The organism is uncultured Holdemanella sp. (assembly GCF_934754935.1).
GTDB lineage: Bacteria > Bacillota_I > Bacilli_A > Erysipelotrichales > Erysipelotrichaceae > Holdemanella.
The window spans coordinates 1-43,882 of record NZ_CAKVJB010000019.1; the positions used below are offsets into that span (position 1 = coordinate 1).

At 31.5% G+C, this 43,882-nt stretch carries 43 protein-coding genes and 1 riboswitch; of the genes, 5 read left to right on the forward strand and 38 right to left on the reverse strand.

The features are described 5' to 3' along the window. The first annotated feature begins 218 nt into the window (after positions 1-218). From Q0E86_RS06285 to Q0E86_RS06295, 3 genes are all read left to right on the forward strand, one after another. On the forward strand, positions 219-854 hold the full coding sequence (locus Q0E86_RS06285) for an ECF transporter S component (protein ID WP_288520497.1): 636 nt from the start codon (positions 219-221) through the stop codon (positions 852-854). Positions 855-922: 68 nt separating this feature from the next. Continuing rightward, positions 923-1,468 carry an NUDIX hydrolase gene (locus tag Q0E86_RS06290; protein WP_288520501.1) on the forward strand — a complete coding sequence of 182 codons (546 nt, stop codon included), beginning with the start codon at positions 923-925 and terminating at the stop codon, positions 1,466-1,468. Positions 1,469-1,491: 23 nt separating this feature from the next. Continuing rightward, positions 1,492-1,776, forward strand: a complete 285-nt coding sequence (locus Q0E86_RS06295; RefSeq protein WP_117571913.1) for an HU family DNA-binding protein — start codon at positions 1,492-1,494, stop codon at positions 1,774-1,776. A gap of 39 nt (positions 1,777-1,815) precedes the next feature. Here Q0E86_RS06295 and Q0E86_RS06300 read toward each other — a convergent pair whose 3' ends face one another. The 6 genes from Q0E86_RS06300 to Q0E86_RS06325 all read right to left on the reverse strand — a co-directional run bounded on the left by Q0E86_RS06300 (position 1,816) and on the right by Q0E86_RS06325 (position 5,881). Continuing rightward, on the reverse strand, positions 1,816-3,117 hold the full coding sequence (locus Q0E86_RS06300) for a type IV secretory system conjugative DNA transfer family protein (RefSeq protein WP_295755426.1): 1,302 nt from the start codon (positions 3,115-3,117) through the stop codon (positions 1,816-1,818). Continuing rightward, positions 3,110-3,250, reverse strand: a complete 141-nt coding sequence (locus tag Q0E86_RS06305; RefSeq protein ID WP_288520507.1) for an ATP-dependent Clp protease proteolytic subunit — start codon at positions 3,248-3,250, stop codon at positions 3,110-3,112. Before Q0E86_RS06305 ends, Q0E86_RS06300 begins: the two co-directional genes overlap by 8 nt. Positions 3,251-3,361: 111 nt before the next feature. Beyond that, complete coding sequence (locus Q0E86_RS06310) at positions 3,362-3,949, reverse strand: metallophosphoesterase (protein WP_295755429.1); 588 nt, start codon at positions 3,947-3,949, stop codon at positions 3,362-3,364. A gap of 174 nt (positions 3,950-4,123) precedes the next feature. Next, on the reverse strand, positions 4,124-4,408 hold the full coding sequence (locus Q0E86_RS06315; protein WP_295755431.1) for a hypothetical protein: 285 nt from the start codon (positions 4,406-4,408) through the stop codon (positions 4,124-4,126). Next, positions 4,395-5,003, reverse strand: coding sequence for a ClpP family protease (locus Q0E86_RS06320; RefSeq protein WP_295755434.1), 609 nt, complete (start codon positions 5,001-5,003; stop codon positions 4,395-4,397). Before Q0E86_RS06320 ends, Q0E86_RS06315 begins: the two co-directional genes overlap by 14 nt. Positions 5,004-5,113: 110 nt before the next feature. Next, complete coding sequence (locus Q0E86_RS06325; RefSeq protein ID WP_295755437.1) at positions 5,114-5,881, reverse strand: hypothetical protein; 768 nt, start codon at positions 5,879-5,881, stop codon at positions 5,114-5,116. A gap of 232 nt (positions 5,882-6,113) precedes the next feature. Between Q0E86_RS06325 and Q0E86_RS06330 the strand changes: the two genes are divergently transcribed. After that, positions 6,114-8,639 carry a hypothetical protein gene (locus Q0E86_RS06330; RefSeq protein ID WP_295755440.1) on the forward strand — a complete coding sequence of 842 codons (2,526 nt, stop codon included), beginning with the start codon at positions 6,114-6,116 and terminating at the stop codon, positions 8,637-8,639. Positions 8,640-8,677: 38 nt separating this feature from the next. On the opposite strand, the gene Q0E86_RS06335 is transcribed toward Q0E86_RS06330, so the two are convergent. From Q0E86_RS06335 to Q0E86_RS06450, 24 genes are all read right to left on the reverse strand, one after another. Beyond that, complete coding sequence (locus Q0E86_RS06335) at positions 8,678-8,962, reverse strand: hypothetical protein (protein ID WP_295755443.1); 285 nt, start codon at positions 8,960-8,962, stop codon at positions 8,678-8,680. A gap of 12 nt (positions 8,963-8,974) precedes the next feature. After that, positions 8,975-12,157 (reverse strand): CAP domain-containing protein, encoded by a 3,183-nt coding sequence (locus Q0E86_RS06340; RefSeq protein WP_295755445.1) that lies wholly within the window; start codon positions 12,155-12,157, stop codon positions 8,975-8,977. Between the two features lie 100 nt (positions 12,158-12,257). Continuing rightward, positions 12,258-12,563, reverse strand: a complete 306-nt coding sequence (locus Q0E86_RS06345) for a hypothetical protein (protein ID WP_295755447.1) — start codon at positions 12,561-12,563, stop codon at positions 12,258-12,260. 219 nt (positions 12,564-12,782) lie between these two features. Then, positions 12,783-13,091 (reverse strand): hypothetical protein, encoded by a 309-nt coding sequence (locus Q0E86_RS06350; protein WP_295755449.1) that lies wholly within the window; start codon positions 13,089-13,091, stop codon positions 12,783-12,785. Between the two features lie 88 nt (positions 13,092-13,179). After that, complete coding sequence (locus tag Q0E86_RS06355; RefSeq protein WP_295755452.1) at positions 13,180-13,311, reverse strand: hypothetical protein; 132 nt, start codon at positions 13,309-13,311, stop codon at positions 13,180-13,182. Positions 13,312-13,340: 29 nt separating this feature from the next. Beyond that, positions 13,341-13,463, reverse strand: a complete 123-nt coding sequence (locus tag Q0E86_RS06360) for a hypothetical protein (protein WP_295755453.1) — start codon at positions 13,461-13,463, stop codon at positions 13,341-13,343. Between the two features lie 40 nt (positions 13,464-13,503). Continuing rightward, entirely contained in the window at positions 13,504-13,821 is a 318-nt protein-coding gene (locus Q0E86_RS06365) for a hypothetical protein (RefSeq protein ID WP_295755455.1), read from the reverse strand. Between the two features lie 15 nt (positions 13,822-13,836). After that, positions 13,837-14,076 (reverse strand): hypothetical protein, encoded by a 240-nt coding sequence (locus tag Q0E86_RS06370; protein ID WP_295569369.1) that lies wholly within the window; start codon positions 14,074-14,076, stop codon positions 13,837-13,839. A gap of 83 nt (positions 14,077-14,159) precedes the next feature. Continuing rightward, positions 14,160-15,173, reverse strand: coding sequence for a CtkA family protein (locus Q0E86_RS06375; RefSeq protein WP_295755457.1), 1,014 nt, complete (start codon positions 15,171-15,173; stop codon positions 14,160-14,162). Positions 15,174-15,294: 121 nt separating this feature from the next. Beyond that, positions 15,295-15,471: an antitoxin VbhA family protein gene (locus Q0E86_RS06380; protein WP_295755460.1), complete on the reverse strand. Its 177-nt coding sequence runs from the start codon at positions 15,469-15,471 to the stop codon at positions 15,295-15,297. Next, complete coding sequence (locus Q0E86_RS06385) at positions 15,468-16,070, reverse strand: DUF3990 domain-containing protein (protein WP_295755462.1); 603 nt, start codon at positions 16,068-16,070, stop codon at positions 15,468-15,470. Before Q0E86_RS06385 ends, Q0E86_RS06380 begins: the two co-directional genes overlap by 4 nt. A 79-nt stretch (positions 16,071-16,149) precedes the next feature. Continuing rightward, entirely contained in the window at positions 16,150-16,404 is a 255-nt protein-coding gene (locus tag Q0E86_RS06390; RefSeq protein ID WP_295755464.1) for a hypothetical protein, read from the reverse strand. Between the two features lie 97 nt (positions 16,405-16,501). After that, entirely contained in the window at positions 16,502-16,678 is a 177-nt protein-coding gene (locus Q0E86_RS06395; protein ID WP_295755466.1) for an antitoxin VbhA family protein, read from the reverse strand. A 46-nt stretch (positions 16,679-16,724) separates the two neighbouring features. Beyond that, positions 16,725-17,042 carry a hypothetical protein gene (locus tag Q0E86_RS06400; protein ID WP_295755468.1) on the reverse strand — a complete coding sequence of 106 codons (318 nt, stop codon included), beginning with the start codon at positions 17,040-17,042 and terminating at the stop codon, positions 16,725-16,727. Between the two features lie 413 nt (positions 17,043-17,455). Further along, positions 17,456-17,635, reverse strand: coding sequence for a hypothetical protein (locus Q0E86_RS06405; protein WP_295755470.1), 180 nt, complete (start codon positions 17,633-17,635; stop codon positions 17,456-17,458). Positions 17,636-17,816: 181 nt separating this feature from the next. Beyond that, positions 17,817-19,028 (reverse strand): HipA domain-containing protein, encoded by a 1,212-nt coding sequence (locus Q0E86_RS06410; protein ID WP_295755473.1) that lies wholly within the window; start codon positions 19,026-19,028, stop codon positions 17,817-17,819. Between the two features lie 31 nt (positions 19,029-19,059). Continuing rightward, positions 19,060-19,233 carry an antitoxin VbhA family protein gene (locus Q0E86_RS06415; protein WP_295755476.1) on the reverse strand — a complete coding sequence of 58 codons (174 nt, stop codon included), beginning with the start codon at positions 19,231-19,233 and terminating at the stop codon, positions 19,060-19,062. Positions 19,234-19,293: 60 nt separating this feature from the next. Continuing rightward, positions 19,294-19,602 (reverse strand): hypothetical protein, encoded by a 309-nt coding sequence (locus Q0E86_RS06420; protein ID WP_295755479.1) that lies wholly within the window; start codon positions 19,600-19,602, stop codon positions 19,294-19,296. A gap of 646 nt (positions 19,603-20,248) precedes the next feature. Beyond that, positions 20,249-23,329 (reverse strand): CAP domain-containing protein, encoded by a 3,081-nt coding sequence (locus Q0E86_RS06425; protein ID WP_295755480.1) that lies wholly within the window; start codon positions 23,327-23,329, stop codon positions 20,249-20,251. Position 23,330: 1 nt separating this feature from the next. After that, a complete protein-coding gene (locus tag Q0E86_RS06430) occupies positions 23,331-24,140 on the reverse strand; it encodes a hypothetical protein (protein WP_295755483.1) in 810 nt (269 codons plus the stop codon). A 396-nt stretch (positions 24,141-24,536) separates the two neighbouring features. After that, the gene (locus Q0E86_RS06435; protein WP_295755486.1) at positions 24,537-26,594 is read right to left on the reverse strand and encodes a hypothetical protein; all 2,058 of its coding nucleotides are present in this window, start codon (positions 26,592-26,594) and stop codon (positions 24,537-24,539) included. After that, positions 26,587-30,078 carry a hypothetical protein gene (locus Q0E86_RS06440; RefSeq protein ID WP_295755489.1) on the reverse strand — a complete coding sequence of 1,164 codons (3,492 nt, stop codon included), beginning with the start codon at positions 30,076-30,078 and terminating at the stop codon, positions 26,587-26,589. Before Q0E86_RS06440 ends, Q0E86_RS06435 begins: the two co-directional genes overlap by 8 nt. 137 nt (positions 30,079-30,215) lie before the next feature. After that, positions 30,216-30,545, reverse strand: a complete 330-nt coding sequence (locus tag Q0E86_RS06445) for a gamma-glutamylcyclotransferase (protein WP_295755492.1) — start codon at positions 30,543-30,545, stop codon at positions 30,216-30,218. A gap of 96 nt (positions 30,546-30,641) precedes the next feature. After that, positions 30,642-32,312 carry a hypothetical protein gene (locus tag Q0E86_RS06450; RefSeq protein WP_295755495.1) on the reverse strand — a complete coding sequence of 557 codons (1,671 nt, stop codon included), beginning with the start codon at positions 32,310-32,312 and terminating at the stop codon, positions 30,642-30,644. A 210-nt stretch (positions 32,313-32,522) separates the two neighbouring features. Here Q0E86_RS06450 and Q0E86_RS06455 point away from each other — a divergent pair, with 210 nt between their 5' ends. Continuing rightward, on the forward strand, positions 32,523-33,209 hold the full coding sequence (locus tag Q0E86_RS06455) for a hypothetical protein (protein WP_295755498.1): 687 nt from the start codon (positions 32,523-32,525) through the stop codon (positions 33,207-33,209). 347 nt (positions 33,210-33,556) lie between these two features. Here Q0E86_RS06455 and Q0E86_RS06460 read toward each other — a convergent pair whose 3' ends face one another. The 8 genes from Q0E86_RS06460 to Q0E86_RS06495 all read right to left on the reverse strand — a co-directional run bounded on the left by Q0E86_RS06460 (position 33,557) and on the right by Q0E86_RS06495 (position 43,675). After that, the gene (locus Q0E86_RS06460; protein WP_295755501.1) at positions 33,557-34,306 is read right to left on the reverse strand and encodes a PIN domain-containing protein; all 750 of its coding nucleotides are present in this window, start codon (positions 34,304-34,306) and stop codon (positions 33,557-33,559) included. Between the two features lie 111 nt (positions 34,307-34,417). Next, a complete protein-coding gene (locus Q0E86_RS06465; protein WP_295755504.1) occupies positions 34,418-35,794 on the reverse strand; it encodes a diguanylate cyclase in 1,377 nt (458 codons plus the stop codon). A gap of 46 nt (positions 35,795-35,840) precedes the next feature. Further along, positions 35,841-36,470 (reverse strand): thiamine phosphate synthase, encoded by a 630-nt coding sequence (gene thiE / locus Q0E86_RS06470; RefSeq protein WP_295755506.1) that lies wholly within the window; start codon positions 36,468-36,470, stop codon positions 35,841-35,843. Next, the gene (gene thiM, locus Q0E86_RS06475) at positions 36,467-37,237 is read right to left on the reverse strand and encodes a hydroxyethylthiazole kinase (RefSeq protein ID WP_295755508.1); all 771 of its coding nucleotides are present in this window, start codon (positions 37,235-37,237) and stop codon (positions 36,467-36,469) included. Before thiM ends, thiE begins: the two co-directional genes overlap by 4 nt. After that, the gene (gene thiW, locus Q0E86_RS06480; protein ID WP_295755511.1) at positions 37,218-37,751 is read right to left on the reverse strand and encodes an energy coupling factor transporter S component ThiW; all 534 of its coding nucleotides are present in this window, start codon (positions 37,749-37,751) and stop codon (positions 37,218-37,220) included. The genes thiM and thiW overlap by 20 nt, the downstream gene beginning before the upstream one ends. Before the next feature lie 186 nt (positions 37,752-37,937). Next, positions 37,938-38,034, reverse strand: a riboswitch (TPP riboswitch). Positions 38,035-38,152: 118 nt separating this feature from the next. Continuing rightward, positions 38,153-38,905: an N-acetyltransferase gene (locus tag Q0E86_RS06485; RefSeq protein ID WP_295755514.1), complete on the reverse strand. Its 753-nt coding sequence runs from the start codon at positions 38,903-38,905 to the stop codon at positions 38,153-38,155. Between the two features lie 225 nt (positions 38,906-39,130). After that, the gene (gene ppdK / locus Q0E86_RS06490) at positions 39,131-41,761 is read right to left on the reverse strand and encodes a pyruvate, phosphate dikinase (protein WP_295755517.1); all 2,631 of its coding nucleotides are present in this window, start codon (positions 41,759-41,761) and stop codon (positions 39,131-39,133) included. A gap of 123 nt (positions 41,762-41,884) precedes the next feature. Further along, complete coding sequence (locus tag Q0E86_RS06495) at positions 41,885-43,675, reverse strand: AAA family ATPase (protein ID WP_295755520.1); 1,791 nt, start codon at positions 43,673-43,675, stop codon at positions 41,885-41,887. Positions 43,676-43,882: the final 207 nt, after the last annotated feature.

Here is a 43,882-nt window from a genome sequence, read left to right on the forward strand (position 1 = left end):
GTCGTGCTTTCAAATAAAAATACCATCCAGACAATAGTATCTGGATGGTTCGTCATTTCTTAACTTAATGACATTGACTTGATTCCTGTTTTTTTTTATTGTATAATGTTTAAGATGTTTTTTTGTGGATATGGATCGAATGACCATAATCTATGTATGAAGGCATCAATTTGATTAGTTACATCGTATTCTGTAAAGAAACGAAAGTAGGAGGAAATATGAGCAAATCAAAACTATCAGTACGCCAGATGTGCGTGTTGGCTTTATTTTTAGCCATCGAAATCATCATGTATCTAACACCAATTGGATACTTACGTATTAACGCATTAAGTGTTACATTGATGCACGTGCCTGTAATTATCTTGGCTAGCACAATGGGACCTGCTGCAGGAGCTTTCTTAGGATTCGTATTTGGATGTACTTCAGTAATTGGAGCTACAATGACACCTGGAATCACAAGCTTTGTCTTCTCTCCATTCGTAACAGTTGGTGGAATTTCTGGTAACTTCTTTAGTTTAATTATAGCTTTGGTACCACGTATTTTATTAGGTGTAATTGCTGGTTATGTATTTAAATTCGCTAGAAAATATGCGAAAAATACTCCAGTAGCTGCAGGTATCGCAGCAGCCGTAGCAACAGTATGCCACACAATCATGGTATTAGGATTGATTGTTATCTTATTCGGTCCTCAATATTCTGAAGCTTTAGGTATTAGCCAAGCCGCACTAAATGGTGTTATGGCTGGTGTCATTGGAACAAACATGCTTCCTGAAGTCATCGTGGCTGTTGTTTCAAATATGGCTTTAGCGACTGCATTAAGTTCAAGATACGTTGGAATTACTCAACAAGCATAGTCAATGAATAGTGTAACTTTGGTTGCACTATTTTTTTTATTTGGATTATAATAATTTGGGTGATAAAAATGAATTTAAATTGGAAATTAAATAAAACAGAACATATTGTACAAGATGAATGGATCGACTTTCGTAAAGAGTCTTTTATTCTTCCGAATGGAAAGGAATTCTCCCCTTTCTATAATTATTCAAGAAGAAACTTCGTTGTGATTATCGCAAGAACCAAGGATGATAAATATATAACAGTTCGTCAATATAGACACGGGTTGAAAAAAGTAACCACCGAATTTTGTGCCGGTGGCATTGAAGGTGATGAAAAAGATAGTGCATTACTAGCTGCCAAGCGTGAACTTGAAGAAGAAACAGGCTATGTATCTAATGATTGGAAACATATTTATACCATTCCTAGCAATCCGACTATAGCGGATAATTATGCATTTTTATATTATGCCGACAATTGTGAAAAGGCATGTGATCAACATCTAGATTCCACTGAATTTATAGAAGTCAAAGAATATACAGAAGATGAAATCAATGATTTAATTAAAAACAATGAATTTGTCCAACCAATTCACCTAATGGGTTGGCTTATGGTTAAAAAAGGCGTATTATAGGGATGTAAAGGAGACTTATAAACATGGAAAAATTAACTAAAAAGGACATCATTTCTAACATTGCCGAAGATTCTCATTTAACTAAAAAAGACATCACTGAAGTTGTTGATTCAGCTTTAACACAAATCTTTGAAGGTTTAAGTGAAGGAAAAACAGTAGATCTTGCAGGATTTGGAAAATTTGAAATCACAGAAAGAAAAGCTAGAGAAGGATTCAATCCTCTAACAAAAGAAAAGATTCAAATTGAAGCTAGTAAATCTGTTAAGTTCAAAGTTGCCAAAGCATTAAAAGAAGCCGTAAATAAATAATATCTAAACAAAAAGCATCCCCCAAGGATGCTTTTTTTATTATAGTTGCATATGTCTTAAGTCACCATGAATTCTAGATCTATTTTTAGGCAACAGAAATCGATTATGATTATATATAAAATATTTTCCTGTCTTACTATAATCCAATAATTCTACATGTTCTGCACAGCTGCCTCTTCGTAGTAAAATAACATCTCCAACTGGAAGTTCATTCACATAATCTAGTGTAAAGCCAGATCTGTGCGCAATATCTAAAGCTGAATCATAGGAATTGGTTCCCATATAAATCGTTGTGTCAAAACAGTCTTGAATATTGATCGCATTGTCTTTATAGACAGAAACCAATTGATTTTTGGATTGAATACATCCAGTAATACCAATACCACGACTTCTTGCGGTTGCGATAATACTCGCAAAATCATTAATCGCATAGTTTGCCATATCATCTAAATGAAACTGAACGGGTATTGGTAGTCTTAAATCTTTTTGTTTATTTGCTTCAGAAAATAAGAATTGAAATAATTGTGATAAAAACACACTCGCAATTCGATGTAATGAAGTATCCGCATCATTGAGTTGAATAAAGATGACTGATTTTTCATAAGTAAACCGATTGAAATCAATCGTTAGTGCATCAGGACCATCGCAAATCGTACATAGTACATCTGCATTTTGTAAAGCTGATGTATTTGATCGCAATGTTTTTAAAATGCATGCCAAAGTCTTTGAAGGACAGATTGCTTCTCTTCTAAAGAGTTCACTAGAATAAACATTTAAGCCTTCGTAAATTAATTCATCTAATTTATTTTTAAGATCCTCATAATCAATTTCCCCATCACAATCATATCGCAATGTATATATAATATCGAAAGCTTCTTTTAAAGAACCATTTCCTTCTTCACTATTCTTTTCATACGTATATGTTAATGCTGCATGCAAAAGGGATATTGCCGATTCATCCCAAAAAGGATCTACACTAACGTAATTTTGACCATATATAGTTCTTGCCAAACTCATTAGATCTGTTTGTGAATATCTCTTTCGAATATATGCTAATGGATTATAATACATCGAACGATGAAGATCCATTAGATTTAAATAATAAATTTTATAGCCACTTTCTTCTAATAAAGGAATCAAGCTTGCCATAGAACCCTTCACATCAACAATCACATGATTTCGATCCAATTGATGAAGGATATTATAGAATTCAGATCGAGTCTTTCCTGTACCAGGCGCTCCAATATATAAATAATTGTTATTTAATCCTGTTTTTTTATCTTCTAAAGAGAATTTGCAATCCTCACTGAAAATATATTCTCCATTCACTTTTTTACTCATAATTTGACATCTCACTTTCTTTATCCATGATTCCATCAATTAAGCCATAATTTAAGGCTTCTTGAGCACTCATCCAACAATCTGATAAACAGTTCATATTCTCCAGAATATCCGAAACAACATAAGTAGCCATGTCAATCCTCCGCTTCGTTTCTAAAATTCTTTCCTAACACGTGCATTTTTTAAAACTGGATTGTGTTTCCCATCCTCGTGTTATAATTTGATATTTTTGTACATTATTGTCTTATTCTTTCACTTCTACTCCTACAAGAATTTCTTCTAAAGTACGCGGTGTATAGTTCATATAAGAAAACATACATCCAACATTACATGCCCGTATTTTTCCGTCACATGCATGCCTACAATCATTTTCTTGCATCTGTCTCAAACAACTTTGATAAAACTTGTCTTCTTCGCTTTCATGTGTATGCCCATAGAGCAGAATTTTTCCACGTCCCATATTGTTCCATGAAAAAATCGGATAATGAGATAATATCAATCCATACTTTTCTTTCCCAACTGAATCTTGAATTTCTTTATAATCGCAGATTTCAGTAAATAACTGCTGATATCTATAATCAGATAGATCATCATGATTACCTTTAACTAAGACCTTTCTTCCTTTTAAGCATGCCACAAAGGCAATCAAATCTTCATTTTTCCCACGCAAACTAATATCACCTAAAATATATACAATATCGCCATTCGTCACACGATCATTCCAGTTTTTCATGATTACCTCATGCATTTCCTGTATAGAATCAAAGGGACGATGATCATATTTGATTGCATTTTCATGAAACAAATGCAGGTCACTAATATAATATTTCATCTAATTTAATCCTCTTTCATTTATTTTTTTCCTGTATTAAAAATTAAGTTTTAAAACAATTTCTCTAGCTAAAATTGTTTCAGCAACTCTATATCCATTATTAAATAGTATGCTGTATTCTTTTCAAATACCATAATAAAACTATCATAAAAGATATTAGATGTTATTTTGAATTCACCATGATTTTATATCTATCTCAGCTTTCTCAATAGGCAAAAATGCCAACACATTATCTAATCCTATAAAGCCACCTCGGCTTTGTCTGAAGCAGCCAGGTATTTTTCCATCATCAGTACTCCTTAATCCTGTATCCCAACAACCAGCACTTAGATGGCCATTCTTTTCAATAATCAAGCAGACCTCAAAATCATCTGGAAGCGTATCTTTTATATAACTAAAGCCTTTCAATGTTAATTCTCCCGTTTCATGTGATTCAGCGAACACTCTATTTATACGCATAATTATTTCCCCTTTCTTCGTCCATAATTCCATCAATTAACCCATAATTTAAAGCTTCTTGAGCACTCATCCAACAATCTCGATCAAACATTTGGCAAGCCTGTTCATATGTGAAATTATTTGCCTTTTCAACAATCATTTTATTTATCTTTTCTTTCATAATCACCATTCTTTTTGCGACAATATCAATATCCGATGTTTGTCCACCAATATGATTAATCAATGGTTGATGATAGAGTAATACGCAATTTTTTGTGACATATCTTTTGTTGCTTAATGTTGAAAGCAAGAAAGCAGCCATACTTGCACATAAACCAATTCCAATCGTACAAATTGGATTTGAAATAAGCCTTGTATAATCATAGATAGCCATGCCATCTGTAACACTACCGCCTGGTGAATTGATATAGATCGTAATCTCTCTTTTACTATCCACTGCATTTAAATATCTTAAATTTAAAATCACTTCACTAGCTAGATCTGCATCAATTGTACGATCAATCAAAATGGAAAAGTCATCCATCACAAAGGATGAATAAACTGTTTTAGTATTTGTGCCTCTTGGCGTTGTTTCTGTAATCGTTAAGTTTCTCATATTTTATGTTCCTTTCTTTACACTTATATTTAACTAAATTTTCAACTAAGAATACATATACGATTCGCCATCAATAAAGCTTCCTTTTTTTAAGGAAGCTTAACTCATATTTAACGCTCTTCTCTATCGACTTTTCGTCTTGAACGAACTTCATTTTCTAAAGCAAGAAGAACATCTTTTACCTCTTTATATTTATCATATGGATCATTTGGCCATGTATTTTCATAATGACGTACTAAATAAGTTTTACTATATTTTCTATTATATATAATATTGTTTTTAGTATTGTCTTCATCATCAGATTCATAAATTACAATTTGATCTGGTTCAGGCATGATATTTTCTAAAGCCAAGTTCATTTCATTTTCTTTAACAATTTGATCATATTGATAAAATAAAACATCCCAAATTCTAATTGTTTCTTTAATTAATTTAAGCACATCTTTAGAAGATGCTTTTGAATAAGACAATTTTGCGTTTGCCATTTCTAATTTTCCATCTTTGATCAATTTATATACATTTAAACCCTCATGTTTGTGATCTTTTGTATCATATTTGGCACATTTTTTTAAAGAAGTATGTGCACGAAAATCAAATACTGAATCATTCATAGCCAAAATAATAGGCGTATTTTTTTCACCAGGCTTAGTCATCAAGCGAACTTGATTGTATCTATTTAAATATTTATTATATTCCAAATGTCTATATACATAATTCAATGAAATCGATGCAAGTTTCAATGCATCAACTTCATCATATAAGCTATCAACCATTTGGTTAACATAATCCGATTCTAAAAAAGCCTTTGTGAAGGCTGTAGACACCTTATTGTGTACCATTCTTAATGTAATATCTTTATTTGCTACTGTTGCTGACATGTTTAGTTCCTAACCTCTCCATTAAACTTATTTAAATCAAACAAAGTAGCGCGCATACTTTATCAAGAAACGTATCGTTTCAAGACATCTATATAATAAAAAAATCGCTCATATATAGCGATAGAATAAGCATTATCTTGTTAATTTTATTATAATTACTTCATTTTTAACATTTTATTGTGTTTTTTATGCATTCAATGTATAGTATTTATAGAAAGAAAAAGGTGAAGTTATGTATTATGTAGTTGATCAATCCAACCCAAAAGAACCAATGGAATATATTCGTGTAACAAGAAAAGACATATATGAATTAAAAGAAATACAAATTTATAATTTCGTTGGAAAACCAATAAATGACGATGAAATTTCTTTATGCCAATATGTCTTAGAAGATATTGAAGTTCCTTCTTATTATGATACAAAACCTGCAAGAGTTGGTACCATGTACACTCATCTATTAAATATGTATAAAATGAGTCTTGATAATCAATACAATATAAACTTTTACAATGATATTGATTTTATATTGTTTTTTGAAAACATTCAAAAGAATACTAGTTTTTATAACGATAATTATTCTAATAGTCTAATAAAGGGTTATGTCGAAGGATCATTTGCACATCCTTCAGAAGAAAAAGACATGATTATTATTGGGAAATTCATTATGAATCCACCGATTAAAGAGAGTTTCTCTCAATCTAAAATATTAAATAATTACCACACCATTTATTCTTTTTATCATGATTTTACTGATTTCGAAACATCTTTTACATTTATTTTTAAAAAATTTATGATACAAGCTTTAAAAACTTTGATTAATGTTTTTAGTTCTACAAACTATAATTCTTTTTTTGAAACTAGCGGAAGTGTAAATGCAATGTATCGATTTTATAGAACAATAAGAAGTCGCCAAGAGTATCCATATTCTGTTATAACAAACTATATAGATGAAATTAAAAATTTAATTTCTAAAGATATTTCGATTTCAGGCCTGATATATGATTATTTTTTAGAATATTTATTGCAATTTTTAAATAATCTTCTTTCAAAGTATCAATCGTCATTATATATTGACGATGACTTTACAACTATAAATCTTGATGAATCAATTAGATTAATGGTTGAAATTTACTTTATATTAGATTTTTATCAATCAATGTTTATTCAAGTATCAAATTATAACGATTTTTTTGAAGATTTTACTAATTTCACATTTGAAAAATATGAGAATTTAGTTTCTTATAGATTTGATTTTCAAAGGGATGTTGATATGTATCATAGATGGGATAATTTTGAAGAGTTATGCGAATTATTACATAATGTTTCTTTAAATAATGAAACATCAGAATTTGAACACCAACAAGGCAAACTTAGAAGCCTTCCAAGGAGTATGAGTAGAATATATAGTCAAAATATTCCATTAGAATATTTGATTTTACCTCGATTCTTTTTCTTATTGATAAACAAAATTAATGCAGCATTGAAAAAAAATGAAAACGAAAACAACTTATCCATATGTAACATAAAAATGGAAGGTATCGATATTGAAGATATTATATATGAATCAGTCATTCTCTATCAAGATGGGATCATTTCCGATAAGCATTGTATTTCAGAAAACGATGACATTCCCTCTTTTATATTTCAATCCATGCAAAATCAAGTACTGAAAAATAAAAAAATTTTATATTATGACTTAAATATACATAACATTATTGATTTATTTAAACCGGCAATTGAAGCATATCTTTTATTTTCAAAGCATCCTATCGACAAATGTTCTCATTGTCACATGTTTTTTCTTAAAACTTCGCCTAATCGAAAGTTCTGTGATTCAGCACTGACTTTGAAATCTGGTATGACTTGTAAAGAAGAGCGTGAAGCAATAACGGATCATAAATCTGAATATCAAAAAACCACAAATGACTTTAAACAATATTTACAGAAAGTTACATTAAAAGGTGACGAGCCTTATACTCGAAGAGTATATAATATTCTAGAAAAAAATAAATACTTTGATCCTAAAAAGACTAAGAACTTTGAAGAAAAGCCTAAGATGTCTAAATCAGATACTAAAGATTTACTGTGGATGTTAAATAGCTTTTTTAATTATTCTTATGCCATTATGGAAAGTATGAATTTTCAGAAGATTGTAAAAGATCCAACATTTAAAGACATTCGCTATTACAATAATAGTCCTGAAATTAACTTTACTCCAGATGCGTATAAAGAATTATTTGAAGAGTATAAAAAATATACTCGAACTAATAAAGGAAATGGTGCGACTGAAATCATTAACATTTATGACTCTTTAGTTGAGTTTTCAAAAGATAAAGATAGCGTTTTAAATTTTAAAACCATTCGATCTAAGTCTATGCAAAAATTAAATGGCGTTGATATTGCGAATTTATTTGACATCACTGAAAAAGTTATCCATGTTTTCTTTCTCAAACTAGAAGAATGGTATATAGAAGCCGATTTGAATTTAGAAGATACAAAGAAATTGTATCCTGAATTTACTTATGCTTTTCCAAAAGAATATAAGACATCCGAACTCAGTAATATTCAGTATACTAACAATAATGCTGATTATAATATTGAGAAATTAGAAGAAAAAATTGATAAGACAATAAAAGATCCATATATAGATGAACATATTAAAAATAATATACTGATTAACAACAAAAGAGAACTGAAGATTAAAGTTATGTTTACCAATTTAGAAGATGCAATTATAAAGAATCACCCAGTTAAATAGGATTCCTCATAATCGAGAAATCCTATTTTTTTTGTTTATCAACCTATATTATCTTCCTTTCTCATTCCTAAATATTTTTCTCGAAGATACCAAGCCTGTTCACTTGATATAATACATTCTACTTCAAAGATATTAATATTACTGTTTAACAAGCACCAGTCGCAATCCCAGTCTAAACATTCTTTACCTTCTTTTATCAATTGATTTGTGATCTTCATTTTATCAATCGACTCCTGAAGCATACTTGGAAGTCCAACTTCTAAATATCCTTTATCTAATGGATACCCATTTTCATCTACGTCATCTTTATGCTTAGTTTTCATTGTTATCCTTTCTCATTTATTTGCGTGTTTTTCTTTGCGAGATAGTTTACGAGTTGCAACTACAGCACCAGCAGCACCTAATACTGTTGTCATACTTAAGCCTGCAATTGCCGTTTCTACACCTGTATTTACTGAACTAGATTGTTCTGCATCATTTTGTTTTTTCACAACTTCTTTCTTACTTTCTTCTAAGTGCTTTTTTAATTCAATCTTCACATTTGTTTCTTGAATGATTGCTTGATCATAGTCTGCTTTCGCATTTTGATATGCAGTATCCAAAACATCAAATTTATCTTTTACTTCTTGATAAGCCTGTTCTTTTTCATTCATGTCTAACAATGCTGCTTTATACTGTTTTAATAATGTACAAATCGATTCATAGCCATCAATCGTAGAAACTTCTGTGTCCAACTTCTTCTCTTTTAAATTGTTGTAACAAGCTACTAAACTATCCACTTTATCCTTTTCTGAATTTAACTTAGTATATTCCATTGTCAATTGATCTAAAGATTTCTCTAATATTTTAACTTTAGCTACTAAGTCTGTTTTTACTGTTTCAGCCTTGACTACAGCATTCTTTGCACTTTCTAAATTCACAGATGCATCATTCACATTTTGATTTAGTTTCAATAAACTTTGATAATCCTCTTCTTTTTTACTCATTTCAATTTTTTTACCATTTAACACTCCTTTCTTTTCATCGACGACAACCAGTTGATCTTTTAAATCCTTCTCTGCACTTTCTAATTCTGATTGTCTGTTATCAACTTCATTTAATGCCAATTGCCATGCATCCGTTTTATCTTTGACAATAGATTCTTGCTTAGAAATTTGTTTCTTGATATTGTCTACATCTAGTTTTGATTGATTTAGTTTTTTGATTTCTGCTTCTTTATCCTGAATTGATTTTTGTGCTTGTGCTACTAATTCTTTAGTTACACTTAACTCATCCATTTTATTTGAAATAGAACTATCTAAATCATGGATCTGATTTTCAATATTTTTTTGTTGTGATTTTGCCAAGTTAATCACATCTAGTGCAGTTTTTACATTTGCTTTTGCCTGTTCCAAGTTCTTTTGTTGTGCCAAATATCCATTCATAAACGTATTAAATTCTGCTTGTCCTTTACTCAAATCATCAAGAGCTTTTAAATATGTTTGTTGAGCTTCTTCTACAGTTTTATATGTAGCCATCTCCTTTTGTGCTTTCAACAGCTCTTCATTGGCCTTTGTATATTCTTCTAAAGCTTGTTCGTGTTGTTTGAATACATCTTTAAGTCCGTTCACATAAGATGTTAATGATTTTTCATATTCATCCACTGTCATAGTATAATCAGATCCAGTAAAGCCAAATGTTTGAGAGTAATCATTACAACCAGGATTCACTTTTACTGTTTGTCCTAATGCAAAACCTGTATAGTTATATCTTTCATCCAAAATATTGTAGTAATGTCCAATCTTTTCCCATAAATCAGGCCATGTACTATATACCTCCATGCTTGTCATGTTTTCTAGATTTGGATACTTACCTGAAGCAATCGCATCTTGATACAACTTATATTCCGCATCGTACCATCCTTTAAATGGATTATAGTTTTTGAATCCATATGCGATATTTTCGCCACAATTATATAAGCCTAAATGATCCCACTTTGAATTATGTTCTAATTGAGCAATATTTCCAGATGCATCAATTTGTGCAATTACCACTAAGCTTAAATCCACCTTTAATTCATTCAAACCATTTTGTTTACGAAGCGCATTACACTGCTTAATATAGTCAATCGTTGCGATCATGTTATCTAAGTTTGTTGGATCTGTATCTGCACCTAGTTTACATTCATATAAATTATCTTTATTTGTAAGATCTTCATCTTCCATCATATATAAAGGATACTCTGCATAGATCGATTTAAAATAACCATAAGATCCTTGATTCCATTGATTCAAAGCATCTTGATATGCATCATTCAAAGATTCTAGTTTCTTTTGTGCTGCTTCTACCGCTGCTTTTTTATCATTCAATTGACTTGATTCTGCATCAAACTTAGCCTTTGCCTCTTCAAATTTCACTCTAGCCAATTCCACTGCTTCCTGAAGCTTTGCGATTTCACCATCCTTTAATGTAGCCTGTTCTTCCATCGCATCCATTTTTTCTTGAGCTTTATTTTGTTCTTCTACTTTTGTATCATAATTTGATTTTTCTTCTTCAACCCTTGATTTGGCAACATCTAAATCCGATTGTGTCTTTGATAATGAAGATTGAAGTGTAGCTACTTCACTATTCATAGATTCAATCTTAGAGTTATAGTTATTTAGTTCCAATTCTAAATTTTGAATTTCAGTTTGAATAACTTGAATCTTTTCAGAATTATCTTTTCCATTCGCTTCAGACAATTGTTGTTGCAAAGAAGTTAATGTATTTTCTGCATCTACTTTCGCATCTAATGTTTCTTGTAATTTATTTTGAGCATCACTCAATGCTGTTTCACATTCTAAAACCTTAGCACTTAATTCTTCTTGTTGAGTCTTAGCATCATTCAATTCTGTTTGTGCTTGCATTACAGCACTTTTTGCTTCATCAATAGCTTGTTTAGCTTTTTCTACGTTTTCTTTAAAAGAAACATCATCCAAATTTTGTACCGCTTCATCATATATCTTTTGTGCTTTTTCTAATTCAGAAACCGCCTTGTTGTATGTATCCTCTGCTTCTTTTCTAGCCTTTTCAGCACTTGCCTTTTCCAAAGCTACTTGATTTAAATCTTCTTTCTTGTTTTTAATATCTTGTAGATTTGATTTCATCGCATCCAATAAAGCCGAATCTACACTTGATCCGATTTGATTGTATTTATAAGAAGCTTGTTCATACACTTGTTTTGTCGCATCATATTTTGGTTGCACTTTATCCAATTCAGCCTGTGCTTCTAGTAGTAATGCCTTTTTTGATTTCACTGCATCCTGTGCTTGTAAAATAGCATCTGCCAATACATCTTCTTTACTTTGTGTTTGTTTTACAGTACTCGTGAAATCTGTTGATTCAGTGATTTCTTTTGCGTACACCGTAAGTCCCATAGACTGAATTGCCATACCAGCCGCTACAAGTAACATTGCCTTTTTTCGAATTGTCATTTTATTCATCTTATCTTCCTCTACTTTCTTGATTGATCGAAACCCTTCATTTCTCGTTCTTGTCATGTATATCATCTTCCAAAATCGTGTTTTATTCATCATGCAATTCGCCATCATTCAAAAAAATTAAAAAAGATTCAATCAGAACCTGATCAAATCTTTAGCATTAATAAGAAATCCAATACCATCCAATTTCTAATACAGGAAGAATCCCTAAGAAATATAATAATACGTCTCCAGATAACCCACTATTCTCCAGTGCCATTCCAATTGGAACACATACAAATACAAATACCCCCAAAACTGTAAGTCTTCTAAACTTAAATGCGAAATATAGAAACGATGTACATCCAAGCGCAAATGCCATATCAAATTTTACACCTACTGCCATTTCAATAACAATTGAAATTCCAAAACAAATTAGCCATCGAATTACCACTTCCAAAATCATTCCCATTTTATCATCTGTCATATACAATCTCCTTTAAAGCTCTGTACGCTTCTTACAGTTTCATTGTATTGCATCTTACTATTCATTTATATACTCAATTCGCCATCACTTAATTTAAACGTTAAAAAATGTCATATAAAGCATTATATTTATAAGTAAGATTCATAAATTTTAAATTTCTCTTAACTTAATCACATTGAACTAAAACATTCCTTTTTTCGTGATTATTTATTGTTGCAGTCATCTTTTTATCCCTTTCACAAGAAGGCAATCATAATCTGGATTATTATAATCCCTATCTTCATTACTATCGAATGAGTACCAAGACTCAATTGTATTGACAAACCAGTCAGACTCAGGCAAATCACAGGCAAGGAAACTAAAAGGAGTAAACGCTTTTTTTATAGGTGCTACATATACACCTAATCCATATTGATGAATACCATATTCTGCCATTAGCTTCTCAATAGTTTTATAGCACGCATTCAACGTGACTCCGTACTTTTCGCATTTTTCTTCACTAAATTTAAATTCCGTTCTTGTTAACATAACAATATTCTCCTTAGTAAGTATCTTTATTGTTCTTCTTTCATAGATGATCTATTGATAATTGCTTCTATTAATTCATCAAGAGTATCTAAGTTTTCTGCTTTTTTGATGACTTTATTTGTGGTATTGATGATGACATTGTATTTAATATATTATCTTCTTTTTGTTCTTTAGCAGATAACTGTATTAGAGGAACTAAATCTAATGTAACTTCTAACACACTTTTAACATCCCTTCTTTTTTGATTATTTATTCTTGTGTATATTCTTTTAAAACCTCTTTTCGAAGCTGTTCAGATGTCATTTCGCCATTGCTTACTTTTAAAAGCTTTTCAATAAATTCTTTACTTAAATACATGTCTGATATAGCCATCGTTGCTGCTACCTGTTGCACTTTTCTTCGCTTTGCTTGTCTATTTTATCCATTTTTTCACCTGTGACTGCATTAAACAGTTATATTCTGGATCATCATAATTTCTATATTCATTGCTGTCGAACCAATACCAAGATTCGATGGTTTTTGCAAACCATTCGCATCTAGGTAATCTGCACTGGAGTAAGCCAAAAGGTGTAAATGCTTTTTTTAAAGGTGCTACATATACGCCTAATCCATATTGATGAATATCATCTTCTGCCATTAGCTTCTCAATAGTTTTATAGCACGCATTCAACGTGACTCCATACTTTTTACATTTTTCTTCACTAAATTTAAATTCCATTCGTGTTAACATAACATCACCTCTTTTTCACATCCAAGCAGCTACAAGAACTTTAGGGACTTCGCCTGTTTCTTCCCATGTAGTGTAAACTTTCTGTTTTGCATGTCTAGAATAGAATGTAGATACATCAATCCCTTTAGAATGTTCTATTGTTTTGTACGAATCTAAATCGAATACAAGAGTTTCCATTCTATTTTCGTCCATTTCTTCAAAGTATCTTAAATAAACAATATGACCATCTATTTTATCAACAATAATTTTTACCATACTAAGTTCCTCCATCTTTGCTTATTTGACTTTTCTCTTTCTGATTTGCTTTTTCTCTTTTTTTTAAGTACTTTAAGTCAATATTAAACGAATCTTTCTTGTTTTTTTTGCTGCTGCTCTTCTTTTATAACCTTTGAATAGGATCCATCAATAATCATTTCTTTAATTTTTAAATATGTTGGGTATAACGATTTTTCATAACGAGATTCAATACATTTGCAATAAAACTCTTTTCGTATATCCGAAATAATTTGAATACCATTAACTTCATTTGGTATTTCATTAATCATTTCTTTGATTTTTTCAATATTTATTTTTGGAACAATTCTCATCAATGCTGCATCGCAATCTTTATTTTTCAAAGATTCAATATATTTAAAAGGATTCAATTGTTTATCATTTTCCACGAAGATGCACATTATAGATTTATAAACACTTGATTCAAATCTATTGCTATCATTCATTATTTTTTTAATTTGTTCATCACTAGATTTTGTATAAAACGAGGCACCATTATCAAATACTGGACATACTGTTGTTTCATTTGTTTTGTTATTTACAAGCACACCCCAATCCTCATTATTTCTAGCATTATTTCCTATTAAAGCATCAACTACAAACATATCCCAAAAACGTTCTTTTAATTCAGAATTTTTTAAAAATAAAGGATGATTATTTAGCAACACTTCAACTTCCTCTAAACTAACATTATGATTATTGCTACTAGAAGAAACTGATTTCAATTTTTCTTCCATTCCTTCTACATAATCATTTTTTATTGAATTATAGTCATCAAAATGTATTTTAGTTATATTTTCACGAAAATCTTTACATGCCACAACTACTTTACCATCTTTAATTCCAAGCTTCGTTTCATGAACTGGAATACCAATAGATTCATAAATATGTGACCCAATATATTCTGATAATGGTGAAGTTGTGTAAGATATTTCAAATTTTTTAGTTAAATTTTGTATTCTCTTTGGAAATTTGAGAAACCAATTCTCACCATTTATAACAACACCTAATTTTTTTCCTGAATGACCCCCATACACTAAAGTATTTGTTTCCAATTCATTAAAATCATATATTTTCATTAATATTCACCTCCATATTTTTTCAATAGTAACTTATTTCCATTGATTCTGCTTTTTTATATTCCTTCACGTAACACATCTTCCTTCAATACTGTGTAACACTGAACTTGGATAGCAATATTTATTCTTGTGTATATTCTTTTAAAACCTCTTTTCGAAGCTCTTCAGATGTCATTTCTCCATTGCTTACTTTTAAAAGTTTTTCAATGAACTCTTTGCTCACATACATATCTGATATAGCCATTGTTGCAGCTACCTGTTGTACAATTCTTCCTGCTTCTGTGTTTTTGATAATCATTTTGATTCTCCTTTATTTTTATAGCTTTTCTTCGAATTTCTTTTTTTGAGACGATCTAGTTTATCTAATGCACTTTTTCTGTCTTTATTTGCTTGCAGTTTGATGAAAGCTTTTTCATCAGGCTCTAATAGTTCTCTTTTTATAAATTTTAAGGATTGAATTGCTTTTTCTGTTTTAAAAACAATTTGTTGATCAAAACCAGCTACATTAATATATTGTATAGCTTCTTTTTTTGTGTATGTACCTTTTATATATTCATTAACTGTATCAAATACCTTGTTCTCTGCTGTTGGACCGATTAGAATATCATATTTATCATATTTTTTTTGACTATCAATCCCTAATCTGTTGTTTGTAACAAAATCAAGCCATTCTTCATCAAGCTTAAATGTATAGATTTTTAAATCACCAATTCTATTAAATGAATATGTATTAATTGTAGATTTTCTTTTGGATGATGCCCATTTTTTTGCCATTTCTTTATTTTGAGTTGTATAGAAGCCAACTCCAAAATCAACATCCTCCCGACTGTTATCTAAATCAGGATTTTCAAATGTTGCACCAGTTCCATGGTAAAGTATATTAATGTCTTGAATCATATTTAGCTCCTTAGATTCATTATATTTTATTTTCTTTGTTAAATTCCATTCTTGTTAACATAGCATTTGCCACCTTTGTTTACATCCATTCAGATTCTAATACTTTTGGAATTTTTCCTGTTTCTTTCCACGTAAAATATATGACTTGTTTTGCATGTCTAGAATAGAATGTACAAACTTCCAATCCTTTTGAATGCTCAAGAATTTCTCCTGTTCGGACATTAAATACTAGTGTATATTTCCTGTTCTTGTCATTTTCTTCCAAATAATGTGTAAAAACAATATCTCCATCGACTTTATCAACAAATACCTTTACCATAATAAGTTCCTTCATCTTTCTTCTCTCATAGATAACTCATTGAGAGTATCTAAGTTTTCCGCTTTGTCGATGACTTTATTAGTACATCTGAACTGATTTTGGATTACAACATTTATTCTTGTGTATACTTATCATTTAACTCCTTAATTAAATCATCAGTTGTCATTTCTCCATTGCTTACTTTTAAAAGTTTTTCAATGAACTCTTTGCTCACATACATATCTGATATAGCCATTGTTGCAGCTACCTGTTGTACAATTCTTCCTGCTTCTGTATTTTTGATAATCATTTTGATTCTCCTTCATTTTTATTAGCTTTTCTTTGTTTTGCTTCGTCTATTTTATCCATTTTTTCACCATTGACTGCATTAAACAGTTATATTCTGGATCATCATAATTTCTATATTCATTACTATCGAACCAATACCAAGATTCGATGGTTTTTACAAACCATTCGCATTGAGGTAAATCATACATAAGAAACCCAAAAGGAGTAAACGCTTTTTTTATAGGTGCTACATATACTCCTAATCCATATTGATGAATATCATATTCTGCCATTAGCTTCTCAATAGTTTTATAGCACGCATTCAACGTGACTCCGTACGCTTTGCATTTTTCTTCACTAAATTTAAATTCCATTCTGGTTAACATAGATTTTTTCTCCATATCTTATAGGTAGTGTCAAATTAAATATGATGGCAGCACTGCCACCTTGATGGTAAACGTATTAGTTTAATTGATTCTCTTTAATACACTGTTTAACTTTCTCAACCGAAATCTCTGCAAATAGCGAAATCTCCTCTAAAGAAAGATTTTGTTTTAAACAATTAGATACGATTTTAATCTTCCATCTTTCTCTCTCTTCCTCTATGCCTTGATAGTAGCCTTCAATAAATCCTTCAATATAGCCTTGATAAAAGGGGTCTGAAAAGATTTCACTATATTCTTCAATTTCAGTATTGAAAAAATTTTGTTGTAATCTAATTGCATAGATTTTTTCCTCCTTGTATCTTTGTGTTCAAATTAAACATGATGGCAGTACTGCCACCTTTTTGAAGAACGTACTAGTTTAAATGATTCTCTTTAATACACTGTTTAACTTCCTCGATTGAAATTCCTGCAATAGATGCGATTATCTCTAAAGAAAGATTCTGTTTTAAACCGTTAGATATAATTTTAATCGTCCATCTTTCTTTCTCTTCTTTTTTACCTTTAAGGTAAATACTATTATATTTTAATTCCATAAGGATTTTGCCTCCTATATCTTCATTCTATTTCACTATATTCACTCTCTATATTTAGAACATACATTTTTTATTCTCTAACCTTTTTGTTTTGCAAATTTCATTACCGGAAACTAGAGTCAGTATTGATTTCATCATATGTTGATTTAAAAAATATTAATTATTTTATGAAGATTATTTATTATCTTTCTTTTTTAAGCAAATCAATACGTTTGCTTAATCCATCTTTTAAATTTTTCATTCTTTCATCTGACCATTCTTTATTTTTATATTCCATTTCCTTTTGGAAACTCTTTAAAAACACATAATATTCTTCGGATAATCCTTTTAAATTTTGAATAGGAATAGCACGAATTGTTTCCATATCCAAAGATTTTAAAATCGCATTATAATCTTTATTCGCATCTGTAAAGAACTTTCCGCAGCCATGAGTAAAGTCCATATTTTGAACATGTTCATCGCAGCACATGCTTTGGCCCGTGTAAAAAATTGGTGTGACTTTTTCCCATTTTAATGTTTCAACATTGCGAATAATTCCAAAATTCTTTAAATGCCGATCGTAATTCATCATTAAATAATCAACAACAAACATTTCAGTTATTTTCTTTCTAGCATCTAGTATTCCATGATTTTCTAATATACGGACATAATGTTCATAATCATTAATAGTATTTTCTTTTTTTGAACTTTGAAACACATCATAAGCACTGATGATTTCTTCGTTTTGATTGATGAAATTTTCGCATTTAGAAACAATGACTTTATCTTGCTTTATAGCATACCAGTCAACAATGTAATTGCAGTAATCGAATCCAAGTCGCTTACATATTTGAGAAGCCAGCCACTCATTAAATGGTTCTTGTTCAAAACGTGTATACGTTCCCTTAATAAGAACTCTCTTATTATTTTCAATAACCCATCCTTTTGGCAACATACCATCGGTTGTATTGTTTGGTGTTTTTAATGAATCATTTTTTACAGTATATGAGTGAGAAGAATCATCTAAGGATGCTTGTAAAAGCCCTGTCGAATCAAAATCATGAGTGAAGAAATTGATATCTTCCCATTGTATACGGCTATGCTCTTCAACAATCCAGTATTGATCCGATAAGGATAACGCAAAGTGTTTGTTTAATAAATTACTTGGACTTGAAACATTTAATCTTTCAAGTAGATGATTTAAATTTTTTCGCGATGAAGGGATAGCACGTCCTTGAAACCATTGATTCATTGCTTTGACATTGCTTATAGATGCGTTATGATACGCATTATAGAAAGATAATGGAGCATATTCTATATTCGTTATTTCATAAATATTTGTAATTGCCTGTACGTCTTCGTTATATTCAATCAAGGCAACCTGTGTATGCTTATTCATTAATCGACATTTCATATTTTTTTGCTCCATTCTTTTTTATTGTTTTTTACTTTACATACTTATCATTTAATTCCTGTATTAAATCATCAGTTGTCATTTCTCCATTACTCACTTTTAAAAGCTTTTCAATAAATTCTTTACTCACATACATATCTGATATAGCCATCGTTGCTGCTACCTGTTGTACTTTTCTTCCTGCCTCTGTATTTTTGATAATCATTTTGATTCTCCTTCAATTAACGACTAACAACTTTTCTTCGTTTTGCTTCGTCTATTTCTATCATTTTTTCAGCTCCAATTGAATTAGGCAATCATAATCTGAATCATCATAGTTTCTATATTCATTACTATCGAACCAATACCAAGACTCAATTGTATTGACAAACCAGTCAGACTCAGGTAAATCACAGGCAAGTAAACTAAAAGGAGTAAACGCTTTTTTTAAAGGTGCTACATATACTCCTAATCCATATTGATGAATATCATCTTCTGCCATTAGCTGTTCAATGTTTTTATAGCACGCATTCAACGTGACTCCGTACTTTTTACATTTTTCTTCACTGAATTTAAATTCCATTCTAGTCAGCATAAATTTTGTCTCCTATATACTCTTTATTTTACCATATCCAATGTTGTACACTCTTGAATAATGAGTTATGAATCCTACTAATACATCTTTAAACATGACACCTTTTTAATGTCACTATATTTTTATTGCACAAGAAAATATTCAATCAGAACCTGATCAAATCTCAATCATTAATAAGAAATTAAATACCATCCAATTTCTAATACGGGCATAATTCCAAAGAAATACAGTAGTAAGTTTGCAGATAAACCACAATTCTCTAGTGCCAACCCAATTGGAACGCATATCACCAAAAATGGACCTAAAATTGCATAAAATTTAAATTTTGTTATAAAGTATAAAAATGAAGTAAATCCTTACGCAAATCCCATTTCTATATGTGGGCTAACTGCCAATTCAAAAATAATTGATATTCCAAAACAAAACACCCATCGAATTACTACTTCCTTAATCATCTCCGTTTTATAATCTTGCATCATTTACAATCTCCCTTCAAAGCTTTATACGCTTTTTACAGTTTCATTGTATTGTATCTTAAATAGTAATTATATATTCAATTCGCCATCATTTTATTAAAACATTCAAAAATGCCATATAAAGCTTTTATAACTTTACATGGCATAAAGATACATCTTTTTGATTTAAATTACTTCTTACGACGTTTTGTTTCAGTAAAAACAATACCCGCTAACGCAAGTCCTGCAGTTGCGACAGAAACTTCAACATTTGTAGATACACCTGTATTTACAGAATCCGTTTTAGCTTCTTCTTTTTTAGCAGGAATAGTTTCTTTATTCTGCTCGAATAAGAATGCGTTCAATTGACTAAGCACTTCATTGTAATCCGATTCAGCTTTCAACAACGCTTCTTTTGCATCTAAATATAAGTTGTATTTTTCAATATAGTTGTTTTTAGCTTCTTCTAAAGATTTATGTACAACATTACGCTCATCAACTGTATTTGCTAATTGAGCTAATAATGTATGAAGCTTTTCTTCTTCTACAAAGCTTAAATCAACACTAGAGCCTTGACTCATTACATCATTCAATACAGTTTTAACCTGTTCAAATGGTAATGCATCTTCTTTTTTCTCAGTTAAAGATTTGTTTAATACTCGAATTTGTACTTTTAACGAGTCGATCTTTTCATTTGATGATTCTTTACAAGCTTTTAACTCATCGATTTGATTGCCGATAACCTTCATATCAGTTTGAGCTTTTTTCACAGCTTCTACACATGTATTGTAGCTATCTACATTTTTTTGTGCTTGAACAACTGTTTCAGATTTAGCTTTGAAATCAGCAGTTGCTTTTTCAAGTTCTTCACAAGCTTGACCTGCTTTAACTTGTGCTTCATCACGAATGGATTCAGCCTTTGTAAAATCGACGTTTGCCTTTTCAAGAGCTTCTCTAGTTTTGACTTCTACTTCTTTAGCTTTTTCTAAATCCCCTTGAGCAAATTGCAATGCTTTAGAAGCTTTTGCCTTGTTTATATCCCAGTTTGCGATATCGTCATTTAATGTGTCGATTCGAGCTTGAATGCTATTTACATTTGTTTTTGCATCTGCAAGTTTCTTTTCAGCTTCAGCCTTTGCAGTTTCTTTAGCTTCTACATTTGTTTTTGCTTCAGACAACTTCTGCTCAGCATTTGTCACATCCACCTTTTTCTGGCTGACTGCGTTTTCTGCACTTTGAACAGCGTTTTTAGCTTCTGTAACGGTATTATTCATCACTGTTGCATTTGCTTCTAAGGTTGCTTTTGCATTGTTTGTCTGAGTAAGCTTGTTTTGTAATCCAGTTAAAGCATCCTTTTTAGATTTCAACAATGCTTCTGCATTTTTCAATGCCGTGTCATCTTTTGTAGTAGTTACACTTGAATTGTTTACAGCATCTTTTAATGCTTTGTGCTGAGTATCAATAGATTTTAAATCGTTGTAGTAATTGTTGAAAGATGTTTCAAATTCATCGACAGACATTACAACATCTTTCTCTTCGAAATATCCGAATTCCTGAACGTAGACACCATTTACCTTTTGCAACGCAAAACCAGTTGTTTCATCATCTGAATTTACGATGTTCAAATAGTGCCCTACTTCAGAGAATTTGTGATTTCCAGCTTCATACTGTTTCTTTTCGTAGTCGTACCAGCCTCTAAATGGACTTGCTCCTGTTCCGGCTTCTCCGTATCCCCATGCAAGGTTTTCAGAATATCCATACACACCGGAGTGATTACCTTCTGCCTGTGCGTAGTTAGCATTGACCTGAGCAATAGCCATAGCGGTCATACTTACTTTTGGCGTAGACAAGCCATTCTGTTTACGAAGCTTGTCGTATTCTTTTAAGTAGGCAATACTAGCCTGCATGTTTTCAAGGCTTGTTGCATCTCCAGCCTGTCCTATATGTGTGTAAGAAGCCAGTTCGCCTCGACTTGGGAAAGCGTTGTTCACATTGAAAATTTCTTTTAGAATATCATAGCAGCCAAGCGATTCAAAATAACCTTTGCTTCCAGTTGTTAAACGGCTCAATTCTGTGGCGTATTTGGATTCAAAGTCAGCAAGATTCTTCTTTGCCTGTTCCAAAGGGCTGGAAGTGCTGTTGTAGTCGTTCAAGGCTTTGTCGTAATCCGCCTGAGCTTTATCGACTTCACTTTGAGCCCTTGTAATCTGTGTATTTAAAGCTGAGATTTCGTTATTCTTAGCTTCAATTTCTTTTTGGTTTGCATCGTAGTCAGCTTGAGCTTTATTTAACGACTCCTGTGCATTTTCCAAGTTTGTTTTTGCTGTTTCTAATTCTTGAACAGCTAATTCATAATTTGTTTGTGCAGTTTGTTGAACACCAACAGCTGTATCATAAGCTGTTTGAGCTTGTGTCATTGCTTCTTGTAACGACGTTACATTGTTTTGAGCTACTGCTAAGTCAGCTTGAGCAGTCTCTAATTCCGTTCTTGCGTTTTCAATACCGTTCTCGTCTTCGAACTGATCAACAATAGCTTGTTTTTCAGCAACGATATTTTCCTTTGCAGTAACGTCAGCCACTGCATTATTGTATGCAGCTGAAGCTTCTTCAACAGCCACCCTTTTCGCTTCTGCATCAGCGATTGCGTTCGTTAATTCAGTGTTAGCGGCATCTGCTTTTTCCTGTGCCGAAGTCAAGACTGAATTTGCAGTTTCCTGTTCAGATTTTGCGGTTTCTAATGCTGTTGTCAAATCAGCAACATCTTTTAAAGTAGCAAGTTTGTTTTGAAGTTCTGCTAACTCAGTCTTCTTTGCATCCAAATCTTTTTGAGCTTGTTCTAAATTAGCAGAAGCCTGTTCGTTCAACATTGTTTGTTCTTCTAATTCTTTTTTAGAATCATTGACTTGTGTTTCTAACGATTCGATTTCATTAAGAATAGGTTGCAGTTCATTCATGATTGCCTCATATGTCGTTTGATAGTTTTGTTTTACTACCGCATCACGAGCATCATAAGCAGCCTGTACGATTTCAACCTGTTTAGAAGCAACGCTGGAAGCTCCTTTTGCTGAATCAAAATCAATCTTCTTTTCATCCACAATTTTCTGTGCATCATGTAATTTAGATTCTAATTCATCTGATTTAGTCATTGTTTGTTTAACATTCGCAACATGACTTGTTGTTGCACTAATATTCATCATGGTTGAGCTGACACCTTGTAAAGCAGTCATTCCTGCAATTACACTCATAAATACTTTTTCGTTAGTTTTTTTCATACTATTTTACCTCGACTTTCCTAACTTCATTCAATTGATTTACCAAATTTTCATTTGAACTTGGGATATAACCCACATCTTGTGTCACACTTTTTGCGATTACTACATAAATTGGATATTCAAAATACTGATCCGAATACTCACCACAACGTTTACATCGAAATGGAATCTGATTACGTTCAAGATGTTCACTTATATATCCAGATACGATAATTCGATCTTTTTGATGTATAGAATTGTTCATTATTTCTGCAATTCTATTAAATCCATGCACATAAACTAAATTCAAACGCTCAGTTCCTGATTTAATCTCCTCTTTAATCGATTCTTTTAAAATCGCTTGAGCTGCTTTAGGACGATTATTAGCTACTGAGAACCATGTATGATTTAAATTTGACTTAATTGGATTTGGAATAACTCCACTTATAGAAATGGAATTTATTCCTACTGAATCTGGAAATAAGGATCCAGGTGAAACCTCAAAATCATCTAGGATAATATCTGTGCGTTTTGCACGTCTTGAACGCGCACTCACTTCACCACAATGTGGACATTTCATAGCTTGCGTTCTTACGTATTCAAAACAAGCAAGTCGTCCTGTTGCCATTACGTAATCACCAACACCAATGGAATCTTGTGCTCTTGTGATTAAATCTTTAGCAATAATCACACATTTGATTCGTTCAAATTTATGGATATCATATCGATCAATATCCAATACAATTTCTAAACCCTCTTTGTAAAATACATCCTTACAAATTTTTGGTTCTTCAGCTACAATACCTGCAATTCTACATTTATTTATACTCATAATCTTTTCCTCCTTTTCGTATAAAATAAAATTTAAAATTAATTAGCTAACAAAGAAGTCATCAATACTACTAGATGACACAGAATATCTTTTTTGAATAGACTGGCAATTTTCAAAGCCATCAATACTTTAATACTCCATAACCTCATCCTTTCTTTCCTCCACGTCGTTTTCACGGCTAAATCATATCGCGATATATGAATTAAAAAATTTTTATGAGACTAATTCCCCAGTAATCTGAAGAAGTATCCTTCACATCAAATTTCTCGCCTCCTTGATTACGCCTTCATTCTAAATCGAATCTTCAAGACATTCAGAAACATGAGACTAGTTTCCCATTTTATGAGTGCACATAAAAAAAGATCAATATTCAATACGAATATCGACCTTATAGATTTAATACCTTTTTAATTTATTAAATTCATTTATATATTTTCTTATAAATGGCAACACAGTATACTCTTCATTTCGAACAAAATCGACTCTTAGTTGTTCTAAAATAAAATTGTTAAAGGCTTCATCAAAATCTCCTTCCAATAGAATCATTTTACGAATATGACAAGCTGTATTTAAATCAAATTTCATACTTTTCTTTTTACCAACATAATAATAAAGCCCATCTCCATCTTTAATGACATTAATATTTTGTAGATTCTTCACAACATCACTCTTTAGACAAGGATTCAATACAATTCCTTCATTATCTCTACAATATTTCACAAAGTCTTTTCCAAAAGATGTAGCTAAGGAAATGAGTGGTGAATCATCCGATTTATTAGGCTTTCTTACAACCTCTTGATATTGATAACTTTCTTTATCTAATTTTTCTATAATATGTTCTATTTGATTCTTAAAGTTTGTATTTCTTTCACCAAAAGATTGTAAGTAGTCCATCAACTCATCCTTTGAGATGAGCTCATCCTTTCCATATTTCTCTAAGCGATTATGTAACTCATATGAATCAGGCATCACCATCATCGCAGTATCTATAATCATCATTTTACGTTTCCTGGTTAAAATCAACATTTCAGGTCGAACAATTTTATAGTACTTTTTATCGAAATCTTCTTTAAAAATACAATCATATTTTTTATATTCGTCCAATCCTTGATCTTTTACCTTATGAAACTTCATTGTTCCATTACTAAATACATTTAAAACTAAATAAACATCTTCATTTTGCTTCTTTTGTACATTATAATCTTTATCCGGTATTACATACTCAACCGGTTCATCCCAATGCCAATGATATGTAGATAAACTCTGATTTGCGATATCTCTTTTAATTGCTAGTTCGGTTAAAATTTTATCTACCACATTATCATTTATATCTATCTTATTATTCTTTCCAATGCAGGTTTCATATGTAAAATGCTGCGTACAAAAATCATTTATATGTTGATCTCGCATATTATTTTTTTGGTAATACTCCGCATTGTGAATCAAGACTATATTGAATTGTTTATCTTTATCAAATCCAATATTTTCAATACCTTTGTCCCTTAATTTTAAAGCCATCAATTCAACCATTTTCTTAGACAGCGTATCATTCACACGATCCATCACATTAATTCCTAGATCATTAAAAACTCTGGTTTTATAATCTTTCGATACATTTTTTGAATACGAATTTAATGATTTCCCATTCTCTAAATCAACTGGAATCAATTCAATATAGTGTTTTAAACAATCTTCAACATCCTTAAAAAAACTATAAAAAATTCCCTTCTTTGAATCTTTGAAAGCCTGCAAATTTCTTATATCCAAATCCTTCGCAATATACTTATTCTTTTTAGAACCCGGATTTCTATTCACAAAACAATCATCATCGTCCATTGGAGTCAAGGTTCTACGAAATATATAATTTTCTTCATCAATATAATATTTAGGTAACTTACGAATATCATTTTCTTTCTTTTGATTATATTCTAAAACTTTAGATAATCGACAAAAAGATTCAACGCTTAATCTTAAAACATACTCTTGATTATTTTCCTTTATAAATGGGTTAATAGAAATATTATATGCGGTTACCATATCCTTAGTAAATGAATGACTATTAAAATAATATAGTCTTCCTGACACATTATTATATTTTTTAAAACATTCCATATTTGGAAGCATATTAAAGAATAACTGGCACAATTCATTAGGATACATACTAGAAATATCTTTTATCTTATCAACAAATACACCCTGCACATCGATATGCGATTGTATTTCTTGTAAGCTCACACTATCCTTATTGAAAATGGCATACAAATATCCACCATATCGGTATAAAACGGCTAGAGCAGGTGATAAACTATCCGCAAGTGTTTCTACACCATGTGTAACAATCTTTCTTTGTTCTTTATCCATACCATTTAAGTCTTGTCCAATTTTATAAATATCATAATCTTGCATTATATGATCATAATGAATATTTAATTTAACTCTATTTGTCTTAATCATTTTTTTCTTCCTTTAAACACTTTCTAATTGTATTAATTGCATCTTGATTGACATGAAAACCATCTTTTTCCAACAAAGATGGAATTTCAATAATTCTTTCAGATTCCATGATTTGATCCGTATCTTTTTCATCAAATATGTTGATGACCAATACTTTCTTTCCATTGACTTCATCTAATTTATTAAGAATCTTTTTTGACATTGTCTTCCAACTATATGATGAATATCGCCAATGTTTAAAATCAATATAGATATCTCCATATTTAAAATCAAAACGTTCAAATTCATCTGTATCCAACTCTTTTAGATCTATGTTCAATTCCTTTTTTATTATGTACTTTCCAACAAACTCCCCAAGCCTACCTTTATAGATATTCTGATATAAAACAGGAGAAAGCATATAATCTTTTTTTTCAAAACAAGTCGCATATCCATGTTTTTCAAATTCATCTTTTAAGCCTGGGTAGTTTAACAAACTAGCCAAACGACAATTTTCTTCACTCACTTCATGTAAATAATTGATCAACCTTTCCTGATTCTTTTTACCATTTTGAATGCGTAATTTTGTCTCATCCTTTGTTTCATTAAAGAAGATGTCTGTATATTCAAAATCTTTTACATCCACAAAATAGTATTTATTAAATGGACCATGTGAATGAATATAATATTCTTTAACAATTTCATTATCTAAATCCGAAGATGTAGGATATTTCAAACAGGTTTCACCTAGGTCTTTATAAAGCTGGATTTGTTCTTCTGTCCAATTTCCAGACAATAAGCCATAAATATAGAATTTACCAACACTTGAAATTCGACTCGCCTCATTCTCTACATAATCATATACAGGAACATTTTGTTGTCTTTCTTTGGCATACATCGCAAGCTGCATTGTTTCAGGTGATAAGATTTCAGTTTCTAAAACTGTTGCATCAAAACTATGAACAATATCCTTTGTAACTAAAATATGAATTGTTTTACTCTTATTGAAGGATCTTGATAAACGACCAATCGCTTGAATAATTTGTTTTGTCTTGAATAAACGCACACTTCTACATCCTTGAATCTCATTAAGAAACACCTTTGCCTTCGGATTTTTAAGCTTTTCGTAAGCAGATTGAATGCCTTTGGTTAATGTATGATGTGTAATCTCATTATTTTCATATAGATTCTCTAGCTCAATCAAACAATGAAGTAAGTCGGATTCATCAAAGTCAGAATCCATATCTAACAGGTTCGTCACCACATTAGTAATATCTCCTAAATAAATTCCATCAAAATCCTTCTTGTAGTTTCTTCCATCTTCCTTATTTGAAAAGTTCGTTAAGTTGATAGTGTCAGAATGTTCAGGTAGCTTATAAGCCATATTTTGCCCAGCTCCAATTGTTGCATAAGCCGAAATCACAAATACCTTTTCTCCATTTGATAAATGTTCTAATATATCCAACTTATCAGCATCAAAGGATATGCCACTTTTTAATACTTCAATATGTACATCATTCTTATCAAAACTATTCTCTTCATTTACCGCATCAAACAGCTTTAAAAGAATACTCAAATCAAACTTACTATTTTCTTTTGGCAATGCATTATTCAAACATAGAAATGAATGGATATCCTCATGTAGAATAAAATATCGATAGACTTGTGCCATACCTAAATATCTTTTTATAGAATACAAATCATTGATCCCATTAAATGAAAAGATTCGCTCTACTTTTCTTTGAACTTTAAAATCTTCAAACACAGTACAAATCATACCCTTCATATCCAAATTCAAACAATCTATTACTTCTTCAATGTGAACTTGAATATCTTTTGACTCATATTTTTTATTCAACATTGAATATGTATCCTTAATTCTTTTAAAATCCTCACCTTCAATTCTATGAAAGTTATCCCCTAGATTCTCTTTTAAATATCTAAGTGAATAATTCGATAAAACAGAATCAATATTACATGTAGCACTTAAACCAATCACAATGGCCTTTTTTGCCAATAAAACCAATATATGCTCTGCACTCTTAGATACATTGATAAAATTAAAATTTGTATTAAAACTATCATGCTTCCTATTCGTGAATTCAAAAGAACGAATACCTCGATCATAATATCCATTTATCTTTTTTAACCGATTCCTTTTTGCATTTACTTTTATTAAGGACTTGATATGTATTTCATTTTTAAAATATGATATATCTGCATCCGTCAATCGAAATGCCTTATATACTGAATTTAGAGCCTCTTCATCGTTAATTTTTTCTTCATCTTTTAAAACGCTTGAATTATGAATATCTTTATATGTCAAAGACAGTCTTGTTATATAGTTCTTTGCAGACGTTAAAAAATTATTCATATCACGAATCACTTTATATAAACTAAACACTTCACTTGAAGTATCAGAAACATTATTTCGACTGTTCTCAATTTCAATCGTCATTTGATTCTTATTTGCATCATGATATACATATGCATTCTTCTTAGAATGATCCTCAAAACTTGCATAGAAAGTCGCATCATTCATTAAGAAATTTCTATCCTTAATATCTGAACAATAATACGGAAGCTCATCGTGATAATTACTTCGAATTGCCAAAGCCTGTTTTCTTATATTTTTAAAAGCTGTATTTTTATCTAAAACCATATCCTTTAATATCTTTGGCATATTCTGATTCCAGTTAATAAACTGATTTGTGATTCGATGAATCATGGGAATTAAATCAATCGTTGACTTCAAGCTACTTTCTAAAATAATATTATTAATTTCATTTTTAGTCGCATCCACTTCATCAATAAAAAGAACGCTATGATCTATAATTTCTGATTCAGAAAAGCGGTATTTCTTTATATAAATTGGATCAATGTAAGTAAAAAATCTCTTTACAGACATACAAATCACTTTATAATCTTCAATGAACATTGCAGGATATAAAGTAGTTAGCCACTTATATTTTGATTTCATAATCGCTTTTCTTTCTTCAAAGTTCAATTCTGCAAGACCAGACTGCATTAGATGCTTACGAATATCTTTGCGAAACGAAGAATCTTTATTTGCGAGCTCTTCTTTAGAATGATCAAAAAACTTTAATACACCAACAATTGGAGTTTTCCCTTTATCAAGATCATGTTGAATATTACTTGCTAGATACTTATAGCTATTCAAACAATTATATAGCTCTTTATAATATTTCGATTTCTTATATTCATCTGGAATAATGCTTTCATCAAAATGATGCACAATATTATCCACAATACTTTCAACGCGGATAACTTGATTCTTAAAATCATCACCAAAAGCCTTTTCTAAATCTTCCATTGGTAAGTTGTTTAGATTGTTTGTGATGAAAATAAAATGTGAATCAAAATCCTTATAATGATTCTTCATTAACTGCACCGCACTATATGACTTTGCCGAACCCGTAGGTGTATTCACAAAATACAATCCATTCTCTTTACATTGAATAATTTTTTCTAATAATCGCTCCATATTAAACTTTAACCCCTTTTAAATTTATAGTATTATCCCCTATTAATTGACATTATCGATGTCTAAAATATAAATTTCTTAAAAAAAAGGACCATAAATAATTTTTATGATCACTTTATACTGAGAAAAACTTTGGTTTACTTTTCATTTTGTAAGATATATTCATATACAATACCTTTTAATACTTCTTGATTTACATATATATCAACATCTACACATTTAAACAAATAACCTTCACCCTCATATACATCAACCTTTCTTTTGGTTTCTTCATCAATGATATAAGCCTCTCCCTCTACTGTTTCATTTTCACAAACAACAATTCCAGGATAATAAACCATATCAATTTTTTTGTATCCTTTAATAATCCCCTTTCCTAAATATTTGGGATTTCCCAATAAATCGTGGGCTCTTTCATTTTTCTTAAGAGTCCCATATACAAATAAAATGTACTTTGCGGTGTTCATAGTTTTTATACCTCCTACACCCTTAGTCTATAAGAAAAAAATAAAAAGATTGAATTCTAAGATCAATTCCCCATCTTCAATCTTTTGAATCATTTATTAGGATTGCGTTTTAATTTTATGCCTATTTCCATTTTTATCTACTGCATAGTAGACTGGTTTTTGATTTTCAAAATTTAAATCTACTTTTCCTACCACAAAACCATCCTCAGTATCAAGTCGTATAAATGATCCCATTTTATTTAAAGTTGGTAAACTTTCTGTTACAATTCCATATTGTCGATTATAGTATCGTTCAGAATAATAACTTTTAATATACCCATTATAATCATCCTTTTTTAGTTGTTTTAAATAAGACAAACAAACATCATCTTGATAATTCACATCAACATTTTTTGCGTATTCATCTAAAACATTTCTTGCATAACTTGATAATTGATGATAAATCTTTGTCGCAATATTATTATATATAGCACCTGTTATATCACGTTCTACACCGAGCATACGACAATATGTTATATCACTACTATCATTAGTTACTTCCTTAAAACACTTTTTAGACAACGAAAATAAACGTAGCGTCAACAAATAGACTTCTTCCATTGATAAAACCAAAAAAATTGGATGAACTGATTGTTGAGCATACAGTGCTTTATTTTGCCTTTGTATTGGTTTATCGAATTCTTCAGTATCGTCTAAATTTTCTCTAAAATATAATTCTTGACGATAATCATTTTCCTTTAATTCTTTAATATATTCTTTAGTAGGATCACCATCTTCTAATTCATTAACATTTGCATTTTCATCAATATCATCACTATAATGAATTGCTTTAACAGTTCCAGCAGTAGACACATAACTCGTCTTCTTATTTCCTTTAAAAACACATAAAGCTTTACAGAACGGAAACGCAACATTCAAAAAATAATAATCTGACTCATGATTCAAACTTTTCCAATATCCTCTTTGTTTAGATCGAGGCTGGTTTCCACTACCACCTTTCAACGTAATCTCTTTTGAAAATACATTCATTCCCATGAAATCATTAATTTCTTTACGTGTCTTAGGCAAATGCATATACTTCATCAATGATACGGCATTCTCTAATGTTCCATAAGTAACATTAGAAATAAAGTCTTCAATCGTATTCCAATAATCATCATAAAATTCTTTATCCTCAACATATCTGTCATGATCTTTATCTAAAGAAAAACGATCTGCACTATTTACATTAAAACCAGGCACATTTAGATTCGATTCTCCTTTATCATCTTGTTTTTTATCTAACCATTTCCAATTGATTTTTGAAGACATATATGGTGATAATTGTTTTTTGATTTTTCTAACAATGTTTTTATACTGTTCAAAATATTCAAAATCATTTATATAAGCACTCAAAAGTAAAACTTCAGTCAATTGATATACTTCTGTGGCATTTAAAGCTACAAATATAGGATGAATCGTATCTAACTCATCTGATTTTGAACCAGATATCCAAGTTGAATTTCTTTGCCCCTCTTCCTTCTGCTCATAAAAATGTACAGGAATATCTGTATCAAATATTTGAAATACGCTGTTTTCATCTTTCGCATCCCATTTTAGATATTCATTAATTTCCTTATTCTTATTCATTAAATTATCTTCATATAAAAATTTTGCGATATCTTCTTTGGTACGCGGATAATGCGTAAACTTAATCAATTCAATCATTCTCTCCACATATCGAATTGTTTTCTTTTTTAAATTTTTTTGTGTATTAAATTTTTCCATACCAAATATCTCCTTTTCGTATTTATTATAGAATACAAAATTAAAGCCATCACAAGTTATGAGACTATTCTCCCGTTTTCATTTATTACATACATAGTAAGACTTAAACCTAGATAAATCAACTGTGTCTGGGGAATCAGTCTCGTATATTAAAAAGATTAAATACATTAGGATATGATTAAACCGTAAAAACACAAGGAGGAAAAATTTATGACATTAATTATTGGCTACAACTTTAGAATTATCATTGAGGATCAAATGTACTGTGACTTAGTAGAAGGAACAACAGATATTCTTACAATTCCATTTACTAAAGATTCTATTTTTAAAGGAGACTTTCTAACACTATCACCATGTTCAAATCCTAATAAACATGCTGACTTTGAAATCATTGGACACGTAACATCTGTTGAAGACAAAAATGGTACTCCAATTAAGAAAACCATGCGAGTAAAACAAATTGTGAATGATTCAAATAAAGATGTTTTATCTTCTCAAAACCACATGAAGTATTTAAAAGCGGTCGATAAAAGAATTGACCACAAGATTCAAAAATTGGGTGATCAAATCAAATCTAATCTTATGACAATTGAAGAAAATCAAAGATGGTTAAATGTATCAAATGCATTTTTATATGATTTACAATGTAGACGAGACATGTTAGATCTCATGAATGCGCAGGAAGCATTTGAAAAATTCAAAGTTGATCTTGATGATGAATATCATTTAGGAATGGCAATTGAAGAACACGATAGACGCATCGATAATTATAATTATCAAATGAGCGAACTAATGAACGAGAACAAAACATTAAAAAAAGAGATGGATGATCTAAACCATTTAAAACAATATATTTCTAATGAAATCCAATTGTGCGAAGATGAAATCAATGGATAATCATATACAAAAAGGGATTGCAACGAGTTATAATACTCATCACAATCCCTTTTCATATTGCAGGTTTTCTCCTGATTGTCAGGCTTTCGTGCATGATGTAGGTAGCACGGACTCTGTGAGGATTAAAGACATCCTCTGGCTTTACAAGATACCCTTATTCAAATCTACCACTTGTTAGTGGATTTAGGGAAGGAATTTGAATTCTTCCTTACGAATCCAATTTTTAACGATGCCTGCTCATCGTGCAATATTTAAGCTTTGTTTTGCTTATTGCAGTTATATTATACTGTGTTCTAACAATTCCTTAAACTATAAATTCGCCATCACTTTAAAATATTTACGTTCCATTACAGAAGTATCTTATAGAACTTTTCCTTTCCTCTTGTTTCAACCAATTCAACATACTTCGCATTGATTTTATTTAATGTTGCATTCGTTTCACTTTTAGTCATCTTCATTTTCTTTCTTAAAAAATGCGTCATATTCGAAGAAGCCACGACAGGATTTCCTTTATTCAATTCTATAATCTTTTGAACAATACTTTTAATATCATCCGGTTGTTTTGATTCTTCTATTTTCTTTAAAATTAAATTCGCCTTTTGATTAAAAGAAGTTAATTCTTTTAAAACATCAGCTTCTTTATTTGGAGAATTTTGTGTATTCGGTTTTGACATTGGATTACCCAATAAATAATCAGATTGTCTTCGAATAGCTTCTTTACAAGTTAAAGATGGCTCTCTATATACAATAGGATAACCATGACTCTTTAAATCCATGTACATTTCATAATAATCAATATCATTGGATACAAGTATAACTTGTCTTGGACTGTACTTTCCAAATATATATCCGATGTACATTGAAATTCGATTATCTACAAAATTAGTTCCTGTATGCTTAGTCTCGATAACATTCACATCGTATGCATTCAGCATCTCTTTATATGTATTGGCACACTTTGTAGTCGTTGCACCACAAAATAAATAATATACATACTCATTGTTCAATAAATCTGTAGGTATACATTGATAATTTTCAAAATCAACAACTACGACATCCCTCCACTCTAATACTTTGTCTAACAATTCACTTTTCATTTCTCTTTCTCCGTTTCTAGATTTTTCTAGAATCCCTCAAGTCCAGACCCTCTCTCTAATCTATGTTTATTATAATACGCGTATTTATAAAACATAAAAGAAGCCAAACGCCTATACGTTATAGCTTCTTCGATCATTACCACTCATATTATAATACTCAGATTTACTCTTATACATTCTTTCATCCGCTAATTTAGAAACAGAATGAATTGAATCAAAATCTTGTTCAGAAGACTTGACGACACCATATGATACAGATATCGAATTCGAGTACTTACCATGCCAATCATGAATAGTCATATCAAACACTTGTAGTATAGAATCTATATTTGATACGGATTCATGAATCAATACGACAAATTCATCTCCACCAATACGATATATTTTTCCATAAGATGCAAACGCAAACTTCATACAATTGGCTGCCGCACAAATAAGTTCATCCCCAGCACTATGTCCAAGTGTATCATTGGCTTTTTTTAAACCATTTAAATCCAAAGATATATAAACCCATTCAGTATTTAAATCTAAATTCTCCATATCCGAATCATATGCACGTCGATTTAAACATTTCGTTAGTTCGTCCGTATTTGAAGTATAAATATACTTTTCTTTTTCATACTTCTCCTTTAAGACTCTAGAGAGCATTAAAACAAGTAAACATGAAGCTAAAGTTAAATAAATACCCACTATCAAGATCGCCACAATATTTGTTTGAGCATTCATTGACTCCAACATACATACAGCTACAATATAATCTCCATGTTTACGTTTTACAAATCGATAGCCTTTATGATTGAAATGAGCCATATTTCCAACCCAAGATGCATCTGTAGCTCCCAAAATTTTTTTTGTCTTTGCGTCCACCACATAAATTTCCATACCCTTATAAACAGGCATATCGGCAACGACATTTGAAATTTGGTTTCGCTTTAACTCCTTTAAAAGACGCTTTGGCGTAATCCCCACTTGAACCATATGCGTTTTAGCCTCATTCCAAGTGATCGCATACATCATCTCTTTCGCTTCAGCCGTATTTGGTGTAACATCCTGGCATAATGTTAAATCATAATTATTTAACATCTGTTTAAAGAAAGCCATTTGTTCACCTGAATCAAAACTATATCCAAAATATTTAGGTAACGAACCCGAATATATTGTTCCCGTATCATCAATAAAATGAATTTCATCAACAGACATTAATCCTGCAATCTTTTGAAGTTCATCGACATCATACTCCACTTCCGGCTTAGCATCTACAATATAAGATATGGCCTTTGCACGAACAATATAATCATCTTTTAAAGATTTTACGAATTCACTTTCAATCGACTCATTCTTATCTATAACCGCAATCACTCGATCCAATAATACATTTGATGTCGTTTGCGCATTCTTATCATTCACATACTGCAATATGCAAGTTTCAAGAATCAACGCCACCGCAACAATGGTGATTGAAAGTATTAAAATTTTTCTCTTCCTCATACTTACTATTGTAGGTTATATTTTAGAAAAATAAAAGTGGCATTTGTTATGCCACAATCTTTTGAATTGATTCTTTCAGTTCTTCAGCCGCCAACTTTGTATCCTCTTGATCCATAATAGCCGATACAACACAAACGCCTTGGATTGGACTCTTTTCTAAAACAGAAAGATTATCCTTATTTAATCCTCCAATAGCACAAACAGGAATATTAACAGCTGCACAAATATCATTTAATGTTTCAACACTTGTAATCTTTGTCTTTACATGCGTCTTTGTCGGATAAATGGCACCACAACCCAAATAGTCAGCCCCATCGGCTTCTGCCTTTTTCGCAGCCTCTACCGTTTTTGCGGTAGCCCCAATTATACAATCTTGTCCCATAATTTTACGCGCTACAGAAATTGGCATATCTTCATTTCCTAAATGAACACCACATCCTACAGCCATTGCGACATCAATTCGATCATCAATAATCAATGGAATATGATAAAAATCAGTAATCTCTTTTACTTTTAATGCCAACTCATAATATTCCAAAGTTGATCTATTTTTTTCACGAAGCTGAATGATCGTTGCACCACCCAAACATGCACCCTTTACTTTATTTAAAAATGTTTCTTCATCCATACCATCTGAATTGGTAATAAAATATAATGTATAATCTACGTTTTTCATTCTAACACCTCTATCTTAAACAAAGATTCATCAAAACTTGAAAGCTTATAGATCTCATCCATAAAATGCATATGGAAAGTTCCCGGACCATTACACTCTGTCTTTTCGGCTGCCACTTCATAATAACAAGTTGCCTTTACACAAGCATCCAATGGTGAATAACGAGCCAAAAATGTAGCAATCGCCACATTTAACATACATCCTGTTCCTGTAATTCTTGAAAGCATTTCACAACCATTTGAAATTAAATTTACTTCTTTACCATCCGTAATGACATCAATCTTACCACTACAAACAACTACACAACCAAGATGTAAAGCCATCTCTTTTAGCCACTTACTACTTTCATAAATATCCTCTTCATCAAGAATATCCGCATCTACACCATGCGCATGACTTGTCATCCCATAAAAAGCTTTACACTCACTAATATTACCCTTAATAACCGTAGGACAATATAAAGAAACAAGGTCTTTGGCATAATTCAAACGAAGTGTTGAACAAGCCACGCCAACTAAATCTAAAATGAATGGCACACCTTTTTCTTTAGCACACTTAGCACTAACCATCATAGATTTAGCTCTTACATCATCAAAGTTACCTAGATTTAATGCCAAAGCTGCAGAATGACAAGTGATATCATACACTTCATCTGGATGACAAGCCATAATGGGCTTAGCCCCCAAAGCTAATATAAGATTTGCACAATCATTAATTGAAATCGGATTTGTGATACAGTGAATTAAATTATTCGTTTGTTTCAACAAATTTTTGCACTCCTAACTTTCTTTGAATATTTTCTAGGATCCCACTACGAGACATGGACTTCAATAAAACATACGCAATACTTCCACCGATGATGGTACCCATTAAAAAACTAGGTACATAGAACATCCATGTAAGTCCTGTTCTTCCCCATAAATATGTCATAACTGGATAAGAAATAACAGAACCAATTAAACCCGTACCAATAATTTCACCAAGTACAGCAGCCCAAATCTTTCCTTTACTAACACGATATAAAATACCGGATAATGCAGCCCCAAAAACAGCTCCTGTTAAAGCCAATGGTGGAATTCCCATTACAGCCATACGAATTAAACCAATAGCTAAAGCACATAGAAATGAATACCAAGGACCCATAAATACAGCCATAGTGATATTGATCAAGTGTGCCATAGGACACATTCCTTCCACACGTAAAATTGGTGAAATAACCACTCCAACAGCTACCATCATTGAAAAAAAGACTAAGCTTAATAAGTAATTGTGTTTATTCATAATACTACCTCCTACAGATACAGATGGCCTAGAAAACACGCAAAAAACCATCTGTGGTTTCGGTATTAGACAAACAGTCCTCTCTCATCCTGTTAATTCAGGCTCCCTCGCTTGTTTTCTATACTCTAGGCGCTCCCCTACAGTAAGGCAATAAAATAAAAAGACCTGCAACGTAAAAAGACAGGTCAAAAAAACATCTATACTTCCTACGCCGGCATTATCCGTCAGGTTTAATGGGTCGAAGTCGAACTTCCTCTCAGCAATAGCTCCCCAGATTTATTTACTACATCTAGAATTCTAGTACAAAACACACTAAAGTGCAAGAAGGAATTCATTCATGAAAACATACAAAATGAATTTTGGTCCAAAATCATACTGTCAAATGATAAAAGGTTGTAATACTACAACCCCAGATTTGATAAAAGCTTTAAAAACTTCTTCTCATTCATCACATCATTTGTCACATACTCCCCATTAAAGAATAAAGCATAAGTTGTAATGGGTGTTGGCGCATTTTGCGCCTTTTCTTTTGTATCTAAATGAACAGATTTAAATTTTATATTTAAATCCTTAGAAACATTCTCAATCAACGGAACATATTTCGCATTAAAAGGACACTGATTCGTATAGTATAAGACAAAACCAGGTTCAGACATATGACAATCTTTCGCACAAGATTTAAATTTAGGTAAAACAGAATCATTAAAGCTTAAATACCACAATTGTATTCCATTACTCGCTTCATCAGAGACCTTAAAACCTTTATAGGTTAAAAACTTAGGATCGGCAAGATACGGCATTTTCTTTTTGGTAGATAGAATACAAATACCTTCCATACCCTTCTTCTTACTATCCTCAATACACATATTCAATAAATCAGTAGAATAGCCATGACCCTTTAAAGATCCAGAAACCCATAGACAATCTATATACATATATTTATCTGCATCGATTGGAATCCACGCATTCTTTGCGGGAATATATTCTATAAAACATTTCCCTCTCAAGACTGATTTAATAAAGACAATCCCATCCTCAAAACGATCGTACAACCAATCCTTCTTTGATCTTACTTGTACATCTGAATTACTACTAATTGCACAACAAATGTGTTCTTGTTCTATATTCTCTTTTGTGACATATATATAATCCATTATTCAACACCTCAAAATCAGTATACTAAAAGAAGTTGAAATCAATCAATTCAAAATTACTATTTATATCAGTTTCATCTTAACGATTCATTATCAGGTATTCGTGTAATTTAGTGTCAAAAATCGATAAAAATACACCGAAAATTACACCTTTATTTTATAAAATCTCACACTAAACGACACGTAACATATAAAAGGAGTTGAAATTATCAACTCCTAAGTGTTTTATTTATCGAATTTAATAGCAGCCTGTGCCGCAGCAAGTCTTGCGATTGGTACACGATATGGTGAACAAGAAACGTAGTTCAATCCAACTCTATGACAGAATTCAATACTTGCTGGATCACCACCATGTTCTCCACAAATACCTAATTTAATATTTGGACGCGTACTTCTTCCAAGTTCAGTAGCCATCTTCACAAGTTTTCCAACACCTCTTTGATCTAAGTGCGCAAATGGATCGGATTCAAAGATCTTTTTGTCATAGTAATCTTGTAAGAATCCACCCGCATCATCTCTTGAGAATCCAAATGTCATCTGAGTTAAGTCATTTGTACCAAATGAGAAGAATTCAGCTTCTTTTGCGATTTCATCTGCCAATAATGCAGCACGAGGAATTTCAATCATTGTACCAACATGATACTTCATATCAAATTCTGATTCTTGAATCAACTTATCAGCTACATCGCATACTACTTTTTTAACATAACGAAGTTCAGCTACATCACCAACTAGTGGAATCATGATTTCAGGTTCAATCTTCCAATCTGGATGTCTTTCATTCACAGCTAGAGCAGCCTGGATAACGGCAGTTGTCTGCATTTCTGCAATTTCAGGATATGAAATAGCCAAACGACATCCACGATGACCCATCATAGGGTTGAATTCATGTAAGCTAGAAATGACAGATTTCAATTCATCCAAACCAATGTGCATATCTTTCGCTAATTGTGTAATATCATAAGAATTTGTAGGTAAGAATTCATGTAAAGGTGGATCCAAGTAACGAATAGTCACTGGAAGACCCTCCATAGCTTCATAAATACCTTCAAAGTCACTTCTTTGCATAGGCAAGATTTTTTCTAAGGCAACACGTCTTTGAGCAGCTGTTTTACTAACAATCATTTCACGAACCGCTTTAATACGATCCCCCTCAAAGAACATGTGTTCCGTACGAACTAGACCAATACCTTGAGCTCCAAATTCATGAGCTTGTTTTGCATCATGAGGTGTATCCGCATTTGTACGAACCTTTAAAGTACGTCTTTCATCTGCCCAGTTCATGAAACGTTCAAAGTCACCTGAAATACTTGCAGGCACTGTTTTAATAGCACTACCATAGATATTTCCTGTTGAACCATCTAAACTGATCCAATCGCCACGATGATATTTCACACCATCAATTTCAAAATATCCTTCATCATCATGCATTTTAATATCGCCACAACCACTTACGCAGCAAGCACCCATACCACGAGCAACTACAGCCGCATGACTTGTCATACCACCACGTACAGTTAAGATACCTTGAGATACGTGCATACCTTCAATATCTTCTGGACTTGTTTCTAAACGAACTAAAATGACTTTATGATTACGACTAGCTTCTTGAATTGCTTCTTCTGCACTAAATACAATTTGACCACAAGCAGCACCAGGACTTGCAGGAAGTGCTGAAGCAATTGGTTCAGCTTTCTTTAATTCATCCGCATCAAACATTGGGTGAAGTAATGAATCTAATTGTTTTGGTTCTACCATCATCAAGGCTTCATCTGTAGTAATCATACCTTCATCCACCATGTCACACGCAATCTTTAAGGCAGCCTGTGCTGTACGTTTACCATTACGTGTCTGCAACATGAACAATTTACCTTTTTCAATTGTAAATTCCATATCTTGCATATTACGATAGTGAGTTTCCAATTTCTTCGTAATCGCAACAAAATCATCATATGCTGATGGAGCCACTTCTTTTAATTGATCGATCTTTTGAGGTGTACGAATACCCGCAACAACATCTTCACCTTGTGCATTCATTAAGAATTCACCATATAATTTATTCTCACCTGTACTTGGATTACGCGTAAAGGCAACACCCGTACCACAATCATTACCCATATTACCAAATACCATCATTTGTACGTTAACAGCCGTTCCCCAACTTGAAGGAATATCATTCATCTTACGATAGTAGATTGCACGAGGGTTATTCCAAGAACGGAATACCGCTTCAATAGCTCCCATCAATTGTTCTTTAGGTTCTTCAGGGAATTCTGATTTTAATTCATTTTTGTAGAAAGCCTTAAACAATTCTACTAATTTTTTCATATCCTCTGCATTTAAGTCTAAATCATCTGTAATGCCTCTTTCTGCCTTTACTTCATCGATGATCTCTTCAAAACGCTTTTTACTCAACCCCATCACAACATCGGAATACATTTGAATAAAACGACGATATGAATCATATGCGAAACGCTCATTATTCGTTAGTGTTGCGACTGTTTCGGCAACAGTTTTATTCATACCTAAATTTAAAATAGTATCCATCATACCAGGCATACTCGCACGTGCCCCTGAACGAACAGATACTAATAAAGGATTATCTACATCCCCTAATTTCTTTCCAGACTTCTTTTCTAATAAATCTAGATACTCCATAATTTGAGCTTTAATACCATCATTGATAGTTTCATTATCTTCATAATATTGGTTACAAGCTTCTGTAGTAATTGTGAATCCATAAGGTACAGGCATACCAAGTTTAGACATTCCAGCTAAGTTAGCGCCTTTTCCACCTAATAATTCACGCATTGTTTCATCGCCTTCATTAAATTCATAGACATATTTTTTATCCATAATATTTTTACCTCCTTTTGTAACCGTTTACATGTGTAAACTATTATAACACACAAAATTACATTGTGATAGTTTTTTTTGAAATTTCACAAATAAAAAACCTATCAGCTTTCACTAATAGGTTTAACCACGCTTAACAACCGCACTTTTTTGTCTAAACGCAATCCCAATCTTTACAATATCTTCAACACCAAAATCTCTTAATTCCGTATCATATTTCATATCATCAATTTGTCTAAGTGCACTATTAGCCAATGAATCTAAATCCACATTTATATCTTTTGTATGTTTAAACTCAAAAATAAAGCCAGGCATATTCTTCACTGCAGGTAATAATTCTATATCAAATCTTCCAAGTCCTGATTCTCTATTTGATCTTACCTTATATTGACTTCCTAGTACAGCACACAATCCTAACATCATTCCATGGTAAAATGCTTCACTAGCCCCATCCATCGTTGATATACTTTTCAACATGAAATCCTCCAACAAAGACTGTAGTTTACTTGCATCTTTAGAAAAGATAGCTTGATGAATTGAAATTGAAACATTATTTTGATTTGTACGATTCAACACCTCTTTTTCATATACATACAAAATTTCTTTATTAGGAATAGCCACATCACACATATAATTTCCATCATTTTGCGGATATATTGCCGCCACCTTTAAATACCCCGCAACCAATAAGAAACTATATATACTATAAGGATTACTATGAACCTCAGGATAGATCACACTTGTATCTACATATGTTGTGATTGTATTTCCACAAAACAATTTATACAAATTTTCATTAATTTCAGGTGTTGCTGTTCCAATAATTTCACCAATGATATCATTACTACCTGTTGATTGCCAAAAGGCCTTAGGAAAACATTGATCCGAAATATAATTGATCACAGACCAAGGATTAAATATCTCTGTATTTCCAAAACGATATCCATCATACCATTCCAAGATTTCTTGATATTTATCTTCATATTCATAATATGCAAGCATATCTTTGATTTCATCATTTGTGAAGCCAAAATATGAACTATAGTTAGTATCTAATATCGAGTTGGTTTTTAAATTGTTCATTCCACTAAAAATACTTTCTTTTAAAACACCTGTTAAAAATCCAAAAGCCAAATGTGAATTGTCTTTTAGTCCTCCCGAAAAGAAATTGCGCATAAAATTGACAATTTCATTATAAAAATCACAAAGATGACCTTGTTGAATAGGCGTATCATATTCATCAATAATAATGACACACTCTTTTCCATAATGCTTGTGAAGCAATAAAGATAAAAGTTGAAGCCCCATTTGACAATCAACCTCATTCATGTCTTCACTCGCAAAACGATGATATTGTTCTTTTTCGTACGAACTTAGTACAGTACTGCTTTCCAATTCATCATGACGCATAAACTCTAAAGAAATTAATTTACTGATTTTTTGAAAAGTCTCTTGCCAACTCGAACACTTAATATCTTTAAAAGATAAGAATATCACAGGATATTGACCTTGATGTTTCGTGTAATAATCTCCACATTGCCAAATATATTTATCTTTGAAATAAATAGATGTATCTTCCGGCGTTTTTTCAAAAAATACACGCAACATATCCATATTTAATGTTTTTCCAAAACGCCTAGGACGCGTGAAAAGAGATACCATCGGCAACGCATTCAAAAAGTCACGAATCAATAATGTCTTATCAACATAGTAATAATTCGTTGTTGCCGACTTAAAATCAGATACGCCAATTGGTAAAGGCTTTTTCGGACTTAAAATCGCATTGTCAGGAATCAACCAATTGCGCCCATCCTTTATTGCACCAACTATTTCTTTTTGTTTGCACATCTGTTGAATTCTACGAGTCGATACGCCCATCTTTTTTGCAGCAGATTCACAAGATATATAGTCCATACAGCACCTCCTAAACATACTTCTACTTTTAGTATATCTATTTAAGCGAAATACATCAACTTTATTTCGCTTACATTTCGTTTATAAACGAAAAAAAGAACTAGATTCCTCTAGTTCATACTTGCCTGTTCCCTTAACTTTGCAGAATTTGTATAACTAAAAAATAAAAGAAGCATTAGTAGCTAAATTCACCAATGCTTCTGTCAA

Coding starts and splice junctions, on each gene's coding strand:
- Q0E86_RS06360 (WP_295755453.1), bottom strand. CDS start 13,463: ATGGCTATATCAGACATGTATTTAAGTAAAGAATTTATTGAAAAGCTT.
- thiW (WP_295755511.1), bottom strand. CDS start 37,751: ATGAATAAACACAATTACTTATTAAGCTTAGTCTTTTTTTCAATGATG.
- Q0E86_RS06350 (WP_295755449.1), bottom strand. CDS start 13,091: ATGTTAACAAGAACGGAATTTAAATTTAGTGAAGAAAAATGCGAAAAG.
- Q0E86_RS06430 (WP_295755483.1), bottom strand. CDS start 24,140: ATGAGTATAAATAAATGTAGAATTGCAGGTATTGTAGCTGAAGAACCA.
- Q0E86_RS06455 (WP_295755498.1), top strand. CDS start 32,523: ATGACATTAATTATTGGCTACAACTTTAGAATTATCATTGAGGATCAA.
- Q0E86_RS06445 (WP_295755492.1), bottom strand. CDS start 30,545: ATGAACACCGCAAAGTACATTTTATTTGTATATGGGACTCTTAAGAAA.
- Q0E86_RS06495 (WP_295755520.1), bottom strand. CDS start 43,675: ATGGACTATATATCTTGTGAATCTGCTGCAAAAAAGATGGGCGTATCG.
- Q0E86_RS06330 (WP_295755440.1), top strand. CDS start 6,114: ATGTATTATGTAGTTGATCAATCCAACCCAAAAGAACCAATGGAATAT.
- Q0E86_RS06405 (WP_295755470.1), bottom strand. CDS start 17,635: ATGGAATTAAAATATAATAGTATTTACCTTAAAGGTAAAAAAGAAGAG.
- Q0E86_RS06485 (WP_295755514.1), bottom strand. CDS start 38,905: ATGGATTATATATATGTCACAAAAGAGAATATAGAACAAGAACACATT.
- Q0E86_RS06305 (WP_288520507.1), bottom strand. CDS start 3,250: ATGGCTACTTATGTTGTTTCGGATATTCTGGAGAATATGAACTGTTTA.
- Q0E86_RS06320 (WP_295755434.1), bottom strand. CDS start 5,003: ATGAGAAACTTAACGATTACAGAAACAACGCCAAGAGGCACAAATACT.
- Q0E86_RS06375 (WP_295755457.1), bottom strand. CDS start 15,173: ATGAAAATATATGATTTTAATGAATTGGAAACAAATACTTTAGTGTAT.
- Q0E86_RS06450 (WP_295755495.1), bottom strand. CDS start 32,312: ATGGAAAAATTTAATACACAAAAAAATTTAAAAAAGAAAACAATTCGA.
- Q0E86_RS06390 (WP_295755464.1), bottom strand. CDS start 16,404: ATGAAGGAACTTATTATGGTAAAGGTATTTGTTGATAAAGTCGATGGA.
- Q0E86_RS06290 (WP_288520501.1), top strand. CDS start 923: ATGAATTTAAATTGGAAATTAAATAAAACAGAACATATTGTACAAGAT.
- Q0E86_RS06315 (WP_295755431.1), bottom strand. CDS start 4,408: ATGCGTATAAATAGAGTGTTCGCTGAATCACATGAAACGGGAGAATTA.
- Q0E86_RS06465 (WP_295755504.1), bottom strand. CDS start 35,794: ATGAGGAAGAGAAAAATTTTAATACTTTCAATCACCATTGTTGCGGTG.
- Q0E86_RS06285 (WP_288520497.1), top strand. CDS start 219: ATGAGCAAATCAAAACTATCAGTACGCCAGATGTGCGTGTTGGCTTTA.
- Q0E86_RS06425 (WP_295755480.1), bottom strand. CDS start 23,329: ATGAAAAAAACTAACGAAAAAGTATTTATGAGTGTAATTGCAGGAATG.
- Q0E86_RS06340 (WP_295755445.1), bottom strand. CDS start 12,157: ATGACAAGAACGAGAAATGAAGGGTTTCGATCAATCAAGAAAGTAGAG.
- Q0E86_RS06385 (WP_295755462.1), bottom strand. CDS start 16,070: ATGATTCAAGACATTAATATACTTTACCATGGAACTGGTGCAACATTT.
- Q0E86_RS06410 (WP_295755473.1), bottom strand. CDS start 19,028: ATGAAATGTCGATTAATGAATAAGCATACACAGGTTGCCTTGATTGAA.
- Q0E86_RS06295 (WP_117571913.1), top strand. CDS start 1,492: ATGGAAAAATTAACTAAAAAGGACATCATTTCTAACATTGCCGAAGAT.
- Q0E86_RS06435 (WP_295755486.1), bottom strand. CDS start 26,594: ATGATTAAGACAAATAGAGTTAAATTAAATATTCATTATGATCATATA.
- Q0E86_RS06300 (WP_295755426.1), bottom strand. CDS start 3,117: ATGAGTAAAAAAGTGAATGGAGAATATATTTTCAGTGAGGATTGCAAA.
- Q0E86_RS06380 (WP_295755460.1), bottom strand. CDS start 15,471: ATGATTATCAAAAACACAGAAGCAGGAAGAATTGTACAACAGGTAGCT.
- Q0E86_RS06365 (WP_295755455.1), bottom strand. CDS start 13,821: ATGTTAACACGAATGGAATTTAAATTTAGTGAAGAAAAATGTAAAAAG.
- Q0E86_RS06345 (WP_295755447.1), bottom strand. CDS start 12,563: ATGACAGATGATAAAATGGGAATGATTTTGGAAGTGGTAATTCGATGG.
- thiE (WP_295755506.1), bottom strand. CDS start 36,470: ATGAAAAACGTAGATTATACATTATATTTTATTACCAATTCAGATGGT.
- Q0E86_RS06460 (WP_295755501.1), bottom strand. CDS start 34,306: ATGAAAAGTGAATTGTTAGACAAAGTATTAGAGTGGAGGGATGTCGTA.
- Q0E86_RS06325 (WP_295755437.1), bottom strand. CDS start 5,881: ATGTCAGCAACAGTAGCAAATAAAGATATTACATTAAGAATGGTACAC.
- Q0E86_RS06370 (WP_295569369.1), bottom strand. CDS start 14,076: ATGGTAAAAATTATTGTTGATAAAATAGATGGTCATATTGTTTATTTA.
- Q0E86_RS06440 (WP_295755489.1), bottom strand. CDS start 30,078: ATGGAGCGATTATTAGAAAAAATTATTCAATGTAAAGAGAATGGATTG.
- Q0E86_RS06400 (WP_295755468.1), bottom strand. CDS start 17,042: ATGTTAACCAGAATGGAATTTAAATTTAGTGAAGAAAAATGCAAAGCG.
- Q0E86_RS06420 (WP_295755479.1), bottom strand. CDS start 19,602: ATGCTGACTAGAATGGAATTTAAATTCAGTGAAGAAAAATGTAAAAAG.
- Q0E86_RS06310 (WP_295755429.1), bottom strand. CDS start 3,949: ATGAAATATTATATTAGTGACCTGCATTTGTTTCATGAAAATGCAATC.
- Q0E86_RS06395 (WP_295755466.1), bottom strand. CDS start 16,678: ATGATTATCAAAAATACAGAAGCAGGAAGAATTGTACAACAGGTAGCT.
- ppdK (WP_295755517.1), bottom strand. CDS start 41,761: ATGGATAAAAAATATGTCTATGAATTTAATGAAGGCGATGAAACAATG.
- Q0E86_RS06415 (WP_295755476.1), bottom strand. CDS start 19,233: ATGATTATCAAAAATACAGAGGCAGGAAGAAAAGTACAACAGGTAGCA.
- Q0E86_RS06335 (WP_295755443.1), bottom strand. CDS start 8,962: ATGAAAACTAAGCATAAAGATGACGTAGATGAAAATGGGTATCCATTA.